60 protein-coding genes, 1 other RNA gene and 2 pseudogenes (2 of these 63 only partly in view) are annotated in these 55,867 nt (G+C 61.0%); 25 read left to right on the plus strand and 38 right to left on the minus strand.

Translation table 11 applies throughout. From position 1 onward, the window contains the following. The 15 genes from AC0L37_RS15305 to AC0L37_RS15375 all read right to left on the minus strand — a co-directional run. Positions 1-340, minus strand: partial view of a regulatory protein GemA gene (locus AC0L37_RS15305; protein WP_282222748.1) — the 5' portion only. Its footprint begins 281 nt before the window's first position; 340 of the gene's 621 nt are visible here — the first part of the coding sequence; its start codon is at positions 338-340; its stop codon lies off the left edge, out of view. Continuing rightward, the gene (locus AC0L37_RS15310; protein ID WP_282222747.1) at positions 337-522 is read right to left on the minus strand and encodes a hypothetical protein; all 186 of its coding nucleotides are present in this window, start codon (positions 520-522) and stop codon (positions 337-339) included. The genes AC0L37_RS15305 and AC0L37_RS15310 overlap by 4 nt, the downstream gene beginning before the upstream one ends. Further along, positions 519-836 carry a hypothetical protein gene (locus tag AC0L37_RS15315; RefSeq protein ID WP_282222746.1) on the minus strand — a complete coding sequence of 106 codons (318 nt, stop codon included), beginning with the start codon at positions 834-836 and terminating at the stop codon, positions 519-521. Before AC0L37_RS15315 ends, AC0L37_RS15310 begins: the two co-directional genes overlap by 4 nt. 8 nt (positions 837-844) lie before the next feature. Next, the gene (locus AC0L37_RS15320) at positions 845-1,510 is read right to left on the minus strand and encodes a DUF3164 family protein (RefSeq protein ID WP_282222745.1); all 666 of its coding nucleotides are present in this window, start codon (positions 1,508-1,510) and stop codon (positions 845-847) included. Then, positions 1,494-1,808 (minus strand): hypothetical protein, encoded by a 315-nt coding sequence (locus AC0L37_RS15325; protein WP_282222744.1) that lies wholly within the window; start codon positions 1,806-1,808, stop codon positions 1,494-1,496. Before AC0L37_RS15325 ends, AC0L37_RS15320 begins: the two co-directional genes overlap by 17 nt. Continuing rightward, entirely contained in the window at positions 1,805-2,065 is a 261-nt protein-coding gene (locus AC0L37_RS15330) for a hypothetical protein (protein ID WP_282222743.1), read from the minus strand. Before AC0L37_RS15330 ends, AC0L37_RS15325 begins: the two co-directional genes overlap by 4 nt. Next, positions 2,055-2,477, minus strand: coding sequence for a transcriptional regulator (locus AC0L37_RS15335; protein ID WP_282222742.1), 423 nt, complete (start codon positions 2,475-2,477; stop codon positions 2,055-2,057). Before AC0L37_RS15335 ends, AC0L37_RS15330 begins: the two co-directional genes overlap by 11 nt. Next, positions 2,474-3,100 (minus strand): hypothetical protein, encoded by a 627-nt coding sequence (locus tag AC0L37_RS15340; RefSeq protein WP_282222741.1) that lies wholly within the window; start codon positions 3,098-3,100, stop codon positions 2,474-2,476. Before AC0L37_RS15340 ends, AC0L37_RS15335 begins: the two co-directional genes overlap by 4 nt. After that, positions 3,100-3,846, minus strand: a complete 747-nt coding sequence (locus AC0L37_RS15345) for an AAA family ATPase (protein ID WP_282222740.1) — start codon at positions 3,844-3,846, stop codon at positions 3,100-3,102. The genes AC0L37_RS15340 and AC0L37_RS15345 overlap by 1 nt, the downstream gene beginning before the upstream one ends. 60 nt (positions 3,847-3,906) lie before the next feature. Further along, positions 3,907-5,388, minus strand: coding sequence for a transposase (locus AC0L37_RS15350; protein WP_473315429.1), 1,482 nt, complete (start codon positions 5,386-5,388; stop codon positions 3,907-3,909). 101 nt (positions 5,389-5,489) lie between these two features. Beyond that, on the minus strand, positions 5,490-6,077 hold the full coding sequence (locus tag AC0L37_RS15355; RefSeq protein ID WP_282222739.1) for a DNA-binding protein: 588 nt from the start codon (positions 6,075-6,077) through the stop codon (positions 5,490-5,492). After that, on the minus strand, positions 6,074-6,541 hold the full coding sequence (locus tag AC0L37_RS15360; protein WP_282222738.1) for a hypothetical protein: 468 nt from the start codon (positions 6,539-6,541) through the stop codon (positions 6,074-6,076). Before AC0L37_RS15360 ends, AC0L37_RS15355 begins: the two co-directional genes overlap by 4 nt. Continuing rightward, complete coding sequence (locus AC0L37_RS15365; protein ID WP_282222737.1) at positions 6,538-6,753, minus strand: hypothetical protein; 216 nt, start codon at positions 6,751-6,753, stop codon at positions 6,538-6,540. Before AC0L37_RS15365 ends, AC0L37_RS15360 begins: the two co-directional genes overlap by 4 nt. Further along, positions 6,750-6,887: a hypothetical protein gene (locus tag AC0L37_RS15370; protein ID WP_282222736.1), complete on the minus strand. Its 138-nt coding sequence runs from the start codon at positions 6,885-6,887 to the stop codon at positions 6,750-6,752. The genes AC0L37_RS15365 and AC0L37_RS15370 overlap by 4 nt, the downstream gene beginning before the upstream one ends. Continuing rightward, positions 6,884-7,186, minus strand: coding sequence for a helix-turn-helix domain-containing protein (locus AC0L37_RS15375; protein ID WP_282222735.1), 303 nt, complete (start codon positions 7,184-7,186; stop codon positions 6,884-6,886). Before AC0L37_RS15375 ends, AC0L37_RS15370 begins: the two co-directional genes overlap by 4 nt. A gap of 189 nt (positions 7,187-7,375) precedes the next feature. Between AC0L37_RS15375 and AC0L37_RS15380 the strand changes: the two genes are divergently transcribed. After that, entirely contained in the window at positions 7,376-8,101 is a 726-nt protein-coding gene (locus AC0L37_RS15380; RefSeq protein WP_282222734.1) for a S24 family peptidase, read from the plus strand. Between the two features lie 67 nt (positions 8,102-8,168). Here AC0L37_RS15380 and AC0L37_RS15385 read toward each other — a convergent pair whose 3' ends face one another. The 7 genes from AC0L37_RS15385 to AC0L37_RS15415 all read right to left on the minus strand — a co-directional run bounded on the left by AC0L37_RS15385 (position 8,169) and on the right by AC0L37_RS15415 (position 16,049). After that, positions 8,169-9,125, minus strand: coding sequence for a DUF2806 domain-containing protein (locus tag AC0L37_RS15385; protein WP_282222733.1), 957 nt, complete (start codon positions 9,123-9,125; stop codon positions 8,169-8,171). A gap of 358 nt (positions 9,126-9,483) precedes the next feature. Then, positions 9,484-9,831 carry a hypothetical protein gene (locus tag AC0L37_RS15390; protein WP_282222732.1) on the minus strand — a complete coding sequence of 116 codons (348 nt, stop codon included), beginning with the start codon at positions 9,829-9,831 and terminating at the stop codon, positions 9,484-9,486. 513 nt (positions 9,832-10,344) lie between these two features. Continuing rightward, a complete protein-coding gene (locus AC0L37_RS15395; protein WP_282222731.1) occupies positions 10,345-11,637 on the minus strand; it encodes a glycosyltransferase in 1,293 nt (430 codons plus the stop codon). 179 nt (positions 11,638-11,816) lie between these two features. After that, the gene (locus AC0L37_RS15400) at positions 11,817-12,527 is read right to left on the minus strand and encodes a helix-turn-helix transcriptional regulator (protein ID WP_473313252.1); all 711 of its coding nucleotides are present in this window, start codon (positions 12,525-12,527) and stop codon (positions 11,817-11,819) included. 130 nt (positions 12,528-12,657) lie between these two features. Further along, positions 12,658-13,677, minus strand: a complete 1,020-nt coding sequence (locus AC0L37_RS15405; protein WP_282222730.1) for an Hsp33 family molecular chaperone — start codon at positions 13,675-13,677, stop codon at positions 12,658-12,660. Between the two features lie 122 nt (positions 13,678-13,799). Beyond that, positions 13,800-14,732 carry an ornithine carbamoyltransferase gene (argF, locus tag AC0L37_RS15410; RefSeq protein WP_282222729.1) on the minus strand — a complete coding sequence of 311 codons (933 nt, stop codon included), beginning with the start codon at positions 14,730-14,732 and terminating at the stop codon, positions 13,800-13,802. Positions 14,733-14,849: 117 nt separating this feature from the next. After that, a complete protein-coding gene (locus tag AC0L37_RS15415) occupies positions 14,850-16,049 on the minus strand; it encodes an aspartate aminotransferase family protein (protein ID WP_212659603.1) in 1,200 nt (399 codons plus the stop codon). Positions 16,050-16,401: 352 nt separating this feature from the next. Here AC0L37_RS15415 and AC0L37_RS15420 point away from each other — a divergent pair, with 352 nt between their 5' ends. Beyond that, entirely contained in the window at positions 16,402-16,992 is a 591-nt protein-coding gene (locus AC0L37_RS15420) for a GcrA family cell cycle regulator (protein ID WP_212659602.1), read from the plus strand. A gap of 217 nt (positions 16,993-17,209) precedes the next feature. Here the strand turns inward: AC0L37_RS15420 and AC0L37_RS15425 are convergent, their stop codons facing one another. Both AC0L37_RS15425 and AC0L37_RS15430 read right to left on the minus strand, forming a co-directional pair. Beyond that, complete coding sequence (locus AC0L37_RS15425; RefSeq protein WP_473315432.1) at positions 17,210-17,842, minus strand: sensor histidine kinase; 633 nt, start codon at positions 17,840-17,842, stop codon at positions 17,210-17,212. Beyond that, on the minus strand, positions 17,734-18,495 hold the full coding sequence (locus AC0L37_RS15430) for a hypothetical protein (protein ID WP_473313257.1): 762 nt from the start codon (positions 18,493-18,495) through the stop codon (positions 17,734-17,736). The genes AC0L37_RS15425 and AC0L37_RS15430 overlap by 109 nt, the downstream gene beginning before the upstream one ends. Positions 18,496-18,581: 86 nt before the next feature. Between AC0L37_RS15430 and ppk2 the strand changes: the two genes are divergently transcribed. From ppk2 to AC0L37_RS15460, 6 genes are all read left to right on the plus strand, one after another. Then, positions 18,582-19,439: a polyphosphate kinase 2 gene (gene ppk2, locus AC0L37_RS15435; protein WP_282222726.1), complete on the plus strand. Its 858-nt coding sequence runs from the start codon at positions 18,582-18,584 to the stop codon at positions 19,437-19,439. A 147-nt stretch (positions 19,440-19,586) separates the two neighbouring features. Continuing rightward, positions 19,587-20,357: an N-formylglutamate amidohydrolase gene (locus tag AC0L37_RS15440; protein ID WP_282222725.1), complete on the plus strand. Its 771-nt coding sequence runs from the start codon at positions 19,587-19,589 to the stop codon at positions 20,355-20,357. Between the two features lie 36 nt (positions 20,358-20,393). After that, entirely contained in the window at positions 20,394-21,890 is a 1,497-nt protein-coding gene (locus tag AC0L37_RS15445; protein ID WP_212659599.1) for an amino acid permease, read from the plus strand. 55 nt (positions 21,891-21,945) lie between these two features. Continuing rightward, positions 21,946-23,307, plus strand: coding sequence for a glutamine synthetase family protein (locus AC0L37_RS15450; protein WP_282222724.1), 1,362 nt, complete (start codon positions 21,946-21,948; stop codon positions 23,305-23,307). A gap of 189 nt (positions 23,308-23,496) precedes the next feature. Continuing rightward, on the plus strand, positions 23,497-24,879 hold the full coding sequence (locus AC0L37_RS15455) for an aldehyde dehydrogenase family protein (protein WP_282222723.1): 1,383 nt from the start codon (positions 23,497-23,499) through the stop codon (positions 24,877-24,879). Then, positions 24,879-26,039, plus strand: a complete 1,161-nt coding sequence (locus AC0L37_RS15460) for an iron-containing alcohol dehydrogenase (RefSeq protein ID WP_473315434.1) — start codon at positions 24,879-24,881, stop codon at positions 26,037-26,039. Before AC0L37_RS15455 ends, AC0L37_RS15460 begins: the two co-directional genes overlap by 1 nt. Before the next feature lie 121 nt (positions 26,040-26,160). On the opposite strand, the gene AC0L37_RS15465 is transcribed toward AC0L37_RS15460, so the two are convergent. Next, entirely contained in the window at positions 26,161-27,630 is a 1,470-nt protein-coding gene (locus AC0L37_RS15465) for a mannitol dehydrogenase family protein (protein WP_282222721.1), read from the minus strand. A gap of 125 nt (positions 27,631-27,755) precedes the next feature. On the opposite strand from AC0L37_RS15465, the gene AC0L37_RS15470 reads away from it, so the two are divergent. Next, positions 27,756-28,670: a sugar kinase gene (locus AC0L37_RS15470; RefSeq protein ID WP_282222720.1), complete on the plus strand. Its 915-nt coding sequence runs from the start codon at positions 27,756-27,758 to the stop codon at positions 28,668-28,670. Positions 28,671-28,682: 12 nt separating this feature from the next. Here the strand turns inward: AC0L37_RS15470 and AC0L37_RS15475 are convergent, their stop codons facing one another. Genes AC0L37_RS15475 through AC0L37_RS15485 form a run of 3 tightly spaced genes read right to left on the minus strand, consistent with a single transcriptional unit; the run spans position 28,683 to position 31,203 of the window. Beyond that, positions 28,683-29,225, minus strand: coding sequence for a DUF924 family protein (locus AC0L37_RS15475; protein ID WP_212659593.1), 543 nt, complete (start codon positions 29,223-29,225; stop codon positions 28,683-28,685). Between the two features lie 8 nt (positions 29,226-29,233). Continuing rightward, the gene (locus AC0L37_RS15480; protein WP_282222719.1) at positions 29,234-30,235 is read right to left on the minus strand and encodes a zinc-binding alcohol dehydrogenase family protein; all 1,002 of its coding nucleotides are present in this window, start codon (positions 30,233-30,235) and stop codon (positions 29,234-29,236) included. Positions 30,236-30,279: 44 nt separating this feature from the next. After that, the gene (locus tag AC0L37_RS15485; protein ID WP_282222718.1) at positions 30,280-31,203 is read right to left on the minus strand and encodes a VOC family protein; all 924 of its coding nucleotides are present in this window, start codon (positions 31,201-31,203) and stop codon (positions 30,280-30,282) included. A gap of 178 nt (positions 31,204-31,381) precedes the next feature. On the opposite strand from AC0L37_RS15485, the gene AC0L37_RS15490 reads away from it, so the two are divergent. Then, complete coding sequence (locus AC0L37_RS15490; RefSeq protein ID WP_269370728.1) at positions 31,382-32,161, plus strand: SDR family oxidoreductase; 780 nt, start codon at positions 31,382-31,384, stop codon at positions 32,159-32,161. Between the two features lie 53 nt (positions 32,162-32,214). Further along, complete coding sequence (locus tag AC0L37_RS15495) at positions 32,215-32,640, plus strand: organic hydroperoxide resistance protein (RefSeq protein ID WP_212659589.1); 426 nt, start codon at positions 32,215-32,217, stop codon at positions 32,638-32,640. 58 nt (positions 32,641-32,698) lie between these two features. Here AC0L37_RS15495 and AC0L37_RS15500 read toward each other — a convergent pair whose 3' ends face one another. Together AC0L37_RS15500 and AC0L37_RS15505 are read right to left on the minus strand one after the other, a co-directional pair. After that, complete coding sequence (locus tag AC0L37_RS15500; RefSeq protein WP_282222717.1) at positions 32,699-34,507, minus strand: ABC transporter ATP-binding protein; 1,809 nt, start codon at positions 34,505-34,507, stop codon at positions 32,699-32,701. 373 nt (positions 34,508-34,880) lie between these two features. After that, a complete protein-coding gene (locus AC0L37_RS15505) occupies positions 34,881-35,003 on the minus strand; it encodes a hypothetical protein (protein WP_269370722.1) in 123 nt (40 codons plus the stop codon). Positions 35,004-35,182: 179 nt separating this feature from the next. Between AC0L37_RS15505 and AC0L37_RS15510 the strand changes: the two genes are divergently transcribed. Further along, positions 35,183-36,415, plus strand: a complete 1,233-nt coding sequence (locus AC0L37_RS15510; RefSeq protein WP_269370721.1) for an aminopeptidase — start codon at positions 35,183-35,185, stop codon at positions 36,413-36,415. 14 nt (positions 36,416-36,429) lie between these two features. Next, positions 36,430-37,185 carry a fumarylacetoacetate hydrolase family protein gene (locus AC0L37_RS15515; RefSeq protein WP_282222716.1) on the plus strand — a complete coding sequence of 252 codons (756 nt, stop codon included), beginning with the start codon at positions 36,430-36,432 and terminating at the stop codon, positions 37,183-37,185. Positions 37,186-37,251: 66 nt separating this feature from the next. On the opposite strand, the gene AC0L37_RS15520 is transcribed toward AC0L37_RS15515, so the two are convergent. The 6 genes from AC0L37_RS15520 to AC0L37_RS15545 all read right to left on the minus strand — a co-directional run bounded on the left by AC0L37_RS15520 (position 37,252) and on the right by AC0L37_RS15545 (position 43,513). After that, complete coding sequence (locus AC0L37_RS15520; RefSeq protein ID WP_282222715.1) at positions 37,252-37,983, minus strand: SDR family oxidoreductase; 732 nt, start codon at positions 37,981-37,983, stop codon at positions 37,252-37,254. Between the two features lie 10 nt (positions 37,984-37,993). Beyond that, the gene (locus AC0L37_RS15525) at positions 37,994-39,100 is read right to left on the minus strand and encodes a mandelate racemase/muconate lactonizing enzyme family protein (protein ID WP_282222714.1); all 1,107 of its coding nucleotides are present in this window, start codon (positions 39,098-39,100) and stop codon (positions 37,994-37,996) included. 2 nt (positions 39,101-39,102) lie between these two features. Then, positions 39,103-40,188, minus strand: coding sequence for an ABC transporter ATP-binding protein (locus tag AC0L37_RS15530; protein WP_282222713.1), 1,086 nt, complete (start codon positions 40,186-40,188; stop codon positions 39,103-39,105). A gap of 11 nt (positions 40,189-40,199) precedes the next feature. After that, positions 40,200-41,057: a carbohydrate ABC transporter permease gene (locus AC0L37_RS15535; RefSeq protein WP_212659582.1), complete on the minus strand. Its 858-nt coding sequence runs from the start codon at positions 41,055-41,057 to the stop codon at positions 40,200-40,202. Beyond that, complete coding sequence (locus AC0L37_RS15540) at positions 41,054-41,929, minus strand: carbohydrate ABC transporter permease (RefSeq protein ID WP_269370815.1); 876 nt, start codon at positions 41,927-41,929, stop codon at positions 41,054-41,056. Before AC0L37_RS15540 ends, AC0L37_RS15535 begins: the two co-directional genes overlap by 4 nt. 255 nt (positions 41,930-42,184) lie before the next feature. After that, a complete protein-coding gene (locus AC0L37_RS15545) occupies positions 42,185-43,513 on the minus strand; it encodes an ABC transporter substrate-binding protein (protein ID WP_212659580.1) in 1,329 nt (442 codons plus the stop codon). Positions 43,514-43,790: 277 nt separating this feature from the next. Here AC0L37_RS15545 and AC0L37_RS15550 point away from each other — a divergent pair. The 10 genes and pseudogenes from AC0L37_RS15550 to AC0L37_RS15595 all read left to right on the plus strand — a co-directional run bounded on the left by AC0L37_RS15550 (position 43,791) and on the right by AC0L37_RS15595 (position 52,979). Next, a pseudogene (locus AC0L37_RS15550) lies at positions 43,791-44,563 on the plus strand (IclR family transcriptional regulator). Positions 44,564-44,574: 11 nt separating this feature from the next. Continuing rightward, positions 44,575-45,396 carry an amidohydrolase family protein gene (locus AC0L37_RS15555; protein ID WP_282222712.1) on the plus strand — a complete coding sequence of 274 codons (822 nt, stop codon included), beginning with the start codon at positions 44,575-44,577 and terminating at the stop codon, positions 45,394-45,396. Between the two features lie 33 nt (positions 45,397-45,429). Continuing rightward, entirely contained in the window at positions 45,430-45,759 is a 330-nt protein-coding gene (locus AC0L37_RS15560) for an L-rhamnose mutarotase (protein WP_282222711.1), read from the plus strand. Between the two features lie 234 nt (positions 45,760-45,993). After that, positions 45,994-47,058, plus strand: a complete 1,065-nt coding sequence (locus AC0L37_RS15565) for a Gfo/Idh/MocA family protein (protein ID WP_473313275.1) — start codon at positions 45,994-45,996, stop codon at positions 47,056-47,058. Then, the gene (locus AC0L37_RS15570; protein ID WP_212659576.1) at positions 47,055-47,594 is read left to right on the plus strand and encodes a MaoC family dehydratase; all 540 of its coding nucleotides are present in this window, start codon (positions 47,055-47,057) and stop codon (positions 47,592-47,594) included. The genes AC0L37_RS15565 and AC0L37_RS15570 overlap by 4 nt, the downstream gene beginning before the upstream one ends. 2 nt (positions 47,595-47,596) lie before the next feature. Beyond that, positions 47,597-48,748: a CaiB/BaiF CoA transferase family protein gene (locus AC0L37_RS15575; RefSeq protein ID WP_282222710.1), complete on the plus strand. Its 1,152-nt coding sequence runs from the start codon at positions 47,597-47,599 to the stop codon at positions 48,746-48,748. Positions 48,749-48,762: 14 nt separating this feature from the next. Next, positions 48,763-49,866: an extracellular solute-binding protein gene (locus AC0L37_RS15580; RefSeq protein ID WP_282222969.1), complete on the plus strand. Its 1,104-nt coding sequence runs from the start codon at positions 48,763-48,765 to the stop codon at positions 49,864-49,866. Further along, entirely contained in the window at positions 49,866-50,318 is a 453-nt protein-coding gene (locus tag AC0L37_RS15585; protein WP_269370698.1) for a MaoC/PaaZ C-terminal domain-containing protein, read from the plus strand. The genes AC0L37_RS15580 and AC0L37_RS15585 overlap by 1 nt, the downstream gene beginning before the upstream one ends. A 66-nt stretch (positions 50,319-50,384) precedes the next feature. Beyond that, positions 50,385-51,218 (plus strand): sugar phosphate isomerase/epimerase family protein, encoded by an 834-nt coding sequence (locus AC0L37_RS15590; RefSeq protein WP_282222709.1) that lies wholly within the window; start codon positions 50,385-50,387, stop codon positions 51,216-51,218. Between the two features lie 45 nt (positions 51,219-51,263). Then, positions 51,264-52,979, plus strand: coding sequence for a diguanylate cyclase domain-containing protein (locus AC0L37_RS15595; RefSeq protein WP_282222708.1), 1,716 nt, complete (start codon positions 51,264-51,266; stop codon positions 52,977-52,979). Here AC0L37_RS15595 and AC0L37_RS15600 read toward each other — a convergent pair. Together AC0L37_RS15600 and AC0L37_RS15605 are read right to left on the minus strand one after the other, a co-directional pair. Further along, positions 52,976-54,354, minus strand: a pseudogene (locus AC0L37_RS15600) (FAD-containing oxidoreductase). The gene AC0L37_RS15595 and the pseudogene AC0L37_RS15600 sit on opposite strands and share 4 nt — an antisense overlap. Before the next feature lie 152 nt (positions 54,355-54,506). Next, positions 54,507-55,367, minus strand: coding sequence for an LOG family protein (locus tag AC0L37_RS15605; RefSeq protein WP_212659570.1), 861 nt, complete (start codon positions 55,365-55,367; stop codon positions 54,507-54,509). A 127-nt stretch (positions 55,368-55,494) separates the two neighbouring features. Between AC0L37_RS15605 and ffs the strand changes: the two genes are divergently transcribed. Both ffs and AC0L37_RS15615 read left to right on the plus strand, forming a co-directional pair. Continuing rightward, positions 55,495-55,590, plus strand: an RNA gene (gene ffs, locus AC0L37_RS15610) — signal recognition particle sRNA small type. A gap of 61 nt (positions 55,591-55,651) precedes the next feature. Further along, positions 55,652-55,867, plus strand: the 5' portion of a protein-coding gene (locus tag AC0L37_RS15615; RefSeq protein ID WP_212659569.1) for a DNA polymerase III subunit gamma/tau. The gene runs 1,536 nt beyond the window's last position; the window shows 216 of its 1,752 coding nt (coding positions 1-216); it begins with the start codon at positions 55,652-55,654; its stop codon lies off the right edge, out of view.

The raw sequence follows: 55,867 nt of genomic DNA on the forward strand, positions 1-55,867 counted from the left end.
TGCGAGCGTCGGCAGCTGCGCGCAGGAATGCGGTATGCTCGATGCCGGTCTGGCGTTTGATGAATGAGAGCATGGCGCTGTCGCGACGATCATGGACAATGCCCAGGTTCCACCCGGCAATCCAAAGCGCTTGAAGCTTCTTGGCATATGGTCCAGTCAGACCCTTGGCCCGAGCGGCCACCGGTGTGCCGTTGAATTCGGCCAGCACGGACCGTTGCTCGGTGCTGGTCATCAGGGTCAGGCGGCGTTTGCCAGTGACCCGCTCGTAAACATCACGGGCGGTGTCTTCGTCGAGACCCCGCGCTTTCCAGGCCACATTGATTGCAGCAGTGGTTTTCATAGCTTGATTTTCCCCTGGGTTTCGTCACGCAGCCGGCGACATGCATCCGTGATCAGGGCGTTGACCTGGTCAGGATCGTCATTGGGCGGAATGGTGATGGTCCAGCCGAAGGTGTCGGGTTTGGCAGCGCCGCGAATAACCTTGGCCTGCACTTCAACCACAATGGTGTCGAAGCTGCTCATGACTGGACTCCCGCGATAGCGACCATGCCGTTGCGCCAGTATTCCAACTGCTCGACGAGCGCCTTCGGCATCTCACCCGTCTTGGTCCGAGTGGCGCAATGCTGCGCCAGACGGAGGCTCAAGAAGTCCACGCCCGCCTGAAACCCGGTCTCCCGACAGGCGTCCTGCAGCTGCTCAACCTTGGCCGCAATGACCGCATCGGAAAGGCGCAACAGGATGGTGGCCCGCTCACCATGGCTGCGGGCTTCTAGGAGACCATCGACAACGAAGAAGTTGGTCGACCAGGTTTCAGAAGGGCGGGCGATTGCGTTCATGGCGCGCTCTAAACCTTGGCCAGATCGATGCTGATCGCCGTCCAGGAGGCTTCCTTGTTTGGCCGCTCGTAGAACCGGAAATACTGCTTGGCGCCGATGACGCGGATGGCGTCGCGAATAGCGTCCATTGCGCGCAGCCAGCGCTCATCGGTGAAGTTAAGGCGCAGCAGCATGAACAGCTCGGCCTTGTTGATCTGCCCTTCACGCTCGACGTTGAATGCGCGGGTCACCAGCGAGCGGATCTCGTCACGACCATCGGCCACCCACTCGACCAGGCATTCATCAATAAGTGCTTTGGCCTGCTGTAGCTCGGCGCCGAAGTCGACGAGGTCGGCCATGGCCACCTGGACCTTGAGCAACCCGTCAAAGCTGTAATAGGTCCGATTGCCCTTCTTGCCGCCGCGCTTGACCCCGTACTCTTGGGACAACAGCTCATCCAGACCGCCCAGATCTTCGAATGTGTGTCCTTTGAAACGGCCGATCTGAGCCGAAAGGTCGCGCGCGTGGCCGACGACTTTGAGCACCATCTCATCTTCAAGACTGTGCTGCGGTTTGATCATGCTGACCGGCACGAAATGGCCTTGGGCATCGATCTTGCACGCCTGGCCATTGACCAGGATCACGCCGTCAGCGGCGATCGGTTCGGCATTGGTGGTGTCAATCATGGTCGACATTGGGAAACTCCTGTTCAAAGTGGGTTTTGAAGGTCTTGAAAACGGCATCACTGACCGCTTGCGCCTGGGCGGTGCCGAGGGTTCCTACACGCTGTGCGAAGCCGTCATGAACCGCGATCAATGCGCGTGCTGAAACGGCAAGACCGTCAGAAATGGCGGGCTGGGGATTATCCTCGGCCTCGACCAGGGCATTGCAGATGGCGGTGATCTGCAGCACCGACATCGTAAACTTCTTGCGGGGGTCAGCGATGATGGCGCGAGCCACTGCGACAGGGTCGATAGGAGCGGTCGCGTTCATGCCTGCCGCTCCCGACGCCCGCCCTGCAGAGCGGCCTTGAGTGCAACCACATTGCTGCCCGCCGCTCGGAGCTTTGCCGGGACATCAGCTGTGCCCAGCTCGACCTCCATCTGCTCAACTTCGCCGGCGCATTCGCCCAACATGGTCACCATGTTTTGGGTGGTGCGGTCAGTGGACGGAAGTGATCCGTCACGCATGCCGCGAACCCAACCAGCCATAATCCGAAGGCGGCGCGAGACAGTTTCTTCATTCAGCATCGGTGCCTCCCTTGGGGCGGAAATGAGGGCAGTTGTTGCGGCAGGCGTGATACATCCGCATGCGCAAGGCAGACGTCGCCGCCTTGGGCTTCCCCTGCCAATCAAGGCAGGTGTGTCGGCTCATCTCGCCGATGACGGGACAGTCCACAGTCAGGCCCAGGAGCGCGCCGCGCACCTTCTCCTCAACCCGGCCGACATCGCCCTTGTAGATGTTGCGAAGCACGGTCGAGACGAGCGACCCGGAGTAGCCGATGGCCTCAGCCGCGCCATCAAGGCCGGTGAGATCAGCGCGGGCGGCAAGCGCGACAATCCACTCTGGCGGATTGCCGTCGAAAGCCTCGGTGGCCTTGTCCATGTAGCTGCGGTCGTTGGCGCCATTGCGCGCCTTGCCAGTCTGAGGTCCCCGGTTCATGCGGTTTCCTCTTCGGCAACAGCGTTACCCACGACGGTGCGGTTGTTGGGATCATAGATGATGCGGGCACGCAGCAACTTCGGCGCCAGGGGGCCAGTATTCATCGACGGCTTGAGCCGATACCGGGTCAGGCGATGATGCGCGGATGCCTGGACAACTGTGAGATAGCCAGCCTTGGCCAGGCGCTGCAGGAACTCCTTGGCGCTGTTGATGGCGACAGGCACTTCCTCGGTTGCGGCCAACATTGCCAGGTCATCGCCTGCGATACCGCCGCGACCCTGCGGTCCCCGGATGATGTTCCACATGTTCTGGCGCGACCGGCCATAATCGCCGGGCTTTCCATCGCGGCGGAGCGAGGGCGTTTCACGGGGGCTTTCCACCAGGCGGAACTGCTTTTGTGCCCAGTGGCCTTCACCCTGCAGACCAGCGGCCATGATGATGCCGGCACGCTGCAGGCGCTTAACGAAGTCATCGACCGTGGCATGGTGCGCAGTGGTGGCGCCGACGACGTCTTTGACCGTGAAGGTAGTGCCGTCTTTACCCAGGTCGCGGATCACGCCCCAGTAATGGTCGTGACCCCGCAGCCGGACGGTCTTCAGTTCGAGTTCAAGCACGAAGGGCATCAGGCAACACCCCGCTTGAGGGCTTCGCCCGTGAACACGCCGCCACGATAGGCAGCCAAGTCCAGTTCACGGACCCCTTCGTTGATGGCAAACACCTTGACGTTGTGCAGGGTGGTGGCGATGCGGCGGGCATTGCCCTTGGTCTGGGTGACGATGTGCGCCAAGAGGTCCGGCGCCAGCGCAATGCCGGGACAGCGGATTTTGGCAAGATGCTGGGCATCGGCCGTGTCGCACTTTTCAGCCAGCACCCGACCCAGAACCCGGTTGTCCACCCGCTCAAACGCCTTGAGCTTGTTGGGCAAGTTTTCTTCGCCAACCAGGATGATCGGAACGCCCGTGGTCTCGTGAATATCGCGGACCAGTTCGATCATGTTCTTGTCGACCAGCTTGTCAGCTTCGTCGATGATCAGTGGCCGGCGCGGGTCGTCGCCCATGATGTCGATGATCTCGTCCATCATTTTGGAGATGGTGCCCTTCGGGCGGTCGACATTGAGTTCCTTGAGCAGCGCTTCGCAAAACGCCTTCTGGGTCCAGAATGAGCGGGCCTCGACGTACTTGGCGCCGAGCTTGTTCATCACGTACTGGCTGGCCACGCTCTTGCCGTAGCCAGAAAAGCCGCTGAACACGCCCAGCCCAGAAAGCCCCGCCGGGCGCGCCTGGAGCATGTCCGTCATGGTGAGCAACGCCACGACATTGCGCAGGGGCGCTATTGAAAGAGCGTTGACGGGTTGACTATTGGTCGTCATATTTTGGTCCTCTTCAAATTCGTCGAGAGCCCCGGTTGCCGCCGGGGTTTTTCTTTGCCGCTACAGGTTGGCCTGCCCGCCAAAGTCGTCATGGATCATCCGCATCGACCGGTATTCCGAGCCGGTGCGATAACCCTGCAGCCACCCTTCTTCGCGCTCCTCCACCGGCTCGCCAGCTGCCAAGCGGCGCTCGATATCGAGCGCGCGGTTGAACCGCTGATGGTTGGTTTCTTCATTGCGAAGGGGATGGATGTTCGTGGGTTCGGGCGCGGCATTGGCGCGCTCCGAAATGAGTTGCGCCTGGAACTGCGCCTGCGACTGTGCAGCGCTGTTTTGCTTTGTGGGTGTTTGGCCGATGGCCTCCAATGCCGCCGCAATCTGCGGGGTGGAATGTTCTTCGGTCCGCTTGGGCAGCGCGACGATATTGCCGTTCTGGGCCTTCTTGACCCGCAAATAGCGGTCGATGAAGGTGGGACCTTTCTTGATGCGGCGGCGCTCCGCCTCCATCCACTTGCCACCCTCGCGCAGCACGTCTGCGTGGGCTTCCCGCACTGCAGCCCAAAAGGCGGCGGGTGCTACACCGGCGAGTTCGGGACAAGTGCCTTCACCGAGGAACTCAGCACCGTCTGGCGTGAAGGCATAAATCGTCCCCATGTCGGCGGGGTCCATTCGGACAAACACCTGGGTGCCGGGCAGCAGGGCGGAGACGCCGTAGTAATAGTCCGCGATCCGGATTCCTTGGCGGGTGACCCGGCGCTGGCCCTTTGTGCCCGGCACCGCCATGAGCAGGACATCGAGCGCACGCGCATCGACTATGCGGGGCGTGTATGCGGCGGCGGCTGCGGCGGCGAATGGCGTGGTGCCAAGCGCACTGTGGTCTTGGTGCTGGTAGTCGTATTCGACCCAGTCATCGATCTTGGCCTGCAGCTCGGCGCCGGTCAGCTGGACGCCGAAAGCAGCGGCGTCCGTTGTGCCCAAACGCACTGCAAAGGCCTTGCGCTCTTCAATCGCTTTGCGGTCGGCCACGTCGTGCCCGATGAAGCCGGGCAACAGCGGACCGACGGTGCGCTGGAACGTGCCGATAACGCGCTCGACATGGGCCTTCTGAGCGGGGCTGTACTTTGCCGAAACGATTGGCTCGATGTCGAGGAAGGTGAAAAGACGCTTTGTGGCCTCGGCGACAAAGTCACTGCCGTTGTCAGTCTTGATCTGTTGCGGCACGCCCCATTCCAGGGCTGCTTTGCGGATCATTAGACCCACTGCTGATGCGCGGGGAGTGCGCGAGACAGTGATGACAATGCGGCGCGTCGCCAAGTCTATGGCGATGTAGATCGAGTGCCGACCGTCGACACACAGGGCGTCGACCGGTGACGCGTCAATCATCCAGAGCTCGTTGGGTAAGCCGATGTGGCGCATCATGCCGGTCCCAGACGCCAGCATGGTCGAGCGGTATTTGTCCGGGTTGGTGACCTTGGTAATGAGGACGCGATTATCCGTTTTCAGCTGCTTTAAGGCCCATTGAAAGGTGCGGACTGGTGGCATCGCCACACGCTTGCCGCACACTTCGACCGCCTCACCGAACTCGTCGATGCAAAGCGTTCTGATGTGTTTGGCGGCGAAGTGGGGCTGCTCGATAATGAGCGCTAAGGCAAAAGCGCGTAGCCGCCCGTTCTCGGCCAGATCGAAAACACCAGTGCCCTTCCTGCTCTGTCCACGATCGACCGCCAGCGCTGCAGCCTGGCCGACTTTTTGGCCGACTTCCAACGCAACAAGGTGCGCTTGGAGAGGTGGGGAACTATCTCCCTGACCCAATCCTCCACGGCCAGTGTCCCGCCGTTGTATTTGTCAGTGAAGACCTGCAAGCATGCGGCTTGCCTAAGCCGCATACCGGCGCAGAACTTCTCGAACTGCCCGACAATGGCCAGACGCGCATCACGCTCGCGAGCCGCTCTGTCGCTCAGCGACACATCGGGCACAAGCTGCTGGACAACCTCATCATTAGCAGGACCGCCAACGACTATTGTCCGTTGCGCAAAATGCACCTGGGCCAAGGTGGGGAGTAGACGGAAATGGTACTCGACACCGCCGCCTTTGCCCTTCCTCTGCCGCGAGTAGGCCGGGTGTTCGTCCCACTTCTCACTGGCCGCCAGCATGGCTATGCCGCGCTTGGTCGTTGGAAGGTCTGGGAACCCGGCCTCGGCTATCTCGCGGGCTGTCATCCACTCTTTCATGACCGGCTCCTCAGGCGCTGGGACAGTGCGAGTTTGGCAGCCGCGATCTCGCGTTCTTTTTCTTCGAGCAGGTGCAATTCGATGATCTCGGCGTATTTTCGAGGGACCACTGCGAAGTCGAGAATGCCGGGAATGAACCCCAGCAGGTCTTCGGCCTCAGTGACTTTGACGAGAGCGACAAATGCATCGAGCGGGATGCGGTGAGCGTCACTGGCTTCCGACGCCCATTTGTCGAGCTGGGCCTCGGTGATGTTGCGATGAAGCTCGAGCGACATGAGACCGGCGATGGTCGCCCGGTTCAGCCCTTTTTCGTCTTTGGCATCGCGAAACGCTCGCGCCAGCAACCTGGCGATCTGGTTCTCGATACCGCCTCTGCCCGCGACATCAGCCGCATAGCCGACCGCAACCTGGGGAGGCTCCCAGGACAAAAGGTCGGCGGTGCGGGTGTCGCGGTTGCGGCTCATTTGCGGGCTGCCAACCATGCAACGATGGCGTCTTCATGCAGCTGAAAGAATTGACGCTGCTCGCTCGCCTTAAGCCGGGAAAATTGTTCCGAGAGTTTTTCCCATGGCTTCGACGGAGCCAGCACAGGGTGCTTTTGGATGAGGTTGATCTCGACCTCACGATTATCGGCGCAGGCATCTGCCCGCCGAGCAGTTGGGAGTGTCTCGGTCATGAGATCACCGCCAAGCTAACGACGCATCCGAGCAGCACAATCAGACCACCCAGCACCACAATCAGGTTGTCGATGAAGCTGAAGCCATAGACGGTCACGTCAACGCTGCCGTTCTTTTCTGACCAAACCCTCATGCTGCACCACGCATTGCGTCTGTGCGGCGATGCCGTTTTGCACTGGTGGACTCTGTCGCCTTGCGGATAGGTTCGACATCGCCACGCAGGTAACTGTTTGGGAATAGCTCACGGAAAGGGACGCCGATCGCCTTGGCGATGGCCTTTGCCCCCTGGAGGTTGTTTCCGCGCAGTCCGTGTCGGACCTGCCAAGCCTGAAGTCCCGCCGACTTGGCGATCTTGGTTTGGGTCAGTCCGGCCATGCCTATGGCGGCCTTGATGAGGTGCAGGTTCCATTCGACCTGCTTTGTCTCGGTCATCTTCCATCCCCGTATCAGCCGACCGTTTGCACCGGGCGGTTGGTTCGAACGCACGAATTACGTTTGTGGCCACTAATGTAACCGATTTTAATCGCCTCAACAACGATTAAAATCGGTTCCCAGATAAGACTAGAGCGATGATGTTTGGGTATAGCGAATTAATTCGACAATTCAGCAGGTTAGCTGCTGATGTCTGAGCGCCCTATAACTGGGAAGCCCCTTCCCACTTCGGCGGTTGAGTTCTCCGAGGAAGTGGGAGCTCGAATAAAATCGATCATCGAATCGGTCGGCGGGCTGGTCCGCGCTGGGGCCATTGCCGGCGTGACTGACGAGACAGTGGCCAAATGGCGAGACGGCAAGGTCAAGCCGCCGGTCTTTGGTCTGGCCACACTTGCTGTAGCTGCGGGGAAATCGGTGGACTGGGTGTTGTTCGGAGCTCCTGCACATGATGCAAGAGTGCCCGCAGCCGCAGGCTTTGATGAAGGTGACGAAGTGACGGACTTCACCCTGGTGCCGCGCGTTGGCGTATCTGCTTCAGCCGGGCACGGGCTGGTCGCCCTGGCTGAAGAGATCACCGAGCGTCTGGCATTTAAAACCGACTGGCTAAGGGACATGGGCCTATCGCCCAAGTATTGCGGGCTTCTCACCTGCAGTGGGGACAGCCAGGATCCAGTCATCAAGGACGGCGCGCTTATGCTCGTCGACCTTCGTCCCGATCAGCAGGTGCGATCAGGGAACTTCTATATTGTCGTGCTGGATGGGGATGTTCTGGTGAAGCTAGTGAACCGGCGAGTAGACGGCACGGTTGAGTTGATTTCGCACAACCCGGCCTACCCAAAAGAGGTCATTGATAGTCAGCAGCTCGATAAACTGACCATACCCGGACGTGTCGTTTGGGCAGGGCAGAAGCTGTAGCGACGAAAATCTGACTTTCAGCAGTGGCGCCAATCGATGGGTTCTAACCAGATGCTGGCTAGTTAAGTTAGGACCGATCCAGGTCGACCAAATTGGTTGCTCCAAAAAGTCCACCTTCAACCGCCACTGCATGCCCGAACTGAACTTGCGTTGCACCGGCCTTCCACATCGCAGCTGCCGAAGCTCTGACATCCGGCGGCGCGTTCAAAATCTCCATAAGTGCTCGAGCTTTTCGGGTGATGGAGTATGCGGGGAAACCGACTTTCCCAGTTCTTTCGAAACGGCCTATTAGTACGATACCACGCTGATTAAAGCCGATGATTCCGTCAGGCGATATTGGCTTCTCCATCTGAAGGTTGCCACTTCCCAGAGTTACAATGCCGGCATCCTCCAACTCAAGCAGTTCACTATAGTTAAGCTTTTCGTCCGCTGCGATTTTAAACACTGTCTTCCCATCCCAAACCAGAGGTGCGAGCGCCTCCATCATCTGGGCTATTGGCCGATCCAAAACTGCGACTAACTGCATAGTAGAAAGCGAGAATGTTCCCGGCTTCCGAACCTCACCCGCGAGTATCTGGGCAAAAAGGTTACGGAGGTCATCAGAACTTGCTTTCGCTGCCTGGTCTTCGAATACGTTGAGCCAGTCGTCCGAGGGCCCTGCGCTTTCCGAAGGAGCAGGATCCTCTGCCAACTGCTCAATTGTCTTCTTAGCTACAGCCTCCCGATTTTCCTGCTCGCGATACGCGCGTCCTAGCATTGAGTTCATGCCACGATCTAATATCGACGGGTCGGCTGCAGCTATTTCCGCTGATTTTTGAGCAACGGCCCGCATGATAACCGTTCGGCCCTCTTTCCTGTCTTTGCTTGCCTGAGATACTTCCTCAAGCCAACTTGCGGGAATTTCGACGGCTGCACCAACCAGTCGACTGATCGCATGACCAGCGGGACCCAACAGCAATTGAGGCAAGCCGGCCTCCAGAGCCTTCAAGACTGGATTGTCGCCGTCGCCGTTCGTACTAGGCATATTTCCCCTCCAATTTATTGCATTAGAGCAGGATTCGGAGAATTTGCGCAGCGCCATATTTCTATTTGGTGACAGCGCCTCCTGTCGAATGAATGCATTCTTTGAGCGGATGCCGGCTTGATAGAAAGCAATCTAAACTAAATAGACTGCTTCCGAGTTAGTGGACACCAAACTGATTTAGCCTAGCCGAGCGTCCAACAAACGGCAACATCTCAGGCAGCTCCTCCATGCCGTTGTTTAGAGCTTGAGACCAGCGTCAATAGCTATCAAGCGGACACCCTAAATAACTAGCTGATTCAATAGATATTATTCTTTTTATTATGATCTCTACTTATTTAGGGCGCCTGCAGCGTCTTTTTTATTTCATCAGAACAAGTATCGGCGCCGCTGCCAGACATGCCACCGCGAGCGCTGCAAGTATTATTCCTCCGCCTTTTTCCTGGGATTTTGTTTCCGAAATGTCGTGCGCATCAAGCAAATTAGATACTCCTTCAAAATCCCGCTCGCCAAATTTCTGCAGCAATTCACCAAGCAACCCGTCATTCTCGGAGAATGCCTTGTGAATTAGATTAATATCTTTGTCGATTACTGGCGCTAAATCCATCTGACTTTTTTCAGGAAGCTCTAGAACAACCTCGTGAGCTGATTTTGCATCTCCCGCGCCAATGTTGCTCGGAATACCTTCTATTCTAAATATAGCTCGCATAGTAATTCCTTTCGTTAACAGAGAAATTTTGCAAATGGGCGTCTTTTTGCTACTCCATGAGGCCACAATTATGTAATATTTTCCAGAACGAATTTAGTGCTGTTCCGTCGTCGTTGTGGGAAGGCATTATATAACGTCTTGTTTCACCTCGGAGCCGCCGTTGCTGTGTGAATAATTAGAGAAGCGGGGGCTGTCTTTTCGAACAGTATACGCTGTTAAGACCACCCTCTGACGTGACAGCGTAGCGGTGATCGAGGTGGCGAGATGATGGACGATTGTCTGCCATGTTTGCGAAGGATGTTTTCTGGAAATCCGCAGGCTCCAGATCTTTCGGCCACTTTGTGTATGCACCAAGTGTTCTGTCACCGAAGTCCCAACTCAAACCTAGTTGCCATTCGAAGTTGCGCTAACGTGCATAACTGTTGCGTGGGCAAAGGCCGGTTGTTTGGGCCTGAAACCATTAATTAGCGGCTGTTTCCACCTATTCCCAGAAGTGCCATCCGATCTTGCGCGTTACAGCAGCCGCGCCAGCCGCATGCCCAGATCGGCATCTTCAGTGACATTAAAGGCATCCCAGCCGCCGATCTGGCGCAGCGTGGCGACACGGAAATGGTTGGAGGTACCCCCCAGCGGGATGGGCAGGCGCCAGCGCGCCAGAGCGGGCAGCAGCACCGAGAACAGCGCGGCATATTCGGCGGCAAACAGGGCGGCCAGCCAGCCGCGATGGCCATTATCGATCAGCAGCCGCGCCTGCTGACAGGCAAGATCAGGTTCGTCACGAAAGCGCAGCGCCGCCTTCCAGAGCTGGTCAGGATCGGGAATATCTTCGGCATCATAGACCACGACATGTTCACCCTTGCAGAGCGGCAGCGCATAATCGAGTGCCTTGGGCTTGGTGCGGGGCGCGGCATCGGGCACGGTGACCAGCGATACGCGCGGATCGCCAAGCCGTGCCTGCACCACCGCAATGGTGGCGTGAGAGCTGGCTTCGACAACGAATTTGATGTCGAGCCGACTGGCCGGATAATCCAGCGCCCACATGGCGGCAAACAGTTGGGGCACCATGGCGGCCTCATTGTGCAGCGGGATCAATATTGAATAGATCGGCAGTTCCTCGTCGGGCGGCCGTTGCGGCGGCGGCAGCGGACGCTGTGGCGTGCTCAGCGCAGCCAATCGAATGGCTGCGGGCGCCACCAACAGGGCCAGCGCAACCGGCAAGAGCCATGTTTCGGCAATAAAGGGCGCCGACAGGGCCATGGTCAGCAGCAGCAACAGGCCCAGGGCAAAACTCCAGCGCGCGGGGCCGGTGAGTTCGATCTGAGCCACCGCATAAGGCCAGCGCTGCGACAGACCCTGTCGGGCGGCCACGATCAGATCGGGCGCGGCGAGATTGGTCAGATAATCGCGCAGTGCGGCGGGCGGTAGCACGCAGATGGACTGGCGCAGAAGCGGGCGTTCCCTGAGGCGGCGCTTGAGCCTGAGAAAGCCCAGGAAGTCGGGGGCGGTGAAATCCACCGCGCGGTCCAGCACCTGCATTCGGAACAGGCGCACCCCGGCCAGATTTTCCAGTCGCATCGGCGCGATCTCGCCGACCAGGCCCTGCGGCACCTTCTCGAAGAAGGCCAGCCCGGCCCAGTCCGCCGCGCGCTGGGTGGCCAGGGCCTCGCTGATCCCGAAAACGATGGCGCAATGGATCAGCGGATCGGTTTCGCTTTGCAGTGCATCTTCCAGCAGCGTACGCGCCTGCGCGTCATCCACGCAAGCCGTGCCCAGCACAGCCCTGATCAGGTCCAGCGCGTCCGACACGGTGTGCCGACCGCCCGCTCAGCGCGGCGGCCTAGGTCTTCGCTGATGCCCGATGCGCCAGGCGCACCGGTAATGGTGTGGTCTGACGACGAGATATACCTGCATCGCTCTCCCCCGAAAGCTGCGTGGATATTCAGTCTGGATCAGGCACGGTTCTGGCCGGTTTGCCCGGCTCGTCTTTAGATGGCGATCAGCTTGTGGCGGATCGCTTCAACGACTGTGTGCACGCGGTTGCTGGTGCCCAGGCGGCGCTGCGCATTTTCGCAATGCTGGGCGACAGTGCGCTCGGTCAGCCCGGTAATGATGGCAATCTCGGCGGCCGTCTTGCCGGTCGCGGCCCATTTGAGCACTTCGGCTTCGCGCGCGGTAATGCTGCGGGTCTGTGGCAATTGATCGGTGAGGTAGCGCAACTGGCCGTGGGCATAGAGCGCCAGCATGTGCAGTTCGAGCCGGCTCTTTTCATCCACGGTCTGCGCACGCCCGCTCAGCGACACGCCACCGCGGGGGCCACCCTCGATATGCACGGGCACGCAGATACCATCTTCAAGCCCATATGCGGCGGCCTCGCGGGCCAGCACGGCAATCTGGGGCGCCAGTTCGGGATCAACCGGCGCTTCTGACCAGGCAAAGGGCAACGTGGTGTTCAGACAGTGGCGCACCACCGGGTCGATCTGGGCATAGCCCTGGCTCATATAGCGCTCAAACCATTCCTCGGGCCAGCCCGAGAGCAATACTGCAGAGCGCACATCCTCGCCTTCGACGGGCAGGCCGGCGATCATGAAGCGATCAAAGCCATAGCCACCAAATGCGTCGCGCAAGACTGCGCCAATGCTTACTCTGTCTGTCTGTTTCTGGATTGCAGCGATCGCCGACATCAGATCGGCGTTCACTTGAGATGCCCCCCGCCCGGACACATATAAAAATCAAATACTGATCAAAATTTAGCCAACTTGCAAGGCGGGTCTGGCTTTAATACACGAGCGACGACAGTTATTTGCAGTCATCGCTCGTGTTTGACAGTCAGTCTTTGACGTCGAATTGATGCGGATTGAAGTGGTAGGCGGTCGAGCAGAATTCGCATACCACTTCGATTTCGCCATCGACGGCCATTTCTTCGCGATCCTCGGCGGTGAAGCTGGTGCTCAACATGTCTTCGATGCGATCGGCCGAACAGGTGCAGCGCTCCACGACGGGCATGGGCGGGAACACGCGCACACCGGTTTCGTGATAGAGCCGGAACAACAACCGCTCCGAGCTGAGTTCGGGGTCGGCCAGTTCGAGATCATCGAGCGTGGCCATCAGGGCCTTGGCTTCGTTCCAGCCGTCATCTTCCTCGAAATGCGGATCAGCGGTTTCGGGATTGCTGAAATCGCCATCGCCGGGCAGGTCCGGAATATGGGACATGCCATGCTCGGGCAAATGCTGGACCAGCATGCCGCCGGCGCGCCAGTGTGGACGATGATCGCCCTTCTGGGTGAATTCGGCCACGGCCAGCCGCACCTGGGTGGGGATCTGCTCGGACTGCATGAAATAGGTGTGCGCGACGTCCTCGAGCGAATTGCCCTCCAGCGCCACGATGCCCTGATAGCGCTCCATGTGTTCGCCCTGATCAATGGTCATGGCCAGATGGCCCTTGCCCAGCAATTCGGCGGGCCTGGTGCGGCCTTCTTCGGCAGCCTTGACCAGCATGTCGTGATCAAAGCGGGCATAGCCGCGCAGCCCGTCAGGCGCGTCAAAATCCACCACGATCAGGTTCACCGGACCATCGGTCTGGGTCTGCATGATGAACTTGCCGGCAAATTTGAGCGAGGAACCGATCAACGCGGCCAGCACCACGGCTTCACCCAAAAGGCGGGCAACCGGGGCGGGATAGTTGTGGCGCGACAAGATGGTGTCCAGCGCATCGCCCAGTCGCACGGTGCGGCCACGGGTATCGAGCTTGTCCAGGGTGAAGGGCACCACGGTATCGTCGCCGCTCTCTGGTCGATCCAGCCCCAGTGAGGTCATCATGTTGTCGGTCATGGTCGTCTTATCCGTCATTTTGGGTCACTGGCTCTCAGTGGGCCGATCCTTCGGGCACCGCGAGAAAACCACAACGCCACTCCTGCTGCTGGCAGAAGTGACGCCGTAACTTTACCACAGGCGACGAACGGTCGTGTCGTCTAGTTGACGTCGACCCCGAAGGCCCAGCACAGAATGGCTTTTTGGGCATGAAGGCGGTTTTCGGCCTCGTCAAACACCACCGACTGGGGACCATCGATCACTTCGTCGGTCACCTCGTCGCCGCGATGGGCGGGCAGGCAGTGCATGAACAGGGCGTCCTTGTTCGCCAAGCTCATCAAGCTGGTGTTGACCTGGTAGGGTTTCAAGACCCGCCGCCGCTCGGCAGCGTCCGTGTCACCCATCGACACCCAGGTGTCGGTCAGCACCAGATCGGCCTTTTCGACCGCTTCACGCGGATCTTCGATCAGCTTGACCCATTTGCCGGCCTTTTCGATATCGAGCATCAGGTCCTTTTCGGGGTGATACTCATCGGGCACGGCAATGGTCAGCTCGCACTCGAACAGTTCGGCCGCATTGACCCAGGAGTGCAGCACATTGTTGCTGTCGCCCACCCAGGCGACCTTGGCGCCCTTGATCTTGCCGCGGTGTTCTTCAAAGGTCAGCAGATCGGCCATTACCTGACACGGATGCGCCCGACGGGTCAGGCCATTGATCACCGGGACGCTGGATCCCTCGGACAGCTCGACCAAATCGGCGTGGCTGAGAATACGGATCATGATGGCATCGACATAGCGGCTCATCACCCGACCGGTATCGGTCAGGGTTTCCTCGCGGGAGAGCTGCATGTCATTGCCCGATAGCATGATGGTCTGCCCGCCCAGCTGGCGCATGCCGACATCGAACGAGACGCGGGTGCGGGTCGACTGACGCTCAAAGACCATGGCGAGGACCTTGTCCTCGAGCAGCTTGGGCCGGTCGCCATCCTTCAGACGGGTCTTGAGCGAGGTGGCAGCATTGAGCATGCCGCGCAGTTCGGCGTAGTCGAAATCATCGATATTGAGAAAATGCCGTGGAGTGCCGGTCGAGTTCATGGGCCGGTTTCTTTCTTGTCGCTATGATTTTGTAATGTGCAGGCGGTCGTTACCTGCCCTGTGGCGGCGAGAACAAGCTGCATCGTCGGCGGCTGACGTGCCAGATCTTCATGATGACTAGACGCCGGCCGGAACAGCAGCGGCCTCAGCCTCGATGGCTTCAAAGGCCGCGGCCAGCTTGCCGACCGCTTCTTCGATGTCAGCTTCGGTGACAATCAGCGGCGGGATCAGCCGCAGCACATTGTCGCCGGCGCCAATCGCCAGCATCTGATGGTCATCGCGCAGTCGGGCCACGAAGTCGCGCACGGGCGGGGAAATCTTGATACCGGCCAGCAGACCCTTGCCGCGCAGTTCAAGCACATAGTCGGGGTATTTCTGCGCCAGCTGCTGCAGATGCCAGGCCAGCTTCTGGCCCATCTGGTTGACGTGATCGATAAAGCCGGGCGCCAGAATGCGGTCGAGCACGGCATTGCCCACCGCGGTCGCCAGCGGATTGCCGCCATAGGTGGAGCCATGGGTGCCGGGCACCATAGAGGCAGCCACATCGCCCTTGGCCAGGCAGGCGCCCAGCGGGAAGCCGCCGCCAATGGCCTTGGCCACAGCAACGATGTCCGGCGTGATGCCGCTCCACTCGAAGGCAAAGAAGCGACCGGTCCGACCATAGCCGCACTGGACTTCATCGAGAACCAGCAGCAGATCGTGCTCATCACACAATGCGCGCAGGCCCTGCATGTATTCGGGGGTCATGGCGGTCACCCCGCCCTCGCCCTGCACGGTCTCGATCAGGATGGCGCAGGTCTGCGGTCCGATCAGCGCCTTGACGGCGTCAAGGTCGCCCGGCGCTGTGTGCTTGAAGCCAGGCATGGCCGGGCCGAAGCCTTCGAGGTAGCTCGGATTGCCGCCCGCTGCGATGGTGCCCAGCGTGCGGCCATGGAAAGAGCCGGTAAAGGCGATGATTTCGTAGCGCTCGGTTTCGCCCTTGGCCCAGTAATAGTGCCGCGCGGTCTTGATGGCACATTCGAGCGCCTCAGCGCCCGAATTGGTGAAGAACACCGAGTCCGCAAAAGTGGCATCGACCAGACGCTGGCCCAGCCGTTCCTGCTCGGGAATGGAGAACACATTGGAAGTGTGCCACACCTTGTCGGCGGCGCTTTTGAGCGCGGTCACCAGATGGGGATCACCATGGCCCAGCGCGTTGACCGCGATACCGGAATGGAAATCGAGATAGTCGCGACCCTGCTGATCGAAAAGGCGCATGCCTTCGCCCCGCTCAAAGGCGAGTTCGGAGCGGGCATATGTGCCAAAGAGCGCAGACATGGGTCGTATTCCTTTTGAAAGCTCAGGGTTTTTCACGAGGCGAGAAGGGGTGCGTGACAATAGCGCCACAAAAACCAAAAACGCGCCTGTCTCGCAGCGCGTTTCGGTGCCAGATTTAGGCTAATTTTCCCAGATAAGTCAATGATCGCAGGGCAAGCCCATGAATTGACTCATTCTTCGTTAGCATAATTTTAACCAGTGAATTTACGGGGAAACTTTCGCCCGACTCTTGATCCCGATTCCTCGCATGGCGTAAACTCAGCGTCATTGGGAGCACGATATCTCGTGTGGCGGACCCACTCAACATACGACGCCTAGCGTTTGATGGTTGCCAAGGCTATTTGGCGGCACAATGAAGGATTCTGTTTTGACGATGGTTTCAGGAGCACAACCGGCAGGCTGGACGGACGAACGCGTCGAGACCTTGAAGAAGCTCTGGATGGAAGGCCTCAGCGCCAGCCAGATTGCTGGACAGTTGGGCGAAGGGGTGACCCGCAATGCCGTGATCGGCAAGGTGCATCGCCTCAAGCTTTCGGCACGGGCCAAGCCAACCAATTCGACACCCCGTGCGCGTCCGGCTGCCCGGCCAGCACCGCGCCGCGTTGCCAGCCCCTCGGCGGGGATGAGCTCGCATATGGGCAGTGCTGCGGCCAAGCCGCGTCCAGCCATGTCGCGTCCACAATCGGTTGGCGCAACGGCCCTGGCGCATGACCCGCAGATGGATCAGCAGCTTTATGTGGCGCCGGCCGTACAGGAGCTGTTCATCCCCGAAGACAAGCGTCTGAGCCTGCTGCAGCTGAGCGAAGATACCTGCAAGTGGCCCATCGGGGATCCACTGGGCAAGGATTTCTATTTCTGCGGTCAGCACAGCCTGGAAAGCGGTCCCTATTGCGAGTTCCACTCCAAGCGGGCCTACCATCAGGTCGATAAAAAGCGCCGCTAGGCGACTCGACACGGATTGAGAATGAGGCGCCTTCGGGCGCCTTTTTCGTTTTATGGTGCATCGTGCGTTCGGCATCTGGCGAGCCGTGTTGTCTGACGCTGCACAATTGTCTGGACCAACCCTCGGACCACGTCCGACGGCACCGTTGGTTTAGTCTTTCAGGCGATCATCTGAGCTGCCTCTTTACCGCCACCAGCAGTCTGAGGCGATCCTTGCCTCAGGGCAGCAGCACGTCCACGCGCATGCCCTCACCGGGCTTGCTCTTGATCGAGAGCTGGCCGCGATGGCGGTTGACGATATGCTTGACGATGGCCAGCCCCAGGCCCGTGCCCTTCTTCTTGCGGCTGGCATCGGCGTCGATGCGGTAGAAGCGCTCGGTCAGGCGCGGCACATGCTCGGGCTCAACGCCCTGGCCATGATCGATGACGGTGACCATGTGCTGGAAGCCGACACGCCCTGCAGGCGCCAGACTGACTTCGACGAACTTGCCGCCCGCACCATATTTGATGGCGTTGTCGAGCAGGTTCTCGAACACTTCATAGAGCTGGCCGCGATCACCCATGGTGGTGGCAGGCCCGGCACCAAGGCTGAAGCGTATTTCGATATCGGCGGCCTTGGCCTGGGTCATCAGCCCTTCGCGCACTTCGCGCAGCAAGGCGGCCAGATCAATACTGCCGGTGGGCCGCACATGCTGGTGCATTTCAATGCGCGACAGGCTGAGCAGATCGTCGATCAGCTTGCTCATGCGTTCGGCCTGCCCGCGCATGATGCCCAGGAATTTCTCGCGCGCCGCGGTATCCTTGGCCGCCGGGCCCAGCAGGGTGTCGATAAAGCCGAGCAGCGACGCCAGGGTGTGCGCAGCTCGTGACTGGCATTGGCGATGAAGTCCGAGCGCAGGGCCTCGGCGCGCTTGATTTCGGTCAGGCTCTGGAAGGTGACTATGAGCTGGCGGTTCTCGTCGTCAAACCAGTCCAGCTCCGGCCGGGTCAGCGGCGCGACCACCACCTTGTCCCAGGTCTCGGAGGGCAGGGTTTCATGCAGCTCGATACTGCGCGTGGCGCCGGTGCGAATGGCCGCATCGATGGCCTGCACCAGTTCGGGATTGCGCAGCGAAAAAGTCAGCGGATTGCCATTGGTCACGCTGGGAAACTGGCGCTTGGCGGCCGGGTTGGTGTGCAGCACCACCGCACGACGGTCCAGCACCATGCAGGGGTCGATCAGCGCATCGGCAAATACCGAGGCGGTGCTGCCGGGAACCACAACAGGCTGAACGGTGCTGACGGTCTGTACTGGAAGCGGTGCATCGGCCCTGGGGGGCAGCAGCAGCACGGCTGCGCTCACAGCGACAAAGCCGACCAGCCCGCCTACCAGGCCGAGACCGCCAAAGATCGTCAGCGTGACAAACACGCCGGCAATCGCGGCCAGCGGCCCCGCCTGTTCGAACAGGCGCGCCAGGGCCGTCTCAAAGCGGGAAGCGGGTTGGTGGATGTGGATTTGGTCCATTTGTTTCTGTGAATCAGACAGTTGCCATGCCCCTTGCATAAGGGGGCTCTGTGTAGCACGGTGACCATGACAATGGAGCGACACGAGTGACTGATCCAATCGACGGCTTTGATATTGAAGACCCAGATCTGCCCAAGGCCATCAAAAAGAACGCGATGACCTCAGGCGGCTATCCTTACGAGGATAAGCTGGATCGCGATATCTATGAAGCCCAGATGTACGATCTGCAAAAGCAATTGGTGACATTGCAGGCGCACCTGCTGGCGACCGGCGAGCGGATCATGATCGTGTTCGAGGGACGCGATGCCGCCGGCAAGGGCGGCACCATCAAGCGCTATATGGAAAATCTCAATCCGCGCTACAACATCATCGCGGCGCTGCCCAAGCCCAATGATCGCGAGCGCACGCAGTGGTATTTCCAGCGCTATGTCGAATGGATGCCCGCCGCCACCGAGACGGTGCTGTTTGATCGCTCCTGGTACAACCGCGCCGGCGTTGAAAAGGTCATGGGCTTCTGCACCCCCGAGCAGACCGAACATTTCCTGGAAGAAGCGCCCCAATTCGAGCGGCGCATTACCAGGGATGGCATTCACCTGTTCAAGTTCTGGCTGTCGATTGGCCGCGAGATGCAGCTCAAGCGGTTCCATGATCGCCGCCACGATCCGCTCAAGGTGTGGAAGCTCTCCCCGATTGATCTGGAGGCTCTGAGCCGGTGGAACGATTATTCGGATGCGCGCGACGAGATGATCAAGCGCACCCATACCGAGCATGCGCCCTGGACGGTTATCCGCACCAATGACAAGCGCCGGGGCCGGATCACCCTGATCCAGAGCGTGCTTGATGAGCTCGACTATGCGGGCAAGGACAAAAAAGCCATTGGCGAAATTGACCACAATATCCGCTTCCGCGGCCCCGACTTCCTGAAAATGTCCAAGAGCGACTAGGCGCGCCAGACATCGCCTCGATCGCCACGTTGCAACGACCCCGCCCGGGAGCGTCGGCGTGGCCGTGGTGCGCCCAACAAACAGATTGACAGATTTCGCGCTTAGGCAAGTAGTGCGACGATCCAGAAGCATCACGTGAGAGGCCAAGTGAGCAGAACGGAGCAACATTCGGTGCTGGTGACCAATGCGCGGGGGCCATCACCTTTCGTGATCGTGTGCGATCATGCCAGCAATCGTATCCCCACCCGATATGGCGATCTGGGCCTGACCATGACCGAACGGGTGAGCCATATTGCCTGGGACCCTGGCGCCCTGGCGGTCAGCCGGAAACTGGCCGATCTGCTCGATGCGCCGCTGGTGCAATCGACCGTGTCGCGCCTGATCATCGACTGCAATCGCGACCTGGATGCGCCCGACCTGATCTGGACGCTCTCGGAGGCGACGCGCATTGCGGCCAATGAGGGGATCAGCGCGGAAGAGCGGCAATACCGGATCGATCACTACCACCGGCCCTTCCATGCCTCGATGGAGACGCTGCTTGAAGCGCGCCGTCATGCGGGCCAGGAGACAATCCTGATCTGCATGCATTCCTTTACCCCGGTCTATAACGGGGTAGCGCGTCCCTGGCCGATCGGGGTGATCCATGGGATGGACACGCGCTATACCGCAGCAGTGCGCGATGCACTGGCAGCCGAACACCCCGCGCTCAATATTGGCTGGAACGAGCCCTATGCGGCGCTCAACGGGGTGACGCTGACGCTGGAGCGTCATGGCGACGGGCGCGGGCTGGACGCCACCATGATCGAAATCCGCAATGACGAAATTCTCGAACCGGTCGGGGTGGACCAATGGTCTGCCCGGCTGGCCCGTTGTCTGGAAGCCGCGCGGCTGGCGCGTGGCGGGGCAATGGCCGTCTAGGCTAAACCGTGGGCTGATTTTCAGGGGGACGTGACGATGGCTGGAAACAAGAAGGTTGGCAGTGTCGCCTATGCGACACGCGACAAGAGTTATTTCGAAGAACGCGGCCTGACCCGCTATGCGGGCATCTGGTCACTTTGGGCGCTGGGCGTGGGCGCGGTGATCTCGGGGCATTTCTCGGGCTGGAATTTTGGCTTCGCCACCGGCGGCTGGGGCGGCATGGTCGTGGCAGCCGGCATCATCGCGGTGATGTATCTGGGGCTGGTGTTCTGCATTGCCGAAATGAGCCCCGCCCTGCCCCATACCGGGGCGGCCTATTCATTCGCCCGCACCTCAATGGGGCCGTGGGGCGGCTTCATTACCGGGCTGTTCGAGAACGTCGAATATGTGCTCACCCCCGCTGTGGTGGTGACGTTTATCTCGTCCTATTTCAGCGCCATTGTGGGGCTGGATGCGGCGTGGCTACCCATCATATGGGTGGTGTTCTATGCCATTTTCCTGGCGCTCAACATCTATGGCGTGGCGCTCAGCTTCCGGGTGACACTGGTGGTGACGCTGGCCTCGCTGGCCGTGCTGATCGCCTTCTGGATCAGCGCCATTCCCAATATCGACTTCTCGCGCTGGGCGCTCAATATCGCGGCCGATGGCAGCGAACTGCCAGAGGGTGGCGGCTCACTGTTCCCGTTCGGATTTGGTGGCGTGCTGGCCAGCCTGCCCTTTGCGGTCTGGCTTTTCCTGGCCATCGAGCAATTGCCACTGGCTGCCGAGGAATCGGTTGATCCCAAGCGCGACATGCCGCGCGGCATCTTGCTGGGCATGGGCACGCTGATCATCTCGGCCTTCATGATCATGCTGCTCAATCCATCGGTGATCGGGGTCGGTGCCTTTGCGCTGGGCTCGTCGGGCGAACCGCTGCTGGATGGTTTCCGCGCCATCTATGGCACCAGTGGTGCTGTCGTGCTGGGCCTGATCGCCATGATCGGGCTGATCGCCTCGTTCCACACCATCCTGTTTGCGCAGGGGCGGCAGGTCTATTCGCTGAGCCGGGCGGGCTATTTCCCCTCGGCGCTGTCGGTTACCCATGGCAAGCACAAGACCCCGCATATCGCCATGATGAGTGGCGCGGCGCTGGGCCTGACCGTGATGCTGATCATCTGGTTTGCCAATGGCGGCGGCGGGGCTGAAGATAGTCAGCAGGGTGACGACATCATCGGCACCGTACTGCTCAACATGGCCGTGTTCGGCGCCATGCTCAGCTACATCATGCAGGCTCTCAGCTTCATCCTGCTGCGCCGCAACCAGCCCAATATGGAGCGTCCGTTCCGCTCGCCCCTGGGCATTGGCGGGGCCAGTGTCACTATCATCATTGCCGCGATCACCCTGTTCTACCAGATGCAGGATCCCAACTTCTTCAAGGGCGTGATCTGGGTGGTGTTGTGGTGCGCGGTGGGCATCGCCTATTTTGGCCTGATCGGCCGCAACAAGCTGATCCTGTCGCCCGAGGAAGAATTCGCCCTCGAACATAAGGCCTGAGGCCAAACGGGCGTCCGGCCTGTCCGGGCGCCCCATCATCCGGGAGACTGAGCGCATGAGCTATTCACTGGCCGACCTCAAACAGGACGTTGCCGCGGGCAATATCGACACCGTCCTTGTCGCCTTTCCCGATATGCAGGGCCGCATGATCGGCAAGCGCTTTCAGGCCGAGTTCTTCCTCGAAGTGGCCAATGACGAGACCCATGGCTGCGACTATCTGCTGGCCGACGATATCGACATGGAGCCGGTGCCCGGCTATGCCGCCGCCAATTGGGGCAAGGGCTATGGGGATTTCGTGATGAAGCCCGATCTGGCCACGCTGATGAAGGCGAGCTGGCTCGAAGGCACTGCCATCGTGCTGTGCGATCTGAGCGATCATCACCATCACGAGCCCATCCCGCACAGCCCGCGCGCCATTCTCAAGGCGCAGCTGGATCGGCTGGCGGCCATGGGCTACACGGCCAATGCAGCGACCGAACTGGAATTCTACCTGTTCGACGAGACCTATCGCTCGGTGCTCGAAAAGGGTCACGCCAAGCTGCAGACGGCGGGCGACTATATTCAGGATTACCACATCTTCCAGACCACCAAGGAAGAAGGGGTGATGCGGGCGCTGCGCAAGCATCTGCAGGCCTCGGGTATTCCGGTGGAATCCTCCAAGGGCGAATGGGGCCCGGGGCAGGAAGAAATCAACGTCAAATATTGTGACGCCCTGACCATGGCCGACCGCCATGTGGTGCTGAAAAATGCCACCAAGGAAATCGCATATGCTCAGGGCAAGTCGGTAACCTTCATGGCCAAATGGCATTACGAGCTGGCAGGCTCGTCGAGCCATATCCACATGTCGCTGGCCGATCTGGATGGCAAGCCGATGTTCCCGGACTCCAGCGATGATCGCGGCATGAGCGATCTGATGAAGCACTTCATGGCCGGGCAACTGGCCTATGCGCGCGACATCACCTATTTTCTGGCGCCCTATATCAATTCCTACAAGCGCTTCCAGGCCGGCACGTTTGCGCCCACCAAGGCGATCTGGTCGCCGGACAATCGCACCGCCGGGTTCCGGCTATGTGGCGAGAATTCCAAATCGATCCGCGTCGAGTGCCGCATGGGCGGGGCTGATCTCAACCCCTATCTGGCCATGGCCGCGCTGATCGCTGCGGGTATCAAGGGCATTGAGGAAAAGCTGGAGCTGAAACCCGCCTTTGTTGGCGACGCCTATGTCAGCGAGCAATTGCCCGAGATCTCCAAGACCCTGCGCGAGGCCACCGACTGGCTGCGCCGCTCGGAGATGCTCAAATCGGCCTTTGGCGAAAACGTGGTGGCCCATTATGTGCACACCGCGGAGTGGGAGCAGCTCGAATATGATCGCCGGGTGACCGACTGGGAGTTGAAAAGAGGGTTCGAACGCAGCTAGGTCTCCCTGCTGCCACAGAAGCCTGATCATACTCGGTGTCGCCCCGGCCTTGAGTCCGGTGCCCATCCCGAGATCGCACCGCCGCCGCAAGGTCGCTCGAACGAACCACCTCGCGGCAAGACAGAAATTCCAGGATGTATCCCGGCTCAGGGCCGGGATGACACTGTGGGTTGAACGAGTTCGGAACACATGACTGACACCGTAAAAATCATCTCGCCGGTCGATGGCAGCGTCTATGCCGAGCGGCCACTGGCCAGCGGCGTCGACATTGAAACCGCAGTCATTCGCGCGCAGATGGCGCGGCGGGCCTGGGGTGAAACCACCCTGGCCGAGCGCCAGAAGATCGTCAGCCATTTGGTCGACGCGCTGCTGCTGATGAATGACGAGATTGTGCCCGAACTCGCCTGGCAGATGGGCCGACCGGTCCGCTATGGCGGCGAAAAGGGCGGCGTTGAAGAGCGCGCGCGCTACATGATCGGGCTGGCCGACAGCGCCTTGGCACCAATCGCGCTGCCGCAAAAGGATAATTTCACCCGCTACATTACCCGCGAAGCGCTGGGTATCGTGCTGGTGATTGCGCCGTGGAACTACCCGTTCCTGACGGCGGTCAATTCCATCGTGCCCGCGCTGGTCGCGGGCAATGCGGTCATCCTCAAGCATGCCAGCCAGACCCTGTTGGCCGGCGAGCGTTTCGCGCTGGCCGCCGAGCAGGCGGGGCTGCCCGCCGGGCTGTTCCAGAATCTGGTGATGGGTCATGCCGATACCGAGACGCTGATCGGCTCGGGGCAGATCGACCATATCAATTTCACCGGCTCGGTTGAGGGCGGTCGTCGCATCGAAAAGGCTGCGGCGGGCACCTTCGCCACGCTGGGGCTGGAGCTGGGCGGCAAGGACCCTGCCTATGTGCGGGCCGACGCCAAGATCGAGCATGCTGTTGAAAGCCTGGTCGATGGGTCATTCTTCAACTCTGGCCAGAGCTGTTGCGGCATTGAGCGCATCTATGTGCATGGCGATGTCTATGACCGTTTTGTCGATGAGTTCGTAGAAGCCGCCAGCGGCTGGACGCTGGGCAATCCGTTCGATGCCGACACCATGGTAGGGCCGATGGCGCGCGGCAGCTTTGCCGATCATGTGCGCCAGCAGACCGAAGAGGCCGAACGCGGCGGCGCGGTGGCGCGGCTCAATACCCGCCACAAGCTGGACGTACCCGGCTCGCCCTATCTGACGCCGGAGGTGCTGACCGGGGTCAATCACCAGATGAGCGTGATGCGCGAGGAGAGCTTTGGCCCGGTGGTGGGGATCATGAAGGTGGCCGATGACGCCGAAGCCATCGCGCTGATGAATGACAGCCCCTATGGGCTGACCGCCTCGATCTGGACCAATGATCTGGACGCCGCGGCGCAACTGGGCAGCCGCATTGAAACCGGCACCGTGTTTGCCAATCGCTGTGACTATCTTGATCCGGGCCTGGTCTGGACCGGGGTCAAGGACACCGGCAAGGGCGGCAGCCTGAGCGAAATCGGGTACGCCAATCTGACCCAGCCAAAATCCTACCACTTGAAGCGGGTGTAATCGACATGACCAAAGCCAACTGGAATTTCCCCACCGCGATCAAGTTCGGCCCCGGCCGCATTGCCGAGCTACCCGAGATCCTCAAGGAAGCCGGGATAACCAAGCCCTTGCTGGTGACCGATGCGGGGCTGGTCAATCTGCCGGTCACGCAGAACACCATCGCCCTGCTCAAGGATGCGGGCATACCGGTGGGCGTGTTTGCTGAGGTCAAACCCAATCCGATCTCGGCCAATGTCGAGGCGGGCATCAAGCAATTGCGCGAGGGCGGCCATGATGGCGTCATCGCCTTTGGCGGCGGCTCGGGGCTCGATGCGGCCAAGGTCATCGCCTTCATGGCGGGGCAGACCCGGCCAATGTGGGACTTCGAGGATATTGGTGACTGGTGGACCCGCGCGGACCCCGCCGGCATCCTGCCCATCATTGCCGTGCCGACCACTGCGGGCACCGGTTCGGAAGTCGGTCGCGCCGGGGTGATTACCGACGAGACCACGCACACCAAAAAAGTGATCTTCCACCCGCTGATGATGCCCAAGGTTGTGATCGCCGACCCCGAACTTACCGTTGGCATGCCCGCCTTTATCACCATCGGTACCGGCATGGATGCGCTGGCGCATTGCCTCGAAGCCTATTGCGCGCCCGGCTATCACCCGATGGCCGATGGCATTGCCGTCGAAGGCATTCGGCTGGTGCTGGAGAACCTGCCCAAGGTGGTGGCCAATCCCAGTGATCTTGTGGCGCGCGGTCACATGATGAGCGCGGCGGCCATGGGCGCCACCGCCTTCCAGAAGGGGCTCGGCGCCATTCACGCGCTCAGCCATCCAGTCGGCGCGCTTTATGACACCCATCACGGCATGACCAATGCGGTATTCATGCCCTATGTGCTGATCGTCAACAAAGCCGCGATTGAAGCGCGCATCGGCCGACTGGCCGGTTATCTGGGGTTGTCACCAACCTTTGAGGCATTCCAGCATGCGGTGATCGGGCTGCGCCTGCGCCTGGACGTGCCGCACACGCTGGCCGAGTTCAACGTCGACAGCGCCAGGCGCGAGCTGATCGGGGACATGGCCATTGTCGATCCGACGGCTGGCGGCAATCCGATCAAGCTGACAAAGGAACTGGCGCTGGAGATCTTTGATCGGGCCATGGAAGGCCGGGTCTAAGGGGGAGCCCCCACCCAACCTCCCCCTGAGAGGGGGAGGGGCCGCTCCACTCATGGGCGCTATCTCACACCAAACACCAAACTAACTTCCTCCCCCTTCAGGGGAGGCTGGGTGGGGGTGCCTAACCCACAACACCCTTGATCGTCTCGACCACGCCATCATCGAACAGGGCTTCGAGATGGGTAACGACAGCATCGCCAAAGGCCTGGTTGTCGGCCAGATCGGTACCAAACACTTCATTGAGCGCCACCAGACCGACATAGAGTGCTTCGGCATCGTCGCCGGCTTCGGCGGCAATGGCCATCATGCGCATGGCGAGCGGATCGCGCACGTCGATGTTCTCGCCCTTTTCGTCAATGCCCACGACATAGCGCATCCAGGCGGCCACACCGAGCGCCAGCCGCTCGAAGGGCTGATCGGCCGCCAGCCGATCGCGAATGGTGCCGAGCAGGCGCTGCGGCAATTTCTGGCTGCCATCCATGGCGATCTGCCAGGTGCGGTGCTGCAGGGCCGGATTGGCGAAGCGCGCCAGCAGCTGGTCACGATAGGCGCCCAGATCGGTGCCGGGCATGTCCAGCGTTGGCATGGCTTCCTCGGTCATCAGACCGTGGATCAGCTTGTGGAAGGCGGGATCGGCAATGGCCTGCGAGACATATTTATGGCCCGCCAGATAGCCGAGATAGGCGATTGTCGAGTGGCTGCCATTGAGCATGCGCAGCTTCATGCGCTCGAAGGGCTCGACATCCTCAACCAGCTGCGCGCCGACCGTTTCAAACGGTGGACGGCCCTGGGGGAACTTGTCCTCAATCACCCATTGGGTGAAGGGCTCGGTCATGATCGGCCAGGCGTCGTCAGCCCCGATAAGACCGGCAATGGTATCGCGATCAGCATCGGTGGTGGAGGGCACGATGCGGTCCACCATGGTGCCGGGGAAGGCGACGTTCTGCATGACCCAGTCGCCCAGCATCACATCGCGCAGGCTGGCAAAGCGGGTGACGATGCGCTGCACCGTCTCGCCGTTCGATGGCAGATTATCGCAGCTCATCACCGCAAAGGGCGGCACGCCAGCGGCATGGCGGCGGGCCAGCGCTTCGACCAGCATGCCCGGCGCGGATTTCGGCGCAGTCGGGTTGGCCAGGTCGTGGGCAATATCGGGGTGACGTTCATCGAGCTCGCCCGTTGCCGGATCGTGGCAATAGCCCTTTTCGGTGACGGTCAGCGACACAATGCGGATTTTTGGATCCGCCATCAGCGCCAGCAATTCTTCGCGCTGGGTATTGGCGTCGAGCACGCTCAGGATCGAGCCGATGACGCGGGGATGGGTGCCCTGGGCGTCGCGCACCGCAATGGTGTAGAGGCCGTCCTGGGGTTCAAGCGCATCCTTGGTATCGGGGCGGCGCAGGCTGGCGCCGACAATGGCCCAATCGGGATGGTCCTTGAGCAGATCATCGACATAGACCGCCATATGGGCGCGGTGAAAGGCGCCAATGCCCAGATGCACAATGCCGGGAGTGAGTGTGCTGCGATCGTAATTGGGCACAGCCACCCCGGCGGGAATGCTGTTGAGGGTCTTGGCGCTCAGACGCGACATGGAAATCTCCGGCGAAACAAATTTGGCGGCACCATAGTGCCTTCTGATCTTGTATGGAAGATAGTGACTTGCAGGCAAATGGGCTTTACCGGCATAAGCCTGACACACGCAAGGAGGGCAAGGGCTTGGTACAGCATCGCTTCGTCAGCATCGGTGAATGCATGATCGAAATGAGTGGCGGCGAGGATCGCCAATATCGCCTCGGCTATGCCGGCGATACGCTCAACACCGCCTGGTATATGCGTGCCCTGCTCGGCGATGACTGGTCGGTCGACTATTTCACCGGGCTGGGAGCTGACAAATACTCTTCCGACATCAAGGCCTTTCTCGACGCCAATGGCATTGGCACCAGCCATATTCGCACCGTGCCCGATCGCCGTCCCGGCCTTTACATGATCCATCAGGCCGACGGGGATCGCCACTTCACCTATTGGCGCGACACCTCCGCTGCCAAGCTGCTGGCCGATGACAAGGACGCGCTGGCCAAGGCCGTTGAAGACGCCAGCATGGTATATATTTCGGGCATCACGCTGGCCATTCTGGCGCCCCGCGCCCGCGGCCGCCTGCTCGGCGCTGTGGTGCGGGCGCGCGACAATGGCGCCAAGGTCGCTTTCGACACCAATCTGCGCCCTGCCCTGTGGACCAGTCCGCGTGTGATGGCGGGCGTGCTGACCGCGGCAGCAAGTCTGTGCGATATCGTGCTGCCCACCCATTCCGATGAAGCGCCGCTGTTTGGCGACAAGAATGTCGACGAGACGGCGGACCGCTATCTCGAACTGGGTGTGGAAGAAGTGGTAGTCAAGGATGGGGCGGGCGAAGCGCTGATCGCCACCGCCCATGAGCGCGTCCGTGTCGCGCCGCCTACCGCCAAAAGCGTTGTCGATGCCACGGGCGCCGGCGACAGCTTCAATGGCGCCTATCTCTCGGCGCGCCTGGCCGGCAAATCGCTGCGCGAAGCTGCCGAAGCAGCCCACCGCGTCGCGGGCATCGTCATCGGCCAGAAGGGCGCGCTGGTTGATCCCAAGCTGGTGTCGCTCTAGGGGTTGCGCGTCTCAGTAAACCCGATCACCCTGCTCTGCCATATAGGCTTGTTCCTCAGGCGTGCTGGTGCGCCCCAGCGCCTTGTTGCGGAACGGGAAGCGGCCAAAGCGGGCGATGGTATCGCGGTGGCCGGTCATGAATTTCTGCAGATTCTCGCTGAAGCTGGCGAACAGCTTGACGCCCTCCTCCTGCAGCACCAGCGACTCGGCGTGCATGAAGGGCATGTAGAGGAACATGGCATGGTCCTGATCGAGCCCCTGATCGGCCCCGGCAGCAATCGCCTCCTGGGCCAGCGCCACGGCCATCTTGTCCTGTGCGAAGGCCTGTGCTGAACCACGGTGCAATTGCCGGGAAAACTGATCGAGCACGATGATCTCGGCCAGCCGCCCATCAGACGTTGCGCGCCACTGCCAGGCCTCGGCCCGCGCCACGGCGGCGTGGGTTTCGGCGAACTCGGCGGCCAGCGCCGCGTCAAACTCGGCCTTGCCGCCAAACCAGTCGTCGCTGCCATGGCGGACAAACCAGAAATCGATGACGTCCTGAGCGTTGCGCATGGGGCCTCCTAGAGCGTGATGATGGCCTTGATCAGCCCGGATCGGTCATGGGCCCATTTCGGCATATTGGCGGGCACATCATCAAAGCTGGTGGCGTGCGTGGCAAGCCTGTCGGTGGGCACGTTACCATTGGCGATGTGGGTCATGACATGGTCGAAATCTTCCCGCGTGGCATTGCGCGAGGCGCGGATGGTCAGTTCGCGCTTGTGGATTTCGGGGTCTTCCCAGGCCAGTGTACCCTTGACCACGCCGACCAGCGTCAGCGCGCCACCATTGCGGCAATAGCCGACCGCCTGGTTCATGGCGGGGATGGCGCCGGTGGCGTCAAACACGGCATCAAAACCGGTCGCCATGCGCGTCTTGAACTCTGCGCCATCACGAGCGTCGAGCGCTACTGCGCCAAAGCCGAAATCGCGCGCCACGTCCAGCTTGTCGGCCGCAGCGTCCAGAATGGTCACCTCAGCGCCGGCAATGCGGGCAAAAAACGCCACGCCCAGTCCGATGGGACCGCCGCCCACCACCAGAACGCGCCAGCCCGGCTTGAGCTCGGTACGCCGCACCGCGTGCGCGCCAATGGCGAGGAATTCCACCATGGCCGCATCGCGCAGGCTGAGCCCCTTGGCGGGGTAGAGATTGGCCTCGGGGATGACGATCTCTTCGGCCATACCGCCATCGCCATGCACGCCGATCACCGTCAGGCTCTCGCAGCAATTGGTCTTGCCTTCGGTGCAGGCGGGGCACTGGTAGCAGGGCAGATAGGGGTTGATCACCACCGCGTCGCCATCGCTCAGGCTGGCCGCGCCATTGGCGTCGAGCACGACGCCGGACAGCTCATGGCCCATGATGATGGGATATTGCAGGAAAGGGTGCTTGCCCTCGAAGATATGATAGTCGGTGCCGCAAATGCCGATATGGCGAATGCCCACCCGCACCCAGCCGGGCTTGAGCGCCGGCGCTGCAATATCGACCAATGCCAGTTCACCCGGCGCGGCGCAGGAAATGGCCCGCATGAAAAAATCCTCCCGATTACTCACCGGAAGGACTAACATGTCAGTCAGTCGCTGACCATGATCTGAATACGATTGCCGGAAGGGTCCTGGGTCTCGATGCTGTTGCCCAGCGCTTCAATGGGGGCACCAGCCTGCTGCAGGCGCGCCCTGACCTGATCGAGCGTGGCGGCGTCGGGCAACACGATGGTGAACCAGCGCAGACCGGCCGTGCCGGCAGCCGGCAGGGTGGCATTGGGGCCCGACCAGACATTGAAGGCCAGGGTATGGGGCATGTAGTCGAGCCCGACATCGCCCATGCCGAAGGAATCGATCAGCAGAAAGCCGGCAAACCCGATAACGTCACGGTAGAAACCCATGGCCTGATGCAGGTCTTTGACATGGACATGGACATGGCCGATGCGGGTGCCGGCCGGCATGCGGGCGGCAAGAACGGGCTGCGCACCCAGTTCAGCGAGCAGGCCGTCCAGATCGATCGGATCGCGCCCCGAATGGGGCTTGCCATCAGCCGTGATGGCATAGGTCTCGCCCTTGTCGGGATCACCAAGGCTACCGCGCCAGGGCGTCTCGAAGGTGATCTCGATGCCATTACCGTCCAGATCCCAGAGATAGATGGCTTCAGACACCAGATGATCGGTGGGCGAGATGCGGACATTGCGCTGCATGGCGCGCACGGTCATTTGCGCCAGATCAGCGCGTTGCGGCACGTGGATGGCGACGTGATACAGCCCGATGCTGCGAGGCGTCACAGGCGCGGTGGCACCGGTTTCGAGCACGATCAGCGGCTTGCCACCAGCGCCCATGGTCAGGGCGCCACCGCTTTCGGCAAGCAGCTCAAGCCCGACCACGTCCTGCCAGATGGCCAATGCCCGGGCACGGTCGGTCACCGCGATATGGACGGTGCCCAGCGTGGTGGTCAGCGGCAGCAATGGGGCAGACTTCACATTGGTCTGCATGGATGTATCAATCATGGCACGCTCCTGCATTGCCGGGAAACCTGACCCTTACATAGGCCCCTGCGGTGGCAAAGAGCAGGGCCGATTCCACGAACAGTGCGGACGATAGAGTGCATTGAAACACCCGGGCCAAGGAACCTTGGGGCCCGCCATGACTTGGGTCAGGAGCGTTACAGGCAATAGGGAGCCAAACATGCAGTTTTCCGACAAGGTCGCTTTGGTCACCGGTGCCGGATCGGGCATTGGCAAGGCCACGGCACTGCGGCTGGCCAAGGGTGGCGCGCGCGTCGCCGTGCTCAGCCGGACCGATGAGGAAATCAATGCCACCCGAGACGAGATCGTGGAGGCTGGCGGGCAAGCCATGGCGGTGTCGGCCGATATATCGGACCCCGATGGCATGCGCGCCGCGGTCGACCGGATCATGGGAGATTGGGGCCAGATCGATATCGTGGTGGCCAATGCCGGCATTAACGGGGTCTGGGCCCCGATCGACGAATTGATGCCCGATGAGTGGGACAAGACCACGACCACCAATCTGGGTGGCACCTATCTCACGCTGCATCTGACAGTACCCCATCTCAAGCGGGCTGGCGGCGCCATCATCATCGTGTCGTCAATCAACGGCAATCGCACTTTCACAAGTGCCGGCGCCACGGCCTATGCCGCGACCAAGGCGGCGCAGGTGGCGATGGCCCAGCAATTGGCGCTCGAACTGGGCCCGCACAAGATCCGGGTCAATGCTGTGTGCCCCGGGGCCATCGACACGCAGATCGACGACAACACCGACAAGCGCAATGTCGCCGCCGCCGAGATCCCGGTCGAGTTTCCCGAGGGGGACATTCCGCTTACAGGCGGCGAGCCGGGCAAGAGCGGGGACGTTGCCGAAACCATTGCCTTTCTGGCCTCGGACGCGGCGCGGCATATCACCGGCGTGCCGGTCTATGTCGATGGCGGCCAGTCGCTGCTACGCTAAGGTCAATGCAACGATCCGTGCCCGCCGGGCCCGGCCCCACCAGGAGACAATAGATGACCAAGATCATGTATACCGCCAAGGCCACCTCAACCGGTGGCCGTCAGGGCCACGGTGCCACCGATGACGGGGTGCTCGATGTCACCCTGACCTCGCCCAAGGAGATGGGCGGCGACGGCGCGCGCGGCACCAATCCCGAGCAGTTGTTCGCGCTGGGTTACTCGGCCTGTTTTCTGGGCGCCATGAAGGGCGCGGCCCGCAAGTCCGGCGACACCATCCCTGATGATGCGACGGTCACCGCCGAAGTCAGCTTCCGCGACCGGCCCGATGGCGAAGGTTTCTGGATCCAGGCAGCGCTCAAGGCCCATGTTCCAGGGATGGACAAGGCCAAGGTCGAAGACATTGTCAAGCGGGCGCACATCATCTGCCCCTATAGCGAAGTCAGCCGCAAAGGCTTTGAGGTGACGCTCGACGTCGTCTAGCGCCTCACCAAAAATACAAGACGCCGGGACCATGATGGCCCCGGCGTCTTTGTTTGGGTCAGGCGACGTTGAGGCCCTTGGTCAGCTCGAGCGCCTGACGCTCGAACAGTCCGCGATAGATGCCGCCCTTGAGCTTGATCAGCGCCTGATGGTCGCCCTCTTCGGCAATATGCCCCTTGTCGAAAACCAGCAGGCGATCGAGTGCCCGCACCGTCGAGAGGCGATGGGCAATCACCAGCGTGGTCCGACCCACCATCAGGCGCTCCATAGCCTCCTGAATCTGGGCCTCGCTTTCGCTGTCCAGGCTCGAAGTGGCCTCATCCAGGATCAGGATCGGTGCATCGGCCAGGAACGCGCGGGCAATGGCCACGCGCTGACGCTCGCCACCCGACAGCTTGACCCCGCGTTCACCCACCAGCGTCTCGTAGCCCTTGGGCAGGTCGAGAATGAAGTGGTGGGCATTGGCCTGGCGCGCCGCCAGCTCGATCTGGGCGCGCGAGGCACCGGGACGGGCATAGGCGATGTTCTCGGCCAGGGTGCGGTGAAACAGGATCGGCTCCTGCTGCACAATTGCGATCTGGCCGCGCAGGCTGGACTGCTGCACATGCGCAATGTTCTGGCCATCAATGGTGATGGCGCCGTCATTGACGTCATAGAGCCGCTGGATCAGCTTGACGAAGGTCGTCTTGCCGGACCCCGAATGGCCCACCAGACCCACCCGCTCGCCCGAGGCAATCTTGACCGAGAAGTCCTTGTAGAGCGGCGTTGGATGGCTGCCATACTGGAACGTCACATTGTCAAAGGCGATGGCGCCGGCACCGATCTGGATGGTGCCGGCATCGAGATGATCCTCAATGCCCAATGGCTGATCGCCCAGGGCAACCAGTTCTTCCATATCGTTGACTGAGCGCTGCAGATTGCGGATGTGCTGGCCGACATCGCGCAGATGGCCCTGCAGTACAAAGAACATGGTCAGCACGAAGGTGATGTCGCCCGGCGTGGCCAGTCCCTGCTGCCACAACAGCAAGGCCGTGCCCAGAATGGCAGTCTGCATGGCGGCCATCATCAGGCCCTGCGCGCCACCATTGATCGTGCCGCGCTGCCAGAGCCGCCGCGTGCGCTTGCGCCATTTGCTGACGACGCGCTCGAGAATGTCTTCCTCGCGGGCTTCGGCGCCGAATGCCTTGACCACCGAGTTGCAGCTGACCGCATCGGCCAGCGCGCCGCCCATCTTGGTGTCCCAGGCATTGGCCAGTGTCCCCGAAGGCGCCACGAAGCTGACGGAAAGCCAGACGGTGATCACGATGTAGATCAGCGAGCCGGCACCCACCACCAGCCCCATGACGGGCCAGGCAGCACCCAGGATCACCGTGGCGCCCACCAGCATGGTGATCGAGGGCAACAGAGCAATCAGCAGCGTGTCATTGAGCAGGTCCAGTGCGCCAGAACCACGGGTGATCTTGCGCACGGTCGAGCCGGCAAAGCTGTTGGCATGCCAGTCGGTCGAGAAGCGCTGTACACGATGAAAGGCGCTGGCGATGATGTCCTTCATCATGGTCAGGGTGAAGGTGATGATGTTGAAATAGATGAACTGGCGCAGCACGACAGAGCACAGATAAAGCCCGGCCATGGTCCAGAATGCGGTTACGGCCGGAATCCAGAACGCGTCATTGGTGCCGCTGCCCGAGGCGACGGCATCGACCAGACGACCGGCAAAGATCGGGCTGAAGGCCTCGGCCAGCGTAGCGCTGAGCACCAGCAGGGCAATGAAGGCGGCCCGCAGGGGCTGCTTGGCCCAATGGCTGAATGTGTAGCCGAGCACATCGCGGAACGCGTCGGCCCGGAAATCGAGTTTCTTGCGACTCATATGGCAGCCCGGTTCCGTTTTCCGGTGACCGGCCCTCAAAAACATCAAAGATGAAAGGCACAGCCGGAACGGGGCAGAATGATCCCGTCAGATCAAGGGGGCTGTGATGGAGATACCGCGGGCGGCTGGCCGGTTCGGCGGGCCGCGAAAGGCAATGGGCTTAGGCCCGGTGCTTGCCTGCGGGGAGTTCGATGAATGTTACTGTCATACAACGCCTCCCTTGTTGGTGATCTGAAGCGGTTCACGATTGATACGCAAAGCGACCGCGCTTGCCAACGGGGCAAGCACGGCAAAGGTGCAAGTGATGCAGGAAAGCCACAAGGGCCCGGAGGGGGCGGCCAGGCCGCGCCCAGACCGGGCTGTGGTGGCGGTTCTAGTGCTGCTGTGGCGTCAGTTCGATATTGCGGGTTGACCAGGCGGCATAGGCCAGACCAGCCATGAACACGCCGAACATGGCAACGACAACGCTGAGAATGATGGGAAGAGTGATGACCATTTTTATGCTCCTGTCCTAACGGGCGCATATTTGCCAGCGGGCCGCGCCAGCGACCTTGATTCAGGTCAATAAACTTTGGATTCAGCGCAATAAATTTTGCCCTTGCGCTGGGTGGCGCAGAGGTCGCGGCGGGACTAGGCTCCCGCCAATCGATTCAAAACCAAGAGGCTTTTGCCCAAATGACCATTGATCCCGTCAAGCTCGACAAGCTCGCCCAGGTTGCCATCAAGGTGGGGCTGCAGCTCGAAGAAGGCCAGGATCTGGTGATGACCGCGCCGCTGACCGCCGCGCCGCTGGTTCGCCGGATCACCGAGCACGCCTACAAGGCCGGTGCCGGTGTCGTGACCACCATCTATTCGGATGAAGAAGCCACTCTGGCGCGCTACAAATACGCCAATGATGCCAGCTTCGACAAAGCTGCCGGCTGGCTTTATTCGGGCATGGCCGAGGCCTTTAAAGGCAATGCGGCGCGGCTGGCGATTGCCGGCGACAACCCCATGATGCTGTCCGGCCAGGACCCCGAAAAGGTCAGCCGTGCGCAGCGCGCCAATTCGGCAGCCTACAAGCCTGCGCTGCAGCTGATTACCGGCTTTGATATCAACTGGAACATTGTGTCCTACCCCAGCGCCGCCTGGGCCAGGCTGGTCTTCCCCAATGACAGCGAAGAGGTCGCGGTCGGCAAGCTGGCCGATGCGATCTTCAAGGCCAGCCGGGTTGACGTCGATGATCCAATCGCCGCCTGGGCCGAGCACAATGCCAATCTCAAGGCGCGCTGGACATGGCTGAACGGAAAATCATTCTCGTCGCTGAAATATACCGGTCCGGGCACCGATCTGACTGTTGGTCTGGCCGATGGTCATCGCTGGAAGGGTGGCGCATCCGAAGCCAAGAACGGGGTGACCTGCAATCCCAATATTCCGACCGAGGAAGTGTTCACCACCCCGCACCGCTCGCGCGTTGAGGGTCACGTGGCGGCCACCAAGCCGCTAAGCCATAACGGCACACTAATCGAAGAGATGCAGGCGCGCTTTGAAGGTGGCCGACTGGTCGAACTCAAGGCCTCCAAGGGTCAGGACATCTTCAACAAGGTGCTCGATACCGATGAGGGTGGCCGTCATCTGGGCGAAGTGGCCCTGGTGCCGCATTCCTCGCCGATCTCCGCCTCGGGCATTCTGTTCTTCAACACACTCTATGATGAGAACGCCTCGTGCCACATTGCGCAGGGCCAGTGCTATTCGGACTGTTTTGAGGGCGGCAAGGACCTGTCCCAGGCCGAGATCAACCAGCGCGGCGGCAACAGCTCCAACATCCACATCGACTGGATGATCGGCTCGGACAAGATCGACATTGATGGCGTTCATGCCGATGGCACTGTCGAGCCCGTCATGCGCAAGGGCGAGTGGGCATTTTGAGCCAGGACACACAGATGACAGGCCAGGCGATCGACACCATGGAAGAACTGGTGACGCAGTTGATTGCAGCCCATGACGGCGGCGCGCGTATCAGCGCCGTCGCTGAGAGCCTGACCCCAGCCGACATGGCTGGCGTCTACGCCATGCAGGATCTGATCATCGCCCGACTAGGTCCAGTGGGTGGCTGGAAGGTCATGGCCGGTGGGCAGGGCGAGCCAATTTGTGCGCCCATTCCGGCCAACCGCTATTTTGCCAATGGGGCAGCGCTGGATTCAACCAGGCACGGCTTCATCTTTCCCGAAGTGGAAGTGGCGGTTACCCTGGGCCAGGACCTGCCCGCCGGATCAGACGCGGCTGCCGTTGAAGCAGCGATTGCTAGCCTGCACCCGGCTCTCGAAATGGTGGCGAGCCCGTTTGTCGACCGCGATGCCATCGCCCATAACGTCAAGCTGGGCGATCTGCAAAGCAATGGTGCGGTCGTGGTCGGTCCCGTCCTTGATGGGGCGATCAAGTCCGAGCTGAGCACCCTGTCCGTCACGCTGCTGTTTGACGGCGTTGAGTCTACAGCGGGCGCCTCGGGCGCGAACTGGTCCGATATCTTGGCGGCCTTGGGCTGGCTCGCCAGCCACGCCGCAGCACGCGGCTTGCCGCTCACGGCCGGTCAGGTGATCATCACCGGATCGCGCGCCCTGGGCCCGCACGGCGCAGCCCAGTCCATCGAAGGCCGCATGGGCGCCTGGGGTTCAGTCACCGCTGCCATGCGCTATTGAGAGCACAATCAGATTGATTGCCTTGAACAACCGGCCGATCCCCTCGGCCGGTTGTTTCGTTTCAGCCTAGGCCGTCCAGCCACCATCAATGATGTGCACCTGACCCGTCGTATAGGTCGCGCCAGCCAGATAGACCGCCAGATCCGCCACTTCGTCCGGGCGCGCAATGCGGCCGATGGGCTGGCGGGCGATGAAGGCCTTCTTGGCTGCTTCGAAGTCACCTGTGGCGTGCCAGCGTTCATGCAGCGAGGGGCTGTCCACCGTACCGGGGCAAATCGCGTTCACCCGGATATTGGAAGTGGTGTAATCGGCTGCTACCGATTTGGTCAGGCCCACCACGGCCGCCTTGGAGATGGTGTAGGCTGCGCGATTGGGCACGCCCTTCACCGAGCTGGCCACGGTGGCCATATTGATGATGGCGCCGTCCTTGCGCTCGAGCATTTGCGGCAGCACTGCCTGGATGGTGCGGATCTGCGCCTTGATGTTGAGATCGAAGGCAAAGTCGAGATCGCTATCGCTCATTTCGAGCACGCTGCCGGAATGGACCACGCCAGCGCAGTTGAACAGCACGTCGATGCGGCCGATCTCGGCCACGGCCTGCTTGACGGCATCGGGCGACAGCACGTCGAGCCGACGGGTGGTCACACCGGCCATGCCATCGAGTTCGGCGAGCTTTTCGGTGTTCACATCAGTGGCGATCACGGTGGCGCCAGCCTTGACGAAGGCTTCAACCGAGGCGCGGCCAATGCCCTGGGCAGCGGCGGTGATGAGAACGATCTTACCGGTAATGTCGGCCATGCCTGAATTCCTATTGTAGTGTTATGCGGCTGCCCTCGACCGCGAGGCGATCAATGGCTTCAAAGTTCCAGGCAATGCCCAGTCCCGGCGCGTCCGAGGGGATGGCGCGGCCCTGCTCAATGGTCATGCCCGTGGTGGTGAGGCTGTCGAGCTGGGGAATATACTCCACCCAGCGCGCATTGGGCACGGCTGCACACAGCGAAACGTGCAATTCCATCAAGAAATGTGGGCAGACGCTGATATTGAAGGCTTCGGCCATATGCGCCACCTTGAGCCAGGGGGTGATGCCGCCAATGCGCCCGACATCCACCTGGATGATGGACGCAGCGTGGCGCTGCAGATATTCGCGGAAATGGCTGACCGAATAGAGGCTCTCGCCCACCGCGATGGGCAGGCTGGTCTGCTCGCTCAGGCGCACATGGCCCGAAATATCGTCGGCCGGCAGCGGCTCTTCGAGCCAGCCGATATCGAGTGGCTCATAGGCCCGAGCGCGGCGAATGGCTTCGTCTACGGCAAAGGCCTGATTGGCGTCGGTGAAGATTTCAAAGCCGGGGCCCACCGCCTCGCGGACAGCGGCAATGCGCGCCACATCTTCATGGATTGGCCGACCGATCTTGAGCTTGCAGCCGCCAAAACCGTCGGCCTTGGCGCGCAGGGCGTCTTGAACCAGCGCGGGCTGCTCGATATGCAGCCAGCCGCCTTCGGTGGTGTAGAGCGGGATGCTGGCCTGGGCCCCACCCGCCAGCTTGTGCAGCGGCAGGCCCAGCTTGCGGCATTTGAGGTCCCATAGCGCGGTGTCGATGGCCGCCATGGCAATAGCGGTCAGCGCGCCCACCGTGGTGGCATGGGTGAGAAACAGCAGGTCGCGCCAGATGGCTTCGATGTCATAGCCATCGCGGCCGATAATAGCCGGGCCCAGCGTGCGCTCGAGCAGCGCCATCACCGAGGGACCGCCGGTACCAATGGTATAGCTATAGCCGGTGCCCACGACGCCATCGGCGTCGGTGATGCGCACCATGGGCGTCTCCTGAGAGACAAAGCTCTGAATGGCGTCGACCCGCTTCACCTTGGGCTTGAGGTCGACCATGAGCAGTTCGACACGGACAATCTTGGCCATGACTAGGCGACCACGCGCTTGCCGGATGCCTTGTCAAAGACATGCAGGCGGGTCAGATCGAGGGTGAAATCAAGCGTCTCGCCGGGGGCGACGACGCGCGGATTGAGCATTTTGCCCTGCACGTCCATACCGCCCATTTCGACGAAGATGATGGTCTCTGTGCCCAGCGGCTCGGCGATGATGACATTGCGCTGCAGCGGCATTGCCGCCCCATCGCCATGCAGCGCATGACCCTTGGGCGCAAGACTCTCGGGCCGGAAGCCGAGCACGATTTGCTGGGATTGGCTGACTGGCAGACCCGCTGGCAGCGGCACTTCGAGCCCATCGCTGAGCCGGGCCTTGCCATTGCTGACCACGGCATCGAGCAAGTTCATGGGCGGGCTGCCGATAAAGCCGGCGACGAACACATTGGCGGGCTGTTCGAACACTTCGCTGGGCGTGCCGATCTGCTCGATATCGCCGTCGCGCATGATCACGATACGGTCGGCCAGCGTCATGGCTTCGACCTGATCATGGGTAACGTAGATCACCGTGGTCTTGACCCGCTGGTGCAGCTTCTTGATCTCGACACGCATCTGGCCGCGCAGCTTGGCGTCCAGGTTGGAAAGCGGTTCGTCGAACAGGAACACATCGGGATTGCGCACAATGGCGCGGCCCATGGCGACACGCTGGCGCTGACCGCCCGACAGGTTGGCCGGTAGGCGATCCATATAGGGGCCGAGGCCGAGAATATCGGCGGCGTCATCGACGCGCTTGGTGATTTCGGCCTCGCCCATATTGGCGATCTTGAGCCCGAAGCCGAGATTGTCGCGCACCGTCATATGCGGATAGAGCGCGTAGCTCTGGAACACCATGGAGATGTTGCGCGCACGCGGCGGCAGGTCGTTGACCACCCGGTCGCCGATCGAAATCGTGCCCCCGGTGATTTCCTCGAGCCCCGCGATCATGCGCAGCGTGGTGGACTTGCCGCAGCCCGAAGGCCCCACCAGAACCACGAATTCGTTGTGGGCAATCTCTAGATCGATGGCGTGCACCGTCTCCAGTTTGCCATAGCTTTTGCTGACCTTGTCCAGACGAACCTGTGCCACCGAAATATTCCTTATTTAACGCCGCCAAAGGTCAGACCCGAGATCAGGTGCTTTTGCACGATGAAGGTCAGAACCAGAGCGGGAATGATGATGAGCACGGCCATGGCACTCATGCCGGTCCAGTCCACGGTGAACTGGGCGGTGAAGTCCATGAGCCCGACCGGCATGGTCTTGCTGGCGGTGGTACGGGTGAGCTGGCTGGCCAGCGCATATTCGTTCCACGACGTGAGGAAGGCAAAGATCGCAGCTGACGCCAGTCCCGAGCGGGCCAGGGGAAATTCGATCTTCCAGAAGGCCTGCCATGCGGTGCAGCCATCGATCTGGGCGGCTTCGCTCAGATCAACCGGGATCTGCCGGAAAAAGCCGTCTGTCAGCCAGATGGTGAAGGGGATGTTGACCGCCAGATAGACCACGATCAGGCCGAAGCTGGTGTCGATAATGCCCAGGCGGGCCCAGATGATGAAGAGCGGCAGGCTGAGCGCCACACCCGGCACGGTACGGCTGAGCATGAAGGCGAGAAACAGCGTGGCCTTACCGCGGAAGCGGTAGCGGGCAAAGGCGTAGCCGCCGGCCATGCCGATCACCACCGCGATCATGGTGGAGGTCAGCGAGATCACCAGCGAATTGATGAAATACTGCGCCACCGGCAGGCCCTGCTGGACATCGGACAGACCGAACAGCCGGGCGAAATTGTCCAGCGTCCACTGCTGGGGAATCCAGACGGCCGGGCGCGCCAATACCTCGATATTGGGGCGGAAGGCGGTCAGCACCACCCACAGGCCCGGCACGGTCAGGATCACCATGGCGACGAAGACGCCAAAGCGGATCAGCCAGCGCTGCCAGGGCTTCTCGATGCTCAAACGGCTCATTGTGCGCCTCCCATGAAGGTGCGCGCCGCGGTGAGCTTGCGGAAGAAGAACACGGTGAAAAAGATCGAGAGCAGGATCGAGACATAGCCCATGGCATTGGCCATGCCCATCTGGCTGTTCTGGTAGCCGGTGCGGGTCATCAGCGTCCAGATCAGCTCGGTGCGGCCAGCCGGGCCACCATTGGTCATGATGCGGACCATGTCATAGGCCCGCGCCACATCGAGCGAGCGGATGGTCATGGCGATGTACACAAAGGGCATCAGGAAGGGCAGCGTGATGTGCTGGAACACCTGCAGGGGATTACAGCCATCAACCTTGGCAGCCTCGATGGGATCCTTGGGCAGGGCCATCAATCCGGCCAGCAGCAGAATGGCGAAGATCGAGGTCGACATCCAGATTTCGGCGAAGATTATGGAGAAATTGGCCAGCGTTCCATCGACCAGCCAGGGAATGGGCTGGGTGATCAGACCCAGATCGAACAGGGCGTTGTTCACCAGACCGATGGAGTCGTTGAAGATGTACTTGAACTGGAATCCCACCAGAATGGGCGAGAACATCATGGGAAACATCATGATGGTGCGCAGCGTGCGCTGACCCCAGGTGATCTTGTTGATCAGCAGCGCCAGGCCCAGGCCGAGCAGCATTTCCAGATTCAGCGTGATGGTCACGAAAATAAAGGTCCGGCCGAATGCCCACCAGAAATCCTCATTGCCCATCAGGCGCTGGTAATTGCGCAGACCGACGAAGTTGAACAGCGTGGCGGGCTTGGTCAGATTGTAGCTGGTGAAACTGGTCCAGAACGAGACCAGCAGCGGCACCAGAACCACCGCCAGAATGACGATGATGGCTGGCAGAAGCAGCAGATAGGGCACGGCGCGCGGCGAACGGAAAAAGGCGGCAAAGCCTTCGCTCCAGCGGGCACGTGGCGGTATTTGGACGTCGGTAGCCACGGAAAGGACCCCCACCCTTGCTTCCCCCCGCGGGGGAAGGCGACTAAAATAAACAAACCAGAACAATGCATGCCAGCATCTGGCTGAACATGTTTACGGCAAGGGCCTTGCGGGTCCCGGGTCCCGAGCCAGACTCGGGAGGGATGCTGCCCGGCGAACCGGGCAGCACAGAGTCAGCTAGAGGATACCGGCATCTTCAAGGATCATGCGGGCTTCATCGGCGGCCTTGTCGAGGGCTTCCTGTGGGGTCTTCTCACCCACGATGGCAGCCTGCAACTGTGGCCAGAGCACGTTGGACACCTCGATCCACTGGGGGATCAGTGGTGGCGTGCGGGCATCGGCCAGGCTGGCCTGCCAGATCGGGAACATTTCGGCGAGAGCGGTTTTGCCGTTCTCGTTGAAATAGGTAATGACTTCGTCGAAGGTCTTGGAGCGGGTCGGCAGATTGCCGGCCTGAGCTTCCATCATTTCGCTTTCGTCATTGGTCAGGAAAACGGCGAGTGAGGTCGCAGCTTCCTTGTTGTCACAAGCTTCAGTGACCGAGAAGGAGTGCGAACCGGACCAGCCGCCACGCACGCCGGCAGAACCAACTGGCGACACGGCAAAGCCGAGCACGTCAGAGATCTTGGAGGCGGCCGGATCGCTGTAGAAGCCGGCAAAGCCCGGCCAGTCAAGATCGACCGCCAGCTGGCCAGCGGCCATGGCCTGACCGATATCATCCCAGGTGTAGTTCACGGTACCGGCTGGCACGCCGCCAGCATCATAGATGTCCTTGAACCAGTTGAGCGCATCAACGCCTTCTGGCGAATTGAAGATCGGGTTCCAGTCGGCGTCGAACAGATCGCCGCCATTGGCGCGCAGGATTTCCATGAAGCGGCCGGACATGCCTTCGTCCTTGCCCGCGAAGGCCGTGCCGTACAGGTTTGGCGGATCAGCAAAGAAGATGATCTGCTGCTTGAACTCCTCAAAGGTCTTGGGCGGTGCCAGATCGGCGCCGAACTCGGCCTTGTAGGCCTCCATATTGGCCGGGTCCTCATAGAGGTCCTTGCGGTAATACAGGTTCGACACGTCGGTCACACGGGGCAGTTGCACCAGACGGCCATCGACCATGGCAGACTTGAGGGTGCCCGGGACGTATTTGGCCAGTTCTTCAGCCGGGATCATGGTCGACAGGTCGACATACAGATCGCCGTATTGTGGTGCGAAGCTGGTGTGGTTGGAGCCGACGCACCAGGTAATCTGGCCGGTGGCGATGTCCTGCTTGATCTCGCGATCAAGGTCGAAGTGGTTCTTGGACGAGACGATCTCGACCTTGGCGCCTGTCAGCGCCTCCCACTCTGGAATACGCGTGTAGAGCTTTTCGTACTGCGTGCCGCCGATCAGTTTCACCTTGAGGGTGTAATCGGGGAACGAGCCGTAGTCGAAGTCTTGAGCGATCGCCGCGCCCGACAGGGTCGCCAACGCGCACGATGCCAGGAGCGCCCTGGCCAGAAACTTGGTTGCCATTGTTTTCCTCCAAGGACCTTTCAGATGGTGCCCCGTTTTGCGGCTTGATCATCCATATGTGAAAAGTCTATTCGTAGGTAAGCACGAAGCTCGCGGGGTCGTCAACCGGCTGGCGCGGCGTAAAGTATCGTCTGGCGGGTTGAGGCAGGGCTCGGCAGGACGCTTTCAAAGCTGGTGGTCAAAAGCACGACAAAGGCGCCAAAGGTGCCGCTCGGTGCTAACAGTGTGTTAGCCAGTGGGGCCAGGATGCGACAAGAGAGCGAAAGGGCGGTGAGGCGTGGCGACTGAAGATGATGGGGACCGCTACCGCGCTCCGGCGCTGGACAAGGGGCTGGATATCCTTGAGCTGCTGGCCGGAACGGCCGACGGGCTGAGCCAGGCTGAAATCGCCAAGGCGCTCGACCGCACGCCCAATGAAATCTACCGCATGCTGGACCGGTTGGTGCGCCGCGATTATGTGCGCCGCACCCCCGAAGACCGCTATGAAATCACGCTCAAGCTGTTTGAGCTGGGCCATGCGCGCCCCCCACGCACCGGCTGATCAGCCAGGCCATGCCGGTGATGCGCCGGTTCGCGCTGCAGGCTGAACAGGCCTGTCATCTGGTGGTGCAGGATCGCAATATTCTGGTGGTCATCGCGCAGGTCGACGGGCCCGGCTACTGGAACGTGTCGATCCGTGTTGGCAGCCGCATCAGCCTGATCAATACCGGCTCGGGTCATGTTTTTCTGGCCTATGCCAGCGCCGAAGAACGCGCGCTGATGCTGGAAGAACGGCGGCTGGGCAGTGTCGAAACCATGCCACGCGGGCTCGAGGCGCGGCTCGAGGGCGTGCGCGAGCAGGGTTATGAAAACATGCCCAGCGCCCAGACCGCTGGCGTCCAGAATCTGTCAGCGCCGATCTTTGGGCCGCTCGGGGGCGTCATTGCGGTGCTGACCTGCCCCTATTCGCAACGGCTGGACAAGCTCGATGTACCCCATGTCCCACAGACACTCTCGCTGCTGCTGCAATCCAGCCGCGAAATTTCACAGCGCTCGACGCTGAGCGCCTAGGAGGACCCGATATGCGCATTCTCGACACCCATCTGCACCTGGTCTATCCCGACCGTTTTGACTACCCTTGGCTTTCGGATGCGCCGGCAATCAACAAGCCCTGGACGGTCGAGGACTATTTCGCCGAAGCGCTCCCGCTGGGCATCGAGTCGGCGCTGCATATGGAAGTCGATGTCGCTGAGGCCGATCTGCTGGGCGAGAGCGAGTTCGTCCTCACCCTGCCCCGCGTGGTCGGCGCCATTGCCGGCTGCCGCCCGGAGCACATGAATTTTGTCGATCAGATTGAGCAGCTTAGCGAACATGCTCACGTCAAGGGCGTGCGCCGCATCCTGCATCAGATGCCAGACGATCTGAGCCAGTCCGACCTGTTCGTCGAGAACATTCGCCATCTGCCCGATTACGATCTGAGCTTTGATCTGTGCGTGCGCGCCGACCAGTTGCCGATTGGCCAGATGCTGGCCGAGCGGGCGCCTGACGTAACCTTCGTGCTGGACCATTGCGGCGTGCCCGATGTGACTGGCGGCGGGCTTGACCCGTGGCGCGCGTACATCAGCAATATCGCCAAGGTGCCCAATGTGATGGCCAAGGTTTCAGGCATTGTCGCCTATTCGGGGGCCGACTGGAGCGTCGACACCATCCGCCCCTATGTCGAGCACATCATTGAAAGCTTCGGCTGGGATCGCGTGGTGTGGGGGTCCGACCATCCTGTGGTGACGCTGACCGGCTCGCTGACCCGCTGGGTCCAGGCTACCCACGAGATCATCAAGGGTGCCAGCGACGACGAGAAGGCCAGGCTGCTGCACCTCAATGCTGAGCGGATCTACAAGGTCTAGGACCACGGCGCGCGAATGGAGGAGGTCAAAACAATGCGACGTTATGGTGCCGTTATTGGGCTCAAGCCCGAACAGATCGCTGAATATAGGCGGGTGCATGCCGCGGTCTGGCCCGATGTGCTGGCGCAGATCAAGGCGAGCAATATCTCGAACTACTCGATCTTCCTGCGCGAACCGGAGAATTTGCTGTTCGCCTATTACGAATATTCCGGCAGCGACCACGACGCCGATATGGCCGCCATGGCGGCCGATCCGCGGACACAGGAATGGTGGGCCGTCTGCATGCCGATGCAGTCCCCGCTGGAGAGCCGGGCCGAGGGCGACTGGTGGGCCAGCACCGAAGAAGTTTTCCACCTCGACTGATCCTGGATCAAACTGAGCACCACGTCGGCGGCAGCCCCGGCACCGCTGATGCTTTTTTTGGGGGCCAGGGGGATAAGGGGGATAGCTCACTAGCCGTTCTGGGGCGGCGCAGACGGCAGATCTGCAGCGCAATGATGGTGAGCTTTGGCATCCGGACTTGTCACTTCAACTCGCATGTGAAAAGAATATTCACATAAGAATGACGCTAAGTGCGTCGCGAGGGGGAGGGCAATCGTGCCCATCGATGTTTCCAGCCTGCAGCAAAGCTGGCCAAAACCGAACGCGCCACGCCCGATCGTCATCATCGGGGCGGGCGGCATCGTCAATGATGCCCATCTACCCGCTTATGAGATGGCCGGTTTCACGGTCGCTGGCGTGTTCGACATTGACGGGGACAAGGCCAAGGCTCTGGCGGCCAAATGGAACATTACCGCCTTCGCCACGCTGGACGAGGCCATCGCAACGCCCCATGCGGTTTATGACCTGGCCCTGCCCCCCGCCGCCCATCTGAGCGTGCTGCCCAAGCTGACCGACGGCGCTAGCGTGCTACTGCAAAAACCCATGGGCCGCGATCTGGCCGAGGCCAGCGCCATCCTCAAGCTGTGCCGCGACAAACATCTCGTGGCGGCCGTCAATTTCCAGCTGCGCTTTGCGCCGATGATGCTGGCGGTGCGCGACGCCATAAGCCGCGGCTATCTGGGCGATCTGATCGATACCGAGGTGCATCTCAATCTGGTGACGCCCTGGCATTTGTTCCCGTTTCTCAATGGCATGCCGCGGGTCGAGATCGCCGTGCACTCCATCCATTATCTCGACCTGATCCGGGCATTTCTGGGCAATCCAAGCGGCATTCACGCGCGGACCATGGGCCATCCCTCGACCGAGTTGGCGCAGACGCGCACCAGCGCACTGATCGATTTTGATGATGGCGTCCGCACCACGCTGAGCATCAATCATCACCACGGTTTTGGTCGCAAGTTCCAGGATGCCAGTTTCCGCTTCGAGGGCACCAGAGGCGCCGCGATGATCAAGCTGGGCCTGCTGCTGAACTACCCTGAAGGCGAAACCGACGAGCTGTGGATCGTCCAAAAGGGCGAAGACTGGCAACAGGTTAGCCTAAACGGCGGCTGGTTCCCGCATGCCTTTATCGGCACGATGAGTAATCTGCAGCGCTTTGCAGCCGGCGAGGACAAAACACTCCTGACCTCGGTGGAAGACGCCTGGCACACCATGGCGCTGGTTGAAGCCGCCTTTCAGTCCGCCGCCAGCCCGGCGACGCCAATCAAGGCGACACCATGAGCACCATCGGCCATTCCTCAACCCATCCCACGACGATGCCGGCCGAGCATGCCGACATCCCGGTGTGGAACAGCGAAAACTGGTTCTACGAGGACTGGGAAACGGGTCATCAGATCCGCTCGCTGCGCCGGACCATTTCGGAGGGCGAGAGCATGACGTTCAACGCTCTGGTCACCGACATGCACCCCTATGTGGCCGACGATATCTTCGCGACCAGTGAAGGGCAGTTCGGCAAGCGGCTGGTGGCCGGAGCCTTCGTTTTCTCGGCCGGGCTCGGGCTGGTGGCGACCAATTGCGTGAACGCCTTCAGCTATGGCTATGACAAGCTGCGTTTCATCAAGCCGACCTTTATCGGCGACACCATCTACACCATCCGCACCAATCTCGAAAAACACCCCAAATACAAAGAGCTGGGCCTGTGCCGAGCGTCCTATGAGGTGTTCAAGGGCGAAGGTGAGCTGGTGCTCTATTGCGAACATATCCAGACCGTCAAGTACCGCAAACCGGAAGACTTCGTCGGCCAGACGAAGGAGTGACCATGACCGAAACTCCCCTGCTTGATGGCCTTGTGGTCATCGATATGTGCCAGTTCCTTTCGGGCCCCTATGCCAGCCTGCGGCTGCAGGATCTGGGGGCGCGAGTGATCAAGATCGAACGCCCCGATGGCGGCGATCTGAGCCGTCGGCTCTATCTCAGCGACACCGAAATCGGCGGCGATTCTACGATCTTTCACGCCATCAACCGGTCCAAGGAAAGCCTGTCGCTCGACCTGAAGAACCCCGACGATGTCGCCGCCCTGCGCAAGCTGTTGGCCAAGGCCGATGTGGTAATGCAGAACTTCCGGCCAGGCGTGATCGAGCGGTTGGGGCTGGACTATGCGGCGGTCAAGGCGATCAACCCTGCCATCGTTTACGCCTCGATCACCGGCTATGGCGGGGAAGGTCCATGGGTCGACCGGCCGGGCCAGGATTTGCTGGCGCAGGCCCGCTCGGGCGTGATGTGGCTCAATGGCGATGATGATCAGGGCCCGGTGCCGTTTGGTCTAGCGATTGCCGACATGCTGGCTGGCGCCGCCGTGGCGCAGGGCGTTCTGGCTGCGCTGGTGCGGCGGGGCATGAATGGTCAGGGGGCCCACATCGAAACCAGCCTGCTCGAAGTGCTGGTGGACTTCCAGTTCGAAGTGCTGACCACCCATCTCAATGACGGTCGGCGCACGCCCAAGCGCAGCGAATATCGTTCGGCCCATGCCTATCTGTCGGCGCCCTATGGAGTTTACCCAACCGCTGACGGCTATCTGGCGATCGCCATGACGCCATTGCCCAGATTGCAGAGCCTGCTGGGCATTGAGGCGCTGGGCCAGTTCAGTGATCCCAAGAGCTGGTTCAGCCAGCGCGACGCGATCAAGCAGATCATCGCCGACCAATTGGTCACCCAACCCACCGCGCATTGGCTGAGTATCCTTGAGCCCGCCGATATCTGGTGCGCCAAGGTGCTGGACTGGCCCGAACTGTTGGCCAGCGAGGGTTTTAAGGCCCTCGACATGCTGCAGACGGTCACGCGCGAAGACAATGTTTCCATTACCACCACGCGCTCCCCATTACGGGTCAATGGTCAGCGGGCCCGCACCCATCGCGCTGCACCATTGATCGGTGAGCAGAGCGCCAAGATCCGCGCGGAGTTCGGACTTTGATTACTTTGAAGGGCATGACCTGGGACCATCCACGCGGCTTTGATCCGATGGTCGCCACCGCCAGGGCCTGGCAGGAACAGACGGGCGTGCAGATCGTCTGGGACAAGCGCAGCCTGCAGGATTTCGAGTCCTTTCCCGTCGAGGAACTGGCGCGGCAATATGATCTGATCGTGATCGATCATCCCCATGTCGGGCAGATCACCAAGGAAGGCTGCCTGGCGCCGCTGGATGTTGCCGGCCGCGAGGCCGAAAGGGCCGCCATGGCCAGCCACAGCGTTGGTCCATCCTTTGCCAGCTACGACTATGCCGGGCACCAATGGGCCTTCCCGATCGATGCGGCGGCGCAGGTTCAGGCCTATCGCCCCGACCTGCTGGACGGACCCGCCAAGAGCTGGACCGAGGTAGTCGAACTGGCCAAGGCCGGTCGTGTCATTCTGCCCATGCGGGCGCCGCATTCGCTGATGAGCTTTTATACCCTGGCCGGCAATCTGGGCACGCCCTGCGCGACGCAAGGCGACGAACTCATTCCGGAAAAGGACGGCGTGCGGGTGATCGAAACCCTGCGCCAGGTCACCGACCATATCGCGCCGGACCAGTATGCGATGGACCCCATCGCCGCTTCAGAGGCCATGACAAGCGGCGATCAGTTTGCGCTGATGCCGCTGGGCTATGGCTATGTCAGCTACGCCCTGGACGGCTTCCGGCCGCACAAGCTGAAATTTGCCGATATCCCGGTCGCCGGATCGCGCGGGCCGATTGGCTCGGCGGTAGGCGGCACCGGTATTGCCGTATCGGCTTTCTCCAGCCATCAGGAGGCCGCTATCGGCTACGCCTATTGGGTGGCCAGCGAAGCGACCCAGCGCTCGATTTATGCTGGTGCGGGTGGCCAGCCCGGTCATGGACTGGCGTGGGAAGATGACGCGATCAATGCCGCTACGGCCGATTTCTATCGCGCCACGCGCGCCAGCATGCAGGGCGGTTGGCTGCGACCCCGCCATGACGGCTACATGGCATTTCAGGATGCCGCCGCCCGGCGCCTCAATGCGGGCCTGCAGGCCCGCGAGGCGGCAAGTGACATCGTTGCCGCCCTCAACGCATTATTCAGGGAGAGCCGTTGATGGAACGCCCTCGTCACTTTGAGGACTACGTGCTGGGCGAGGTTCGCAAGACCTATGGCCGCACCATTACCGAGACCGATTTCGTAGTCCATGCCGGCCATACCGGGGATTTCTTTCCCCACCACATGGACGCCGAGGCGATGAAGGACTCGCCATGGGGGCAGCGCATTGCGCATGGCACGATGACCTTTGCCATCGGCATCGGGCTGACTGCCAGCGAGATCAATCCCCTGGCCTTTTCCTATGGCTATGAACGCCTGCGCTTTCCCAAGCCGGTGTTTATTGGCGACACCATCCATACCGAGCTGACGATTACCGGGCTCGAGCCTGACCCAAAGCGTGCCGATCACGGTCGGATTACCGAGCAGGTGCGTGTGCTCAACCAGCGCGGCGAGACTGTATTGGCCTGCGATCACATCTACCTGGCGCAGCGGCGAAGCGTGATCGCCTAAACGATAATACCGGTTGAACCCAGCGCCCCAGCATGGAAGTGTCCGCCCCAAAAGGAGACCTTCACAATGGCTCAAATTAGCGCTGACCGCATCGCGGTTTCGACCTGGTCGCTGCACCGTCTGCTGGGCACAACCTACCCTCATGATCTGAGCACCACCGAGATCGGGCCGATGCAGGAGACCTATGGCGAGGGCGATGAATCGCTGCTTGGCCTGCCCTCAGTGCTGGCCAATCATGGCTATCATCGTCTGGAAATCGTCTCGTTCCATCTGCGCAGCCGCGATCCGGTCTATCTGGGCGAACTGCGGGACCAGCTCAAGATTGCCAATGTGAAGCTGCAGACATTGCTGATCGATGCCGGCGATATCAGCGATCCCGAGCATGGCGCCCGCGATCAGGCCTGGATCGCCAGCTGGATCGAGATTGCCAATGAGTTGGGTGCAGAAAACGCCCGGATCATCGCTGGCAAGCAGAAGCCGACGCGCGATGCGCTGGACCGCTCGGTCAAGGCACTGACAGCGCTGGCTGACGGCAATGCGGGCTCGGATGTGCGACTGGTCACCGAGAACTGGTTCGATCTGCTGGCCGAGCCGGCCCATGTCAATTTTCTGCTCGACAAGCTCGATGGCCGCATCGGCCTGCTGGGTGACTTCGGGAATTGGAGTGGGCCGGAGAAATATGCCGACCTCAAGTCGATCTTTGGCCGCGCCGAACTGTGCCACGCCAAGGCCAGCTTCATTGATGGCGATCTCGATGAATCCGACTATGGCCAATGCGTCGCGCTCGCCGAAGAGGCTGGCTACAAGGGCCCCTATACGCTGATCTTTGACAGCGAGATTCCCAATGAGTGGCACGGTTTGGGGGTCGAGCGCGATTTCATCCTGTCGCGCGATGTCTAGGTGCCATTAAGGCGTATATTAACGGATCTGTAGCACACTGCTCTGATGGCAACTGGCTCAAAGTCCTCGGCACAAGCGCAAGCCAGCTTCGCACAATCTGATGCGACGCTGGCACGTATTGTGGATCGCGCTGCCGTGGGCATGGTGGTGTGCGACATGTCTGGCCAGCTGGCCTATGCCAATCATGCGTTCCAGAAGATGCTGGGATATGGCCCCGATCAGAACCTGAGCATTGTCGATCTGGTGCACGCAGACGATGACAGCGCCGGGCGCCAGCATGTGCAGCGCCTGATGCGCGGTGAGACCGATGACTATCGGGGCGAGCACCGGCTGCGCCACAACGACGGCAGCGCGCTCTGGATGGGCGTGGCCGCGTCTGCCCTGCGGGGCGAGGGACCCGCGCAACCCGACTATCTGATTTTTCAGATCACCAGCATTGAGCTGCAGAAAAGAGCCGAAGAAGCACTCGCCTATTCGGAGAGCCGCTGGAACTTTGCGCTCGAAGGCGCCGGTCAGGGTGTCTGGGACCATGACATCCGTACCGACTCCATGTTCTATTCGCGCATGTGGCGCATCATGCGGGGTATTCCGCCCGATGAGGAGGTGGATGGGGACCAGCAGAAATGGCTGGCACGTATCCACCCCGACGATCTGCAGCACGTGCTCGACAATGTCTACAAGCAGGATCAGGGCGACGAGGATTTCGACGCTCTGGAATATCGCGAGCGCAAGCGCGATGGCAGCTATGTCTGGATCCTGAGCCGCGGCAAGCCGGTGGAATGGGATGCCGATGGCAATCCGGTACGCACGCTGGGGACCGACACTGATGTGACCAAGCTCAAGACGGTCGAGCTGGAGCTGGCTGCTGAGAAAGAGCGTCTGCGCGTGACGCTTGAAGCCATTGCGGACGGCATGATCTCCACTGACACCAATGGCCATGTGGTGTTCATGAACCCGGCGGCTGAATTGTTGACCGGCCACAGCAGCACCGATGCACTGGGTCGGCCGGTGCGCGATATCTTTGCGCTGTTTGCTGGCGAGACAGGCGAACGCCAGGCCTGTCCCGTTGCGCGCTGCCTGACCACCGATACCGTGACCAATCTTGACGATGACATGATCCTGATCGGGCCCACCGGTATTGAGCGTGAAATTCGCTGCACGGCCTCGCCGGTCCGCACGCAGGGCGACAAGCTGACGGGCGCCGTGCTGGTGTTTCAGGATGTGACGCAAAGCCGGACGCTGCAGCGCGAGCTGGCGCATTCGGCCAATCATGACGATCTGACCGGTCTGCCCAACCGCGCCGCATTCGATCGCGCGCTCAATAACGCCATTGTGGCTGCAGCTGACCGGCAGCACCAGCACTGCCTGCTCTATATCGATCTGGACCAGTTCAAACCGGTCAATGACACGGCTGGACATGCTGCGGGCGACGCATTGCTGCAACAGGTGGCCCAGACCATACGCGGCAGCTGTCGCAGCCACGACATGGCGGCGCGCATTGGCGGCGATGAATTCGCCGTGCTGCTGCAGGATTGCCCGGCATCGGGCGGCAAGGCCATCGCCGACAAAATGGTGCGCGCCATTGCCGCCTTGTTGTTTGACTGGGCTGGCCGCACCTACAAGATCGGCGCCAGCATTGGCATGACGGCCATCACCGCCACCCCTGCCTCGCCACTGGGATTCATGGGGGAGGCAGACGCCGCCTGCTATGCCGCCAAGGCCCGCGGCCGCGGCATGGCCGTGCAATTCAAGGATATCTAGTCGAGCGGCTTTAGATCACCCAGCAGGGTGGGCAGCAATTCGCTGACCGTGGGATGGATGTGTACGGTTTCAACCATCGTGGTGTAGGGTGTGCGCGCCGCCATCAATTGCAACAGCACCTGAACCACCTCGTCGCCGCCAATTCCCAGTATCGCCGCGCCCAGGATCTGCTTGGTGTCAGCGTCAACCAGCACCTTCATCATGCCCTGCGTCTCGCCGCGTTCCTTGGCGCGACTGACCCGCGACATCGGACGGGTGGCGATCAATGCCTTGCGACCCGATTTGCGCACTTCATCTTCGCTCATGCCGATGCGGCCAAGCGGCGGATCTATGAACAGCCCATGGACGGGAATGCGCCCGGCGACGGAGCGGTCGCCCTTGTCGATGACATTGTCGCCGACGATTTCAAACTCATTATAGGAGGTATGGGTGAAGGCACCGCGTCCATTGACGTCACCCATGGCCCAGATACCCGGCGCGCTGGTGCGCAGATGTTCGTCGGTGACAATGTAACCGCGCTTGTCGGTCTTGACCCCAGCGGCAGGCAGATTGAGCGCGTCGGTATTGGGCGTGCGCCCCAGGGCGATGAGCAGATGACTACCCTCCACCGAGGCCCGGCGTTCGCCGGTCTTGAGCGAGAGCAGCACGCCGCCGCCAGCCCGGGTCACCGATTCTACAGTGGTCTTGAACAGGAAGGTCACGCCTTCGGCTTCAAGAATCTTGCGTATCCAGGCCGAGATATCGGCGTCTTCACGCGATGCGGGCCTGTCACCACGATCAATCACGGTGACCTTGGCACCAAAGCGGGCATACATCTGGGCGAATTCCAGCCCGATATAGCTGCCCCCCACAATGACCAGATGCCCCGGCAGGGTATCAAGGTTCATGATCGAGCTGTTGGTCAGATAGGGCACCTTGTCGATCCCGGGCCAATCTGGCACAGCAGCGCGGGCGCCAGTATTGATGAATATCTGCGGCGCGGTGATGGTGCGCTCGCCAATCTGGACTTCGCTGGGGGAGAGGAAATGCCCCTCGCCCTCGATATACTCCAGCGCTTCGATGCCGCCGAGCCATTCGGTCAGGCTCTCTACCGAAGCGCCGACGACAGCGTCCTTGCGAGCCTTGACCGCCTTCATGTCCACGCTGACTGGTCCCTTGACGGCGACACCGAAGTCACCGGCACGGCGCGCCATCCAGGCAGCGCGGGCGCTGGCGACCAGCGTCTTGGTGGGGGTGCAGCCATCATTGACGCAGGTGCCGCCAATATGTTCGCGCTCGATCAGGGCGACCTTTTGTTTTCGCCAGCCAGACGTGCTGCCAGAAACGGGCCGGACTGCCCTGCCCCGATAACGATGGCATCAAACTGATCCGACATGGTCGACCTCCGCAATTGTGCATACTGACTGCCGACCCAACGGGTGGCTTTGCCAAGGGTTCAATCGAACCGCACCCGTGCGACCATGCGGTTTGAGACACCGCGCGCGCAAGTGCTGTCTGACATGATTGCGGCTATGGCCGGCGGAGCCATCAGTCGCCGCGCAGCACTTCGTCGATTTCGGGCAGATTGTAGAATTGGCGCACCACGTCCCACCCCTCATCGGCGGTATCCACAACGTTGAACAGGTCCAGATCGCCTGGCGAAATGGTGCCGGCGTCCGCCAATGCTTGAAGGTTGAGCACCTTTCCCCAGAAATCCTTGCCGAACAGCAGGAGCGGCACGCGATCCATGCGACCGGTCTGGATCAGGGTCAGGGTCTCAAAAAATTCATCGAGCGTGCCAAACCCGCCGGGGAAAACCGCCACGGCCTTGGCCCGCAGCAGGAAGTGGATCTTGCGGGTGGCGAAATAGTGGAAATTGAAGCTGAACTCGGGCGACACATAGACATTGGGCGCCTGTTCATGGGGCAGCACGATGTTGAAGCCGATCGAGGGGGCGCCGACATCGGTGGCACCGCGATTGCCCGCCTCCATGACGCCTGGACCACCACCGGTGACCACGACATATTCCTTGTTGTCCATGGCCTTGGCGGTTGTGGAGGCCAGTTGCGCAAAGCGGCGTGCCTCGTCGTAATAGCGCGAGGCCGCCTCCAGATTTTTGCGCTGGGTATCATTCTTGGCAGCCCAGGCATCCTTGCCAGGCTCGGGAATGCGCGCACCACCAAACAGCACCACGGTCGAATTGATGCCACGTTCGCGCAGTACGAATTCGGGCTTGAGATATTCAAGCTGGAAACGAATTCCGCGGGTGTCTTCGGAGGTCAGGAATTCGTCATCGGCAAAGGCCAGACGGAAGGCCGATGACTCGGTCTGCGGCGTTCTGGGAGCAAGCTTGGCGGAAGCGATATCTTCCTTGGACGTCCGCAGTGAAGTTTGACGACGCTTGGCCATGAATGCGATCTCCTGTGCTCCAACCCGTCTAGCCGATGGGCGGAGTGATCGCAACGCAGGCGGCGCATGTGTCACAGTTTGCGCCGAGGCCTTGCCATCGACGCAATTAATTCGCATATAGCGCACCGGGAGGTTGGCGCGGACGTGTTCCTCGCCAACCGGGTCAGGTCCGGAAGGAAGCAGCCCCAACGAGACCTTCACGGGTCGTTGCCAGCCTCCTACTTGCCTCTATGATGGTCGCATGACCACAGGCAGATTCCCGAACCTTGACCTAGAGGGGCACGATGGCTGACGCTACGACCTCGCCCTATCTCGTCCTCGCCCGCAAATACCGGCCACAAGACTTCACAACGCTTGTTGGCCAGGATGCCATGGTACAGACGCTGGGCAATGCGTTCGCGCAGAACCGCATTCACCACGCCTTTATTCTGACCGGAGTGCGCGGCGTGGGCAAAACCACGACAGCGCGCATTCTGGCCCGTGCCTTCAACTATGAAGAT

Source organism: Devosia sp. J2-20, assembly GCF_055808475.1.

Coding starts and splice junctions, on each gene's coding strand:
- AC0L37_RS15310 (WP_282222747.1), bottom strand. CDS start 522: ATGAGCAGCTTCGACACCATTGTGGTTGAAGTGCAGGCCAAGGTTATT.
- AC0L37_RS15315 (WP_282222746.1), bottom strand. CDS start 836: ATGAACGCAATCGCCCGCCCTTCTGAAACCTGGTCGACCAACTTCTTC.
- AC0L37_RS15320 (WP_282222745.1), bottom strand. CDS start 1,510: ATGTCGACCATGATTGACACCACCAATGCCGAACCGATCGCCGCTGAC.
- AC0L37_RS15325 (WP_282222744.1), bottom strand. CDS start 1,808: ATGAACGCGACCGCTCCTATCGACCCTGTCGCAGTGGCTCGCGCCATC.
- AC0L37_RS15330 (WP_282222743.1), bottom strand. CDS start 2,065: ATGCTGAATGAAGAAACTGTCTCGCGCCGCCTTCGGATTATGGCTGGT.
- AC0L37_RS15335 (WP_282222742.1), bottom strand. CDS start 2,477: ATGAACCGGGGACCTCAGACTGGCAAGGCGCGCAATGGCGCCAACGAC.
- AC0L37_RS15340 (WP_282222741.1), bottom strand. CDS start 3,100: ATGCCCTTCGTGCTTGAACTCGAACTGAAGACCGTCCGGCTGCGGGGT.
- AC0L37_RS15345 (WP_282222740.1), bottom strand. CDS start 3,846: ATGACGACCAATAGTCAACCCGTCAACGCTCTTTCAATAGCGCCCCTG.
- AC0L37_RS15350 (WP_473315429.1), bottom strand. CDS start 5,388: ATGCCACCAGTCCGCACCTTTCAATGGGCCTTAAAGCAGCTGAAAACG.
- AC0L37_RS15355 (WP_282222739.1), bottom strand. CDS start 6,077: ATGAAAGAGTGGATGACAGCCCGCGAGATAGCCGAGGCCGGGTTCCCA.
- AC0L37_RS15360 (WP_282222738.1), bottom strand. CDS start 6,541: ATGAGCCGCAACCGCGACACCCGCACCGCCGACCTTTTGTCCTGGGAG.
- AC0L37_RS15365 (WP_282222737.1), bottom strand. CDS start 6,753: ATGACCGAGACACTCCCAACTGCTCGGCGGGCAGATGCCTGCGCCGAT.
- AC0L37_RS15370 (WP_282222736.1), bottom strand. CDS start 6,887: ATGAGGGTTTGGTCAGAAAAGAACGGCAGCGTTGACGTGACCGTCTAT.
- AC0L37_RS15375 (WP_282222735.1), bottom strand. CDS start 7,186: ATGACCGAGACAAAGCAGGTCGAATGGAACCTGCACCTCATCAAGGCC.
- AC0L37_RS15380 (WP_282222734.1), top strand. CDS start 7,376: ATGTCTGAGCGCCCTATAACTGGGAAGCCCCTTCCCACTTCGGCGGTT.
- AC0L37_RS15385 (WP_282222733.1), bottom strand. CDS start 9,125: ATGCCTAGTACGAACGGCGACGGCGACAATCCAGTCTTGAAGGCTCTG.
- AC0L37_RS15390 (WP_282222732.1), bottom strand. CDS start 9,831: ATGCGAGCTATATTTAGAATAGAAGGTATTCCGAGCAACATTGGCGCG.
- AC0L37_RS15405 (WP_282222730.1), bottom strand. CDS start 13,677: ATGACGGATAAGACGACCATGACCGACAACATGATGACCTCACTGGGG.
- argF (WP_282222729.1), bottom strand. CDS start 14,732: ATGAACTCGACCGGCACTCCACGGCATTTTCTCAATATCGATGATTTC.
- AC0L37_RS15415 (WP_212659603.1), bottom strand. CDS start 16,049: ATGTCTGCGCTCTTTGGCACATATGCCCGCTCCGAACTCGCCTTTGAG.
- AC0L37_RS15420 (WP_212659602.1), top strand. CDS start 16,402: ATGAAGGATTCTGTTTTGACGATGGTTTCAGGAGCACAACCGGCAGGC.
- AC0L37_RS15430 (WP_473313257.1), bottom strand. CDS start 18,495: ATGGACCAAATCCACATCCACCAACCCGCTTCCCGCTTTGAGACGGCC.
- AC0L37_RS15445 (WP_212659599.1), top strand. CDS start 20,394: ATGGCTGGAAACAAGAAGGTTGGCAGTGTCGCCTATGCGACACGCGAC.
- AC0L37_RS15450 (WP_282222724.1), top strand. CDS start 21,946: ATGAGCTATTCACTGGCCGACCTCAAACAGGACGTTGCCGCGGGCAAT.
- AC0L37_RS15455 (WP_282222723.1), top strand. CDS start 23,497: ATGACTGACACCGTAAAAATCATCTCGCCGGTCGATGGCAGCGTCTAT.
- AC0L37_RS15465 (WP_282222721.1), bottom strand. CDS start 27,630: ATGTCGCGTCTGAGCGCCAAGACCCTCAACAGCATTCCCGCCGGGGTG.
- AC0L37_RS15475 (WP_212659593.1), bottom strand. CDS start 29,225: ATGCGCAACGCTCAGGACGTCATCGATTTCTGGTTTGTCCGCCATGGC.
- AC0L37_RS15480 (WP_282222719.1), bottom strand. CDS start 30,235: ATGCGGGCCATTTCCTGCGCCGCGCCGGGTGAACTGGCATTGGTCGAT.
- AC0L37_RS15485 (WP_282222718.1), bottom strand. CDS start 31,203: ATGATTGATACATCCATGCAGACCAATGTGAAGTCTGCCCCATTGCTG.
- AC0L37_RS15490 (WP_269370728.1), top strand. CDS start 31,382: ATGCAGTTTTCCGACAAGGTCGCTTTGGTCACCGGTGCCGGATCGGGC.
- AC0L37_RS15495 (WP_212659589.1), top strand. CDS start 32,215: ATGACCAAGATCATGTATACCGCCAAGGCCACCTCAACCGGTGGCCGT.
- AC0L37_RS15500 (WP_282222717.1), bottom strand. CDS start 34,507: ATGAGTCGCAAGAAACTCGATTTCCGGGCCGACGCGTTCCGCGATGTG.
- AC0L37_RS15505 (WP_269370722.1), bottom strand. CDS start 35,003: ATGGTCATCACTCTTCCCATCATTCTCAGCGTTGTCGTTGCCATGTTC.
- AC0L37_RS15510 (WP_269370721.1), top strand. CDS start 35,183: ATGACCATTGATCCCGTCAAGCTCGACAAGCTCGCCCAGGTTGCCATC.
- AC0L37_RS15515 (WP_282222716.1), top strand. CDS start 36,430: ATGACAGGCCAGGCGATCGACACCATGGAAGAACTGGTGACGCAGTTG.
- AC0L37_RS15520 (WP_282222715.1), bottom strand. CDS start 37,983: ATGGCCGACATTACCGGTAAGATCGTTCTCATCACCGCCGCTGCCCAG.
- AC0L37_RS15525 (WP_282222714.1), bottom strand. CDS start 39,100: ATGGCCAAGATTGTCCGTGTCGAACTGCTCATGGTCGACCTCAAGCCC.
- AC0L37_RS15535 (WP_212659582.1), bottom strand. CDS start 41,057: ATGAGCCGTTTGAGCATCGAGAAGCCCTGGCAGCGCTGGCTGATCCGC.
- AC0L37_RS15545 (WP_212659580.1), bottom strand. CDS start 43,513: ATGGCAACCAAGTTTCTGGCCAGGGCGCTCCTGGCATCGTGCGCGTTG.
- AC0L37_RS15555 (WP_282222712.1), top strand. CDS start 44,575: ATGCGCATTCTCGACACCCATCTGCACCTGGTCTATCCCGACCGTTTT.
- AC0L37_RS15560 (WP_282222711.1), top strand. CDS start 45,430: ATGCGACGTTATGGTGCCGTTATTGGGCTCAAGCCCGAACAGATCGCT.
- AC0L37_RS15570 (WP_212659576.1), top strand. CDS start 47,055: ATGAGCACCATCGGCCATTCCTCAACCCATCCCACGACGATGCCGGCC.
- AC0L37_RS15575 (WP_282222710.1), top strand. CDS start 47,597: ATGACCGAAACTCCCCTGCTTGATGGCCTTGTGGTCATCGATATGTGC.
- AC0L37_RS15580 (WP_282222969.1), top strand. CDS start 48,763: ATGACCTGGGACCATCCACGCGGCTTTGATCCGATGGTCGCCACCGCC.
- AC0L37_RS15585 (WP_269370698.1), top strand. CDS start 49,866: ATGGAACGCCCTCGTCACTTTGAGGACTACGTGCTGGGCGAGGTTCGC.
- AC0L37_RS15590 (WP_282222709.1), top strand. CDS start 50,385: ATGGCTCAAATTAGCGCTGACCGCATCGCGGTTTCGACCTGGTCGCTG.
- AC0L37_RS15595 (WP_282222708.1), top strand. CDS start 51,264: ATGGCAACTGGCTCAAAGTCCTCGGCACAAGCGCAAGCCAGCTTCGCA.
- AC0L37_RS15605 (WP_212659570.1), bottom strand. CDS start 55,367: ATGGCCAAGCGTCGTCAAACTTCACTGCGGACGTCCAAGGAAGATATC.